The organism is Pseudomonas sp. TUM25319, assembly GCF_056388475.1.
Genome location: NZ_CM150751.1, coordinates 1,002,501 through 1,059,821, shown reverse-complemented (window position 1 = coordinate 1,059,821; position 57,321 = coordinate 1,002,501). Strand labels below are relative to the sequence as shown.

The following is a 57,321-nucleotide window of genomic DNA, read 5'->3' as shown; positions in this document are numbered from 1 at the left end:
GCGACGACGGGTGATTGCGTTCGCCCCGCCCTCGCCACAGAATTCGCACCACCGCAGCCTGGGCCCGGCAAAGACACGGGCTGCGGGGTAAATGCAGCAGATCGGCGAATGCCAGGGCGACCTGACATTCGCTTTTTCATGCCTGCGATCAGGCCGCCAGGGCGAGGTCTTCCGGCAGCGCCTGGACGCCCACCGCTTCGGCGGAGAGCGCACTGACCGGGCCGTTGGCCAGCGCGTAGGCGACGTCGGCGAAGGTGTCGGAGGTATCGACGTTGTAGGCCGCCAGCAGGTCGTTGATGACCGACGCCAGTGCAGTCGTGTCGCCCTGCATCAGGCCGTAGATGGTCTGGTGGACTTCGTTGCCGGTGCGACCGGCACCCAGCGCAGCGTCCAGATCCAGCCCGGAGAAGGTGACGACCTCCGAATCCAGGGTGTAGTTGCTGCCGTTGCCGCCATCGAGCAGATAGCCCAGCGAGACGTTGTCCAGCGAACCCCACAGGTAGTGGTTGGCGTTGCTGCTGGCCGGCAGGGCCGGGTTGAAGACGTAGTGCAGGCCATTGGTGGTATCGCTACCGGCGATGAACGCGTAGTCCGAGCCACTGGCGCCATGGGTGGCGTATTGGCTGCCATCGAAAGAGCCAGTATTGAAACCACCGGTATTGCTATAGCCATGACCTGCGGTGAAGAAGCCCGCTGCCCAGTCCGACAGGTAGGTGTCGATCTTCACGTCAGCCAGCGACAGGTCGTAAGTAACGGTAAGGCTCATAACTGTTCCTCTGAACGTTGTGGTGAATTGACGAAGGCTCCTGCCTTCGCTTTTGCCCGAGAGGGCAAAATCGTCTGTCCCGGCCCCAGGGGCCGGGGCATGATCAGAACTTGTACTCCAGCATTCCCGTGAGGGTGCGACCGCGGGCCAGCGACAGGTTGTTGGCATCGCCCATGGCCACGAAGTACGCCTCGTCGGTCGCGTTCTCCAACGCCAGGGACAGGTTGATCTGCGGCGTCATCCAGTAGCTGGCGTAGAGGTCGTAGACCTTGTATTTGGGCCACAGGGCCTGGTCGAGCGTGGCGTAGCTGTGGTCATTGAGGTTCTCGCCGTTGCCTTTGCTGTAGCGCAGGCGCGCGCCGACATCGAGCTGGTTGTCGAGAAAGCGCATGCCGAGGGTGAGCGAGCCGCGATCGGCCGGCATGTAGGTGGCGTTGCCCATGATCTGCCCGCAACTGACCTGGTTGTTCTTGGCATCGCTGGGCTGCGCCTGGTAGACGGTGAAAGTGCGGTTGACCAGGCGGGTGCCCACCAGGACCTGGCGCGTCACCGTGCCCACGCGCACAGGCGTCATTGCGCCGCCCATGTACCAGTCCTTCGAGCAGAAGTCGTTGGTTCCGATCATGTGGGTGTAGGCCAGCCGGCCGTAGTAGCGCCCTGCGTCGTAATCCAGTGCGTACTCGACACCGCGAAAACGGGTGGTTTCCAGATTGTTCTGGTAGGCCATGCGGCCGATGGAAATACCCGAGACGGTCTCGTGGGGCACGGCAACGTTCAGGTCGAGGAACGAAAAGTCATCGATGCGGGTATCGAAGTAGGCGACCTTCATGCCGAAGCGATCGCCGTCGCGCAGCAGCGACTCCTTGAAGATATTGAAGCCCAGCTCCCAGTCATGCGAGGTCTCGGGCTTGAGGTACGGGTTGGGGTACACCATCTGTGCGCTGGCACCGGCATGCGGACGCCCGGTCATGAACACCTCCGTGACCGACGGCGCCCGCCAGCCGCGTCCCCAGCGGGTGTAGAGCTGCAACCAGTCGACCCCGGGCTTGACCGCGATACCGAACGTCGGCGAGAAGTGCCCCTGCTCGATCTCTTCGTAGAACAGCAGGTGCTGCTGGGTCTTGGCCGGCCCGCCACTTTCGTAGGTGCCCTCGGGGTACATCCACACCGTCATCCCGCTTTCGCCGCTCAGGCGATAGCGGTCGTAGCGCAGACCGGCGTTCAGGGTGAGCCAGTCGTCATGCTCGTATTGCGCCTGGGCGAACAGGCTGGCGGTCAGTTTTTTTCCCTCGGGCGTTGCCCCCTGGATGTAGGGGTAGGCGTCTTCGTTGACGGCCGGGACGCGGTCGGTGGAAGGCTTGAAGCGGTCTTCATACAGCTCGGTACCGTAGTTCAGCGTCAGCTTGTCGGCCTCGCCGAAATAGAACCGCGAGGTGTTTTCCAGTTGCAGGCCCCAGGTGTCGGTCTGGAACTGATCATCGTAGGCCGCGAAGTAGTTGCCGCTGGAGAGGCTGGCATCGCTTTGCGCATTCCAGCGATCGAGCCGGGTGCGGACGAAGTACAGCTTGGCCTTCACATCGATGAGGTCGTTGTCGGGCGAAAAGCTGTAGTCGATCGAGGCATTCTTGCCGTTGAGGTCGCTGGCTCCGCTGCGCTTGTAGTAGAAGTCCGAGCCATCGTCGGTCAGGTAGGTCCAGGCGTCCTTGCTGTCGGTGTCGGTCTCGATGTAGTTGAACTGCAGGCGCTGGTCCTGCGGCAGGTTGAAGCCGACCTTGAGCAACCGCGACCGCGTGACGCTGCCCATGTCACCCACTTCACTGTTGAGCCAGCTGTCCCACGCTTCGGGAAAGAAGCTGCGCAGGCGAATCTCGGTGCCCAGGTTGTCCTTGTTGTTGGAGCCGGCCCGGTAGTCGCCGTAATGCCGCTCGCTGACCCCGAGCAGAAGATCGCCGGTCTCATTGCCGAAGGCGAACAGCGCGCTGCCGTTGAAGTAGGTGCCGTTGCCCAGCTCGCCGATGCCATGACCGGCGCGAAGGCGACCGCCGTACTCCTTGTCCGGCCCGAGGAACTCACTGGCCTGGACGGTATTGAAGCTGGCGATGCCCCCCAGCACGCCTGCCCCGCCCATGCCTGACTGCGAACCCTTTTCGATCTCTACCGAGCTGATGAACTCGGGGTCCACCACCATGATGCCGTTGCGCTGCTGGTGACCATTGACGTTGAAGTTCTGGCGCATGCCGTCGATGTTCATGTTCACCCGACCGTAGTCCTGCACGCCGCGGATGTTCACCGAGAGCCCCGGGTCGCGCTGGTTGACCGCGGTGTAGACCCCGGCGGTTTCCTCGAGCATGTCGGCGGCATGACGTGGCGGATGCTTGTCGATCTGGTCGCGGGTGATCACGCTGACCGAGCGCGGCGCGAGGTAGACCCAGTCGCCGTCACCCTGGGAGCGGATGCTGGTGGTGTTCAGTTCCAGGCTCTTGCCATCGCTGCTCAGGCGCTCCAGGCCAACACGGTCGGTGCCGTTGAAGCGATAGCGCACCGGGTTGTCCTGCAGCAGGATCGAAAGCCCTTCCTGAGCGCTGTGCTCGCCACTCAGGCCGGCGCTGCGCAGCCCGGCCAACTTGCGGCTGTCGAAGAACACCTGGACCTTGGCCTGCTCGGCGAACGCAAGCACTGCGCTGTCCAGGGACTGGGCCGGAATGTCGAAACGGATCAGGGCGGTGCGCTGGCTTGCGCCGGTGCTCTGCTCTGCTGCGTGCACCGCGGCGATCCCCATCGGCAAGGTGCAGGCGCCCAGCATCAGGCTGCTGGCCAGAGCAACCCGGTTGAACCGGGTACGTCGTTGTTGTGGAGTGGTCACGTGTGTCGCTCGCTGTGTTGGCGTTTTCTAGTAATGAAAATCAATCTCAACAATCAGACGAGCGGGGGCGGAAAAGTCAGTAAATAAATTTTCGGGGGGATGTGCGAAAAGGTATCTGGAGGGGCTTTTAGGTGCTCATCGCTGCACAGGCTGTGGGAGTGGCTTCAGCCGCGATCGGCGGCGCAGCCGTCGTAGAATCTGAGTCCGCAATGCTTCAGGAAGACCAGGGTTGCAGGTTTTATGGCCGCTACGCGGCCAATCGCGGCTGAAGCCGCTCCCACGAAGGTACAGCTCCCATCTGGAATTGAGCTGCGTCTCAAACCATGTCTAGTAGATCAAGGTAAGACCAGGCAGATCCATACGCTTGGCCTTGAGCTCATCGGTCAGCATCACCAGCGACTGGTCGAGATTGTCGAGGCGGAACATGCCGCTCACCTCGCGCCGGGCCAGTACCGAATCGGCGATCAGCACATGCCCGCCGCGATAACGGTTGATCTGCGCTACCACATCGGCCAGCGGTTCGCGCTCGAACAGCAGCAGGCCGCGCTGCCAGGCGCTGGCGCGCAGTGGATCCTGCTCCGGCCAGGGACGTATGCCCTGGGCGTGGTCGTAACGCAGACTCCGGCCTTCGTTCAACACCTGCTCCGTCGCCCCCGCCAGTGGCGGCTCGCCGAGGCTGACCCGCGTGCTGTGTTCGAGCATGCCCACCCAGCCGCCCTGCCCTTCGCTACCCACCACGAAGCGCGTGCCGAGCGCCTGGGTGCTGGCGCCGGCATACTCGACCACGAACGGGCGCGTCTCGCTCTGGCTGACCGGCGCCGCGTCGAACACGGCAGACCCGGCCAGCAGTTTCACCCGCCTTTCGCTATCGCTGTAGGCGAGGCTGATGGCGCTGCCGCTGTCCAGTTCGACCGTACTGCCGTCGGGCAGGCTGACCTTGCGAATCTCGCCGATCCCTGCGGCATAGTCGGCACTCATCTGCACCACAAGCCCCGGCCCGCGATCCACCGCGAATACCGCCAGCAACAGGACCGCCGCGCTGTTGGCGACCCAGCGCAGACGGGAACGACGCCGACGACCGCCGAGCGGCTGTACCGGTGCCATGACCGCCGACGCTCGCGGCGCTGCACTGGCGGGCTCGTCCAGCGCGCCCAGCCGTCCCAGATCGGCCCAGGTGCTGCGGGCAAAATCCAGCTCACGGCCATGGCGCGGGTCGCTGTCGCACCACTCGGCCAGCGCCTGCATCTGCCCGGGGCTCAGGCACCCGGCATCCAGCAACACCGCCCACTCGGCGGCCTGCTCGCGAATTGCTTGCTCTGACGGGATCTGGCTGGTCACACGGTTCTCTCGAATTCTGGTTATGTAAGGGCTGACGTCTGAAGGCGCATTTCCCAGTAAACCGTTCGTCATCCGGGTTCCTGCAAACACTGCATCACATAGGCCAGCGCCTTGGAAAGGTGCTTCTGAACCGAACTGTCGGAAATCTCCAGGCGTCGGGCGACCTCGGCGTGGGTCAGGCCTTCCAGACGGTTGAGGCGAAAGATCTCGCGGGTCCGCGGTGGCAGATCGTTCATGGCCGCCCGCAATCGGCGCATGTGCTGCTCGGCGGCGGTACTGTCCTCGAGGCCCGGGCTGTCTTCGACGATGCCTTCGAGCGCCTCGTGGGGCACCAGGTCGGTCTTGCGCCGCTGCTGCTGGCGCACATGGTCGATCATCAGGTTGTGCGCCGTGCGGTAGAGATAGGCCGGCGTATTGTCGATGCGCTCGCTGCCCTGTTGCTCGGCCAGGCGCAGGAAGCTTTCCTGCACCAGGTCGGCGGCCAGTTGCGGGTCGCGCACCTTGCGCGTGAGCAGGCCCTGCAGGCTTTTCGCGTGCTTGAGGAACAGGCGCTTGAGATCGGACTCCGCCACGCGAACTCCAGGAGGCTATCGGAAGGAAGGCTGCATGCTACTCGTTAGTGAGAATCAGTTGCAAGAAGCCGTCCGCCGATTGCTCATTCTTCGAACAGCGCATCCAGTGCCTGTTCCAGACGCGTCACGGCAATGATCTGCAACCCTGGCGGCGCCTCTTTCGGCGCGTTGCCCTTGGGCACGATGGCGCGCTTGAAACCGTGCTTCGCTGCCTCTTTCAGGCGCTCCTGGCCGCTGGGCACCGGCCGCACCTCACCGGACAGACCGATCTCGCCGAACACCAGCAGGCCATGGGACAACGGCTTGTTGCGCAGACTCGACATCACCGCCGCCATCAACGCCAGGTCCGAGGCGGTCTCCAGCACCTTCACTCCGCCGACCACGTTGAGGAACACGTCCTGGTCGTGGGTTGGGATGCCGCCATGCCGGTGCAGGACCGCCAGCAGCATGGCCAGACGGTTCTGGTCGAGGCCGAGGGTCACCCGGCGCGGGTTGGCCAGATGGCTGTCGTCCACCAGCGCCTGCACCTCCACCAGCATCGGCCGGGTGCCTTCCCAGGTTGCCATGACCACGCTGCCGGGCACCGCCTCCTGCGCCCGGGTGAGGAAGATCGCCGACGGGTTGGAGACCTCCTTCAGGCCGCGATCGGTCATGCCGAACACGCCCAGCTCGTTGACCGCACCGAAGCGGTTCTTGACCGCCCGCAGCAGGCGCAGGCGGCCATCGGACTCGCCTTCGAAATACAGCACGGTGTCGACCATGTGTTCCAGCACCCGCGGCCCGGCCAGGGAGCCTTCCTTGGTGACGTGGCCGACGAGGAAAATCGCCGTGCCGCTCTGCTTGGCATAACGCACCAGCAACGCGGTACTTTCACGCACCTGGGCGACGCCGCCGGGCGCCGATTGCAGCTGCTCGGTGAAGATCGTCTGGATCGAGTCGATCACCATGACCTTGGGCTTTTCGACCCGGGCGGTAGCGATGATGGTTTCGATACAGGTTTCGGTCATGACCCGCAGTTTGTCCTCGGGCAAGCCCAGGCGACGGGCACGCATCGCCACCTGTTGCTGGGATTCTTCGCCGGTGACGTACAGCGCCGGCATGCGTGAGGCGACATGGCAGAGGGTCTGCAGCAGGATGGTCGACTTGCCGATACCCGGATCGCCGCCGATCAGCACCACCGAGCCGTCCACCAGGCCGCCGCCGAGCACCCGGTCCAGCTCGGCGCTGGCGGTGGAGAAGCGCGGGATTTCTTCGACCGAGACTTCCGCCAGGGTCTTGATCTGCGCCTTTTCGCCGGCCCAGCCGCTGCGCCCGCTCGGTGCCGCGGCACCGCCGCTCTCGATCATGGTTTCGGTCAGGGTGTTCCAGGCGCCGCATTCGCCACACTGGCCGGCCCATTTCGGGAAGGTCGCGCCACACTCGGTGCAGCCGTACAGACGCTTGGCCTTGGCCATGGGCAATCTCCTGGAAAAAGTCGCCATGATAGCCGCCGTGCCACGAAAGGCGCCAATCGGACCAAACCATTGGCTATGAGCACGGTCTTTGGAAGAGTCGCAGCGCATGAAGCGAAAGGCTGATTTACACTGCGTTCACCCCTTTCAATTGTTACAAGGAATAAACCATGGGCATGATCAGTGAATTCAAGGCCTTTGCGGTCAAGGGCAATGTCGTGGACATGGCGGTCGGTATCATCATCGGCGCGGCCTTCGGCAAAATCGTTTCGTCTTTCGTCGGCGACGTGGTGATGCCGCCGCTGGGGCTGCTGATCGGCGGTGTCGACTTCAGTGACCTGGCGATCACGCTCAAGGCGGCGGAAGGGGACATTCCGGCCGTGGTGCTGGCCTACGGCAAGTTCATCCAGACCGTGATCGACTTCCTGATCGTGGCGTTCGCGATCTTCATGGGCGTGAAGGTCATCAATCGCCTCAAGCGCGAAGAAGCCGTGGCGCCAAGCGTTCCTCCGGCACCGACACCACAGGAAACCCTGCTGACCGAAATCCGCGACCTGCTCAAGGCGCAGAACGACAAGCCCTGAATCCAGACAGCAGAACGGCGCCGCGAGGCGCCGTTTTTCATAGTGCAGACCTGATTACCAGTAGGTCTCGACCGCCACCTGCCCCGGCCGCCGGCTCAGGCTCAGGTTCAACCCGCGGGCCTTGAGCACCTGCCGGGTGTCATCGATCATCTGCGGGTTGCCGCACAGCATCACCCGCGAATGTTCCGGGGTCAGTTCCAGCCCTGCGGCACGCTCCAGTTCGCCGTTCTCGATCAGCGTAGTGATGCGCCCGTTCAAGGCACCCGGGTGCTGCTCGCGGGTCACTACGGGAATGAACTGCAATTTCCCGGCGTAATCGGCCAGATAATCCCGTTGCTCAAGCCCCGCGATCAGCGACTGGTAGGCCAGCTCGCGAGACTCGCGTACCGAATACACCAGCTTGATGCTGTCGAAGCGCTCCCAGGCCTCGAAGTCCTGCAGGATCGACAGGAACGGCGCGATGCCTGTTCCGGTGGCCAGCAACCACAGGTCACGGCCATCGACGAAGCGGTCGAGAGTCAGGTAGCCAAAGGCCTGGCGGTCGATCAGCAACTCATCGCCTTCGCGAAGCCGGCTCAGTTCACTGGTGAACTCTCCGCCAGGCACGACGATGGAATAGAAGTCCAGGTACTCGTCGAACGGCGACGACACCATGGAATACGCGCGCCAGACCACGCTGCCATCGGCCTTGGTCACGCCCAGGCGAGCGAACTGGCCGGCCCGGAACCGAAAACCGGCATCGCGGGTGGTACGCAGGCTGAACAGGCTGGGGGTCAGCGGCTGAACATCGAGGAGGGTCTGGCGGGTGTATTTCTCCGCGCTGGCAGTCATGGTTCGCTCCGCAAATCAAGTGCGCCCAGTTTCGCGCAAAGCGTGGAGAATAAACACCACCGGTTTGTAGTGGCTTCTCGCAAATGCATACACGTCGCGTTTATCTGGAATAGCGTTTATCTGCAATGACATGGATCGACATATAGCAAAAAAAACCAATTGCCTTGTAGGACAATTCCTATACTCAGCGTGCACCAACGGCTTGTTGGATCCATAACAGGGAGTAGCGCCGCGATGCCGCACTGGAAACAGGATCAGCTGGAGCAACTCATCGGCGAACAGGACCCGGAACGGTTATTCAATACAGCCTTGTCGCTCGTCCAGCAGCTGGGCATGGAATACCTCGGGCTGGTGGTGCAATGCCAGGCCAGCAGCCTTACACCCCAGATCGTCATGCTCAACAACTACAGTCCCGAGTGGAACCATCATTACCAGAACAGCAACTACCTGCTTCAAGACCCCGTCTATGCCCACTGCCGGCATTCGCTGATCCCGCTGCTGTGGGAAGATGCGGTGTATCGCGAAACCCCGCAACTGCGCGAGGAGGCCGTGGCCCACGGGCTTGAGTTCGGCTGGAGCCAGGCCGCCCATGACATTCGCGGCAACAACAGCGTGCTGAGCGTCGTGCGCAGCCATGCCGCGATCGGCATCGCCGAATTCTACGACAAGACAGGACAGACGCTGTGGCTGTGCAACGTCATGCACACGCTGTTACTGGAGCGGCTCAACCCGTTGCAACCGGGTGGCTTCGGTCTGTCCGACCGGGAACGGGAGGTCCTGAAATGGTCGGCTGCCGGCAAGACTGCCTCGGACATCGCCTGCATCCTGACCCTGTCCCAGAGCACGGTGAACTTCCATATCCGCAGTGTCATCAGCAAGATGAACGCCAACAACAAGGCCGGTGCGGTAGCCCTTGCCGCCCTCCATGGCCTGATCTGACCCACTCGAGCTGCAAAGCCCTGTAGAATCGACGCCTGTCTGTCACCCGCAGGCCGTCACCCGTCAGCGCGGTGTACGTCCCTGCCCAGAGCTCCGTACCATGCCCCTGCTGAACAGCCCCTTCGCCGAACTCGACCTGCTCCGCCAGCCCGAGCAAGCCAACGACCCCCTGCAAGCCTTCGACGCCGCCGACGAATACCTGCTGCACCACCTGGCCGAGCGGGCACTGCCCGCCGGTGCCCGGGTGCTGGTGCTCAACGACAGCTTCGGCGCCCTGGCCATCAGCCTGGGAGCGCACTTCGCGGTGACCAGCAGCGGCGACTCGTTCCTCGCCCGCCTGGGGCTGGAGAAGAACCTGCCACGCAACGGCCTGGCCTGGGACAGCGTGCCGTTCGTGCCCGCCAGCGAGCCGTGGCAAGGACCGTTCGACCATGTACTGGTCCGCGTGCCGAAAACCCTGGCACTGCTGGAGGAACAGCTGATCCGCCTGCAAGGCCAACTGGCGCCGGGCGCGCAGGTGGTGGCCGGGGCAATGATCAAGCACCTGCCGCGGGCGGCAGGCGAACTGCTGGAAAAATACATCGGCCCGATGCAGGCTTCGCTGGCGCAGAAAAAAGCCCGCCTGCTGGTCGCAACCGCCGCGGACAAAGCCCGCGCTGTGTCGCCCTATCCAAGTCGTTACCGCCTCGACAAGCCAGCATTGGAACTGGTCAACCACGCCAATGTGTTCTGCCGTGAAGGGCTGGACATCGGCACCCGTGCCTTCCTGCCTCACCTACCCCGCAACCTGGGCAACGCCCGGGTCGCCGACCTGGGTTGCGGCAACGGCATCCTCGCCATTGCCAGTGCGCTGGATAATCCTCAGGCGCACTACACCCTGGTGGACGAGTCGTACATGGCCGTGCAGTCCGCACAGGAAAACTGGCGAGCAGCGTTGGGCGAGCGTGAGGTCGAAGTCCGCGCGGCCGATGGTCTGGCCGGACAGCCGGGGGATTCCCTGGATGTGGTGCTGTGCAACCCGCCGTTCCACCAGCAGCAAGTGGTCGGAGACTTCCTCGCGTGGCGCATGTTCCAGCAGGCGCGGGAAGCACTGGTCACCGGCGGTTCGCTGTACATCGTCGGCAACCGCCACCTGGGCTACCACACCAAACTGGCGCGGTTGTTCCGTGGCGTGGAACAGGTGGCGGCTACACCGAAGTTCGTGGTGCTCCGGGCGCGCAAGTGATGTGTGCGCTTGAGGGCCTCATCGCTGGCAAGGCCAGCTCCCACAGGGCTCTGCGGCGACGCGAACACTGTGGGCTGGCCTTGCCAGCGATGAGGCACTGAAGCGGACTCAGTGAGTACTGAGCCCCGCTGCGCTCATGAACATGCGCATCAGCCATGCCACCACCGCCAGGGTCGCGACGCTGGCGCCCCAGATCAGCGCCAGCCAGCCGAGCCGCTGCCACAGCGGCTTTTTCTCGGGCTCGAAGGTGTCTTTGCCAGTCATGCCCTGATCCCTCCTAGTGATAGCCGTCTTCGTGGGTCACCTTGCCGCGGAACACGTAGTAGCTCCAGTAGGTGTACCCGAGGATGAACGGCAGGATGAACAGCGTCCCCACCAGCATGAAGCCCTGGCTTTGCGGAGGTGCCGCGGCATCCCAGATCGAGATCGACGGCGGGATGATGTTCGGCCACAGGCTGATGCCCAACCCGCTGTAGCCCAGGAAGATCAGCACCAGTGTCAGCAGGAACGGCGTGTAGTGCGCGTTGCGCGCCACTGCCTTGAGCAGCCCGTAGAACGTCACCAGCACCAGCAGCGGCACCGGCATGAACCACAACAGGTTGGGCATGCTGAACCAGCGATGGGCGATGTCGGGATACGCCAGCGGCGTCCACAGGCTGACGATGCCGATCACCGCCAGCAGCACCAGGGCCAGCGGTCGCGCCAGGTTGTGCATCTGCTCCTGCAGCTTGCCTTCGGTCTTCATGATCAGCCAGGTACAGCCCAGCAATGCATAGGCGACGATCAGGCCAAGGCCGGAGAACAGTGCGAAGGGCGTCAGCCAGTCGAGCGTTCCGCCGGCGTAGCGCCGGTCGACCACCTTGAAGCCTTCGATGAACGCCCCCAGCGCCACACCCTGGAAGAAGGTCGCCACCAGCGAACCCCAGATGAACGCCTTGTCCCACAGGTGGCGTTTATCCGCCTTGGCCTTGAAGCGGAACTCGAACGCCACGCCGCGGAAGATCAGCCCCATCAGCATCAGGATCAGCGGCAGGTACAGCGCCTCCAGCACCACGGCATACGCCAGCGGGAAGGCGCCGAACAGCGCCGCGCCGCCCAGCACCAGCCAGGTTTCGTTACCGTCCCAGACCGGCGCGACGGTGTTCATCATCACGTCGCGGTCGCGCTCACCCTTGACGAAGGGGAAGAGAATGCCGATGCCCAGGTCGAAGCCATCCATGACCACATACATCATGATCCCGAAGATGATGACCACGGCCCAGATCAGTGGAAGATCGATACCCATGATTCAATTTCCTTTTTTCAGGCTGACATCGCCCAGGTCGTGGTCGTCTTCGGCCGCCGACAGCGGCCGTGCCGGTGTCCGTGGCTGGCCCGGTCCGCCCGGATTGACCTCGTCGCCTTCGCCGGTCTTCGGCCCCTTGCGCACCAGACGCATCATGTAGCCCAGGCCCGCGCCGAACAGGGCGAAATACACCACCACGAACATCACCAGGGTGATGCCCAACTGCGCGTAGCTGTGGTTGGAGGCACCGTCGGCAGTGCGCATCAGCCCGTAGACCACCCACGGCTGGCGCCCGACCTCGGTAGTGAACCAGCCGGCCAGGATCGCGATCAGGCCGGACGGCCCCATCCACAGGGCCAGGTGCAGAAAGGGGCGCGAGCTGTACAGCGTGCCGCGCTTGCGCAGCCACAGGCTCCACAGGCCGACGAAGATCATCAGCAAGCCCAGCCCGACCATGATCCGGAACGACCAGAACACCACGGTGGAGTTGGGCCGGTCTTCGGGCGGGAAGTCCTTCATCGCCGGCACCTGCTTGTCCAGGCTGTGGGTCAGGATCAGGCTGCCCAGCGCCGGGATCTCCAGCTTGAAGTGAGTGGTTTCGGCCTTCATGTCGGGGATGCCGAAGAGAATCAGCGGGGTCGGCTCGTCACCGACGTTTTCCCAGTGGCCTTCGATGGCGGCGATCTTTACCGGCTGGTGCTTGAGGGTGTTGAGGCCGTGGAAGTCACCGATGACCGCCTGGATCGGCGCGACGATCAGCGCCATCCACATCGCCATCGACAGCATCTTGCGGATCGCCGGGTTATCGCGACCGCGCAACAGGTGCCAGGCCGCCGAGGCGCCGACGAAGAAGGCCGTGGCGACGAAGGCCGCGGTGGCCATGTGCATCAAACGATAGGGGAAGGACGGGTTGAAGATCACCGCCAGCCAGTCCACCGGAATCACCCGGCCGTCGATGATCTCGTAGCCCTGGGGCGTCTGCATCCAGCTGTTGGAAGCGAGGATCCAGAAGGTCGAGACCAGCGTGCCGATGGCGACCATGACCGTGGCGAAGAAGTGCAGGCCACGGCCCACGCGGTTCCAGCCAAACAGCATGACACCGAGGAAACCGGCTTCGAGGAAGAAGGCCGTCAGCACCTCGTAGGTGAGCAAGGGCCCGGTGACAGCGCCGGCGAAGTCGGAGAAACGGCTCCAGTTGGTGCCGAACTGGTACGCCATGACCAGCCCGGAGACCACCCCCATGCCGAAGTTGACGGCAAAGATCTTCGACCAGAAATGGTAGAGGTCGCGATAGACGCTCTGGTTGGTTTTCAGCCACAGGCCTTCCAGCACCGCCAGGTAACTGGCGAGACCGATGGTGATGGCCGGGAACAGGATGTGAAAGGACACGGTGAACGCGAACTGCATTCGGGCGAGATCGAGGGCCTCTGATCCGAACATGGTGCTTCCTCTGTCAGGTAATCCGGCGTCAGGGTCCGTTGCCTTGGCGCCAACTGCCCCTAGGGTGTTGAGTGCGGCCGCTTGGAATTGTTCTGAAAACTTTCACACCACAGGGATTGCGGCCCGAAGGCCCACCGTTGCCGGGTCGATCGTTGCAGAAACAACTATTGATCCAGATCAACGACAGGGAGAAGGATAGTCGCGATGGCGCGTCCGGGTTGTGTGGTGCGTTGCCGCGTGACCGGTTGCCTCACCCCCTGTACGAAAAAGCGAAACGGTGCGCTGACCGCACCGCAACGACGGTTTCTGCAACCTTTTGTTACAGCCCGGTGTTACCCTGCAACGCCCTTCCCCCAACGCAGGCCCGGCAGTCCGACATGTCAGCGCACGCTCCGTTGTTGCTTCGCCATCACCGTCCGTTTCTCTCGTTCTGGCTGGCCCGGGTATTCACCGCCAGCGGTTTCCAGATGCTCACCGTGGCCATCGGCTGGCACCTCTACCAGCTCACCGGCAACGTCCTCGACCTCGGTCTGGTGGGGTTGGTGGAGTTCGCGCCGCGGGTGCTGTTCATGCTGCACACCGGGCATGTCGCCGACCGCTACGACCGCCGCCGCGTCGCCGCGCTGTGCCAGAGCCTGCAGGCGCTGATCGCCCTGGCCCTGGCGATCGCCAGCACCACCGACTCGGTGAGCCGCGAACTGATCTTCATCCTCGCTTTCCTGCTCGGCAGCGCCCGCTCCTTCGAGATGCCGGCGACCCAGGCACTGCTGCCCAACGTGGTGCCGGCGGAACTGTTCCCGCGGGCGGTGGCGGCGTCGGCCTCGGCAATGCAGTCGGCAACCATCGTGGCACCAGCGCTGGGCGGTTTTCTCTATGCCTTCGGCAGCGTGTGGGTCTATGGCCCGACCGTGTGCCTGTACGTGATCGCCTGTTGCCTGACCCTCAGCCTGACCTCGCGCCAGGTGCCCCTGAGCCAGGGCCGGGCCAGCATCGAGTCGCTGCTGGCGGGGATCCGTTTCATCCGTAGCCGGCCGGACATTCTCGGCGCCATCTCCCTTGACCTGTTCGCCGTACTGCTGGGTGGCGCCACCGCGCTGCTGCCGGTGTTCGCCAAGGACATCCTGCTGACCGGCCCCTGGGGCCTGGGCCTGCTGCGTTCGGCCCCGGCGGCGGGGGCGTTGCTGATGTCGCTGTGGCTGGCGCGCTTCCCGGTGGAGCGCAAGGTCGGGCGGGTGATGTTCACGGCGGTGGGTGTCTTCGGCGTGGCGACCATCGCCTTCGGCCTGTCCACATCGTTCTGGTTCTCCCTGGCGGTGCTGGCCGTGCTGGGCGCGGCAGACATGATCAGCATGGTGATCCGCGGCGCCTTCGTGCAGTTGGAGACTCCGGATGAAATGCGCGGCCGGGTCAGCGCGGTGAACGGCCTGTTCATCGGCGCGTCGAACCAGTTGGGCGAGTTCGAATCCGGGGTTACGGCGCACTGGTTCGGCACGGTGCCTGCGGTGGTGATGGGCGGCGTCGGCACGCTGGTGGTGACCGGGGTGTGGATCAAGCTGTTCCCGACCCTGGCGGGCCGGGATTACATGCACAGCCGGCGGGCGGAGACCTGACGGTCACTAACAGCCCAGCAGATGCGCTACCTGTTTGCGCATCACCTTGCCGTCCAGCAATTCCACCAGTTCCAGGGCAAACGGCAACGCCGCCGCCGAGTTCCGGGCGGTGATGCAGTTGCCGTCCACCACCACCGGCTGATCGACGAAGTTGCAGCCGGACAACTGCCCGCTGACGTCGTCATGGCAGGTCATTCTGCGCTGGCGCAACAGGCCCCAGGCATTCAGTGCGATCGCCGGCGACTCGCCGATCGCCGCGTAGTACTGCCCGGCCTTGGCCTGCTCATGGACCCGCAACTGCAAAGCCGGCGTCGCGGCCAGACGATGGGCGCCATTTTCCCCACCCGGCAAGACAATCAGGTCGAACGACTGCGCCAGCACGTCTACCAGCATGGCGTCGGCGGTCAACCGGGTGCCGCGGGCGCAGACCAGCATCCGCCGGGCCTCGACACTGGCGACCACGACTTCGATCGCGGCCTGCCGCAAGACATCGACCAAGGTAACGGTCTGCAGGTCATCGACACCTTCAGCTACGGCAATCAGGGCTCTCTGGGTCATGGCGCATTCCTTGGGGACACGTCTTTGCAAGCGTAGCCGATCGCCCGTCCGGCAGAGGATCGGCGGGCGGTTCGACACATTACCCTGGGCCGACCATGCTGGTATGATGCGCGGCTTTTTTCCGGCCCGGCCAGAATCACGGAAAGGCGGTACGCTTTGTGCTTTCCTGACTGGGTCGACAATTTTTGGCGCCGATCGCCACGGGGAGCAGGGCATGCTGGAAAGGCTGTTTCAACTAAAAGCGCACAACACGAACGTGCGCACCGAGATCCTGGCGGGCGTTACCACGTTCCTGGCCATGGCCTACATTCTCTTCGTCAACCCGAGCATCCTCGGCGAGACCGGCATGGACAAGGGCGCGCTGTTCGTCGCCACCTGCCTGGCCGCGGCCATCGGCTCGACCACCATGGGCCTGATCGCCAACTACCCGATCGCCCTGGCGCCGGGCATGGGCCTGAACGCCTTCTTCACCTACACCGTCGTGCTGCACATGGGCCACACCTGGCAGGTGGCACTGGGCGCGGTGTTCCTGTCGGCGGTGATGTTCTTCCTGCTGTCGATCTTCCGTATCCGCGAATGGATCGTGAACAGCATCCCGCTGCCGCTGCGCTCGGCGATCGCTGCCGGTATCGGCCTGTTCCTGGCGCTGATCGCCCTGCACAACGCCGGCATCGTCGTCGATAACCCGGCGACTCTGGTGGGCCTGGGCGACCTCAAGCAACCCGCTCCGATCCTCGCTACCCTGGGCTTCTTCCTGATCGTCGCGCTGGAAGCGCTGAAGGTCCGCGGTGCCGTGCTGATCGGCATCCTCGCGGTGACCATCGCCTCCATCGCCCTCGGCGTCACCCCGTTCGGCGGCGTGGTGTCGATGCCGCCATCGCTGGCACCGACCTTCCTGCAACTGGACATCAAGGGCGCGCTGGACGTCGGCCTGGTCAGCGTGATCTTCGCCTTCCTGTTCGTCGACCTGTTCGACAACTCCGGCACCCTGATCGGGGTCGCCAAGCGCGCCGGCCTGATGGGCAAGGACGGCCACATGCCGAAGATGGGCCGCGCCCTGATCGCCGACAGCACCGCCGCCATGGCCGGTTCGCTGCTGGGTACCTCGACCACCACCAGCTACATCGAGTCGGCAGCGGGCGTCAGCGCCGGCGGCCGCACCGGCCTGACCGCCATCGTCGTTGCCATCCTGTTCCTGCTGGCGCTGTTCTTCGCTCCGCTGGCCGGTAGCGTGCCGGCCTTCGCCACCGCCCCGGCGCTGCTGTTCGTCGCCGTGCTGATGGCCTCGGGCCTGGCGGAAATCAACTGGGATGACATCACCGAAGCCGCACCGGTGATGATCACCGCCCTGGCGATGCCGCTGACCTACTCCATCGCCAACGGCATCGCCTTCGGCTTCATCTCCTGGACCGCGATCAAGCTGATCTCCGGCCGCGGCCGCGACCTGAACTCGGCCCTGGTGATCCTGTCCATCCTGTTCGTCATCAAGCTGGGCTGGTTCAACGCATGAGTGCTGTCTTCGACCCCTCCACCTACGACCAGCAACTCGCCGCCAAGGCCCAGCGCCTGCGCGACTTGCTGGCGCCGTTCGACGCACCGGAGCCGGCGGTGTTCGACTCGCCCCGCGAGCACTACCGCCTGCGCGCCGAGTTCCGCCTGTGGCGCCAGGACGGCCAGCGCCATTACGCGATGTTCGCCCCCGGGGAAAAGAACGCGCCGATCCTGATCGACGACTTCCCCATCGCCAGCCTGCGGATCAACGAGCTCATGCCGCGCATGAAAGCCGCCTGGCAGGCCAGTGAGGCCCTGAGCAACAAGCTGTTCCAGGTGGAGTTCCTCACCACCCTGGCCGGCGACGCGATGATCACCCTCTGCTACCACCGCCCGCTGGACGAGCAGTGGGAAACCGCCGCACGACAGCTCGCGGCCGACCTGAATGCCAGCATCATCGGCCGCTCCAAAGGCAAGCGCCTGGTGATCGGCCGTGACTACGCGGTAGAAGAACTGCAAGTGGCGGGACGCACCTTCCGCTACCGCCAGCCGGAAGGCGCCTTCACCCAGCCCAACGGCCAGGTGAACCAGAAGATGCTGGGCTGGGCCTACGAAGCGCTGGGCGAGCGCCAGAACGATCTGCTGGAGCTGTACTGCGGCAACGGCAACTTCACCCTGCCGCTGGCGACCCGGGTACGCAAGGTGCTGGCGACCGAGATCAGCAAGACCTCGGTCAACGCGGCGCTGCACAACCTCGACGACAATGGCGTGGACAACGTGCGGCTGGTGCGGCTGTCGGCCGAAGAGCTGACCGAAGCCCTGAATGAAGTCCGGCCGTTCCGCCGGCTCGAAGGCATCGACCTGAAGAGCTACGAGTTCGGCAGCGTCTTCGTCGACCCGCCGCGCGCCGGCATGGATCCGGACACCTGCGAGCTGACCCGGCGCTTCGACAATATCCTGTATATCTCCTGCAACCCGGAGACGCTGGCGGCCAACATCGCTCAGTTGCATGACACCCACCGGATCGAACGGTGCGCCTTGTTCGACCAGTTCCCGTATACCCATCACATGGAAAGCGGGGTGTTGCTGGTTCGCCGGTAACAGGCCAGGGGACCGCCCTGCGGTCCCCGCCAACCTCAAGCCATCAGCAACGGCACCAGTTGATCGGCATCGGTCAACGCCCCATGGTGTCCCTTCCAGCGACTGGCATCAGGCTCCACCTCGCTGCGAATGATCCCACCAGTCCCGGTGGGAATCACGATCAGATCGCCGATCCGCGCCTCCGCCTGGCTCAGCACCACATCGCCGAACAACCCGCTGCCGATCGCGTCGGCCTTGCTCAGTACCTGATAGCCATCGCCAAGCCGCCCGCGCCAGCGCTCCTGTACGCGGTCCAGATGCAGTCCGCCGGTGTACACGTGGCGGGCACGAATGTCCCCCGCCAATGCCAGCACGCCTTCCTGCAAGGCCGGCTCCCGGTCGAAATCCACCACGGCGGCGCTGTCCAGCGCCAGCATGCCGTGGTCGGCGGTCACCAGCAGATGCGCCCCGGCCGGTAACTGGTGGTAGATGCTCTGCGCCAGCCGATCGGCGTTGCGCAATTGGGTGATCCACGGCTCCGAGCCGGGACCGACGAGATGGCCGACAAAATCCAGGTCACCGAAGTAGGCGAAGCAGAACGACGGCGCATCCAGGGTCAGCGCCTGACGCACCAGTTCCGGGTACACCTCATACCCGCTCGCGCCAAGTATCCGCGCGCCTTTGTAAATGGCTCGGGTATAAGCCGAATCGGCATAGCGCGCCTGCATCACCGTACTGACCCGCACGCCCTGCTCCCCCGCTTGCTGCCAGGCGGTCTGCGGCACGACGAACTGCTCCGGCATCGGCACCGGGGCGAGCGCCTGCCCCTCGGCGAAAGGCGCGCAGGTCCAGCTCAGTGGTGAAAACTCAGTGCCGGTATCCAGGGCGAAGGTGCAGCCGACGATACCGTGGGCGCCACTGCTCAAGCCTGAAGCGAGGGCCGCCAGACTGGACGCCGTGGTGGCGGGAAAGCCGACGCGAAACACGCCGTCCGGGCGCATCAGCGAGGCGAGAAAGGGGGCGTGCCGAGCATGCTCCTGCAGCAACTGATGGCCCATGCCATCGATCAGCAACAGGCAGATGGCCGGTGACGGCGCCAGACCGAACGGATTTCGGAAACCTTCGGCACCCAACGCCGCAAAGATCGACTGGGTCAGGCTGGCCAGTCCCGGCCAGGTCGCGTCTTCGGTCACTTGCGCTTGAAAAGCCATCCCTGCCCCTCCTCCCGATGATGAATCACAAGGTTTAGCACAGCCTGTTCGATCAGCGAACACTAATCGCGCCGGCCGATTGATTCCTGTTAACCAACCGGTACATTTTAGCCAGACACTCCTCCCGACTTTATTTCCCAAGAACAACAACGGAGTCTTACCGATGAATCTGGCCAAACCGCCGGGCATCCTCGCCGGCCTGATCGGCGCAGGCATCCAGGCCTCGCGCACCCCGGCGCTGCACGAACACGAAGGCGCCGCCCAGGGCCTCAACTACCTTTATCGCCTGATCGACCTGGACCAGCTCAAGCTCGACAGCACGGCCCTCGAAGAACTGCTGACCGCCTCCCAGTACATGGGCTTCACCGGCCTGAACATCACCTTCCCGTGCAAGCAGGCGATCCTGCCGCTGCTCGACGACCTGTCGCCGGAAGCCCGTGGCATCGGCGCGGTGAATACCGTGGTGCTCAAGGATGGCCGCCGCATCGGCCACAACACCGATTGCCTGGGCTTTGCCGAGGGTTTTCGCCGTGGCCTGCCCGATGCCTCGCGTCAACGCGTGGTGCAGATGGGAGCCGGTGGCGCCGGCGCGGCGGTGGCCCACGCCCTGCTCAGCGAAGGTGTGGAACAACTGACGGTGTTCGATGTGGAAGTCGAACGCGCCCAGGCGCTGGTGGATAACCTCAACCAGCATTTCCCCGGCGCCCCGGCGAAGGTCGGCCACGATCTGCAAAGCGCCATGGCCAGCGCCTGCGGCCTGGTCAACACCACGCCCATGGGCATGGCCAAGCTGCCGGGCATGCCGGTGCCCAAGGCGCTGCTGCGCGCCGAGCTGTGGGTGGCGGAGATCGTCTATTTCCCGCTGGAGACCGAGTTGCTGCGCGAGGCCCGGGCCCTGGGTTGCCGCACGCTGAATGGCGCGACCATGGCGGTCTATCAGGCGGTAAAGGCGTTCGAGCTGTTCAGCGGCATCCGCCCCGACCCGGAGCGTATGACCGAACACTTCCACAGTCTGGGCAACTGAAACGCATCGCGGGGCAAGCCCGCGATGCCACCGGTCACGCCTGCAGGTAGCGCAGGACCGACTCGCAGATCATTTCCTTGTGCCGGGCCTTCACGGCCTGGTCCTCGAAATCGATCTGGAAGATTTCGCCGAAGGTGTGCCGGTTGGACACCCGGTAGAAGCAGAACGAACTGATCAGCAGGTGCACGTCCAGTGCATCCAGCCCACTGCGGAACACGCCCTCGCTCGCCCCCCGGACCAGAATCTCGTTCAGTGCCTTGAGCACCGTGTTGTTCATCGAGCGAATCGCCGAAGACTGCTTCACGAACTCGCCATGGTGCATGTTCTCGTTGCAGACGATGCGCACGAAATCGACATTGCGATCGTGGTGATCGAAGGTGAATTCGATCAGCCGGCGAATGCCCTGGCGCGGCTCGAGCTCGGCCAGGTGCAGATTGCTTTCGGTGCTGCGGATATCGCCGTAGAGCTTCTCCAGCACTTCCACATACAACTGCTCCTTGCTGTTGAAGTAGTAGTAGATCATCCGCTTGGAGGTATGGGTGCGCTCGGCAATGGCATCGACGCGGGCACCGGCCAGTCCCTGGTGGACGAACTCGGTGATGGCCGCCTGGAGAATGTTCTCGCGGGTTTTTTCCGGATTGTTCTTGCGGCCTTTGCGCGAGGGCGTTTCAGGCGTCGCGCAAAGTACTGGAGTGGTGGTCATACGCAGCTCGTGGCGTTCGATTAACGGCGCAATTATGGGCCTCGGCCGTGTCAGAAGAAAGCCTTGGGGGTGTAGGGATAATCAGCCGCCCTGCGCCAGGCCTGATGGCCTCATCGCTGGCAAGCGGAGCGCCGCCCGGCCAGCTCCCACGGGGTTGTGGTCACCTCGGACCTCGTGGGAGCCGGCGTTGCCGGCGATAGGCATGCGATCCTTACAACTTGGCGTGCCGCAACCCGCCCGCCCGGGCCTTGGCCATCGCCGCCAGACGAACGGCTACGTTGGCCGCACCATAACCCGCATAACCATTGCGCCGCTGGATCACTTCGAAGAAGAAGCGCTCCTCGAACGGCTCGGTGTAGACGTGGAACAGCTCGCCACCGTTGGCATCGCGGTCGTACAGCACGTTGTAGTACGCCAGTTCGCTGAGGAACTCGTCATCGAAGTCGAAGCGCGCCGCGAGGTCGTCGTAGTAGTTCAGCGGGATGTCCAGCAACGCTACGCCCGCTTCCTTGGCCTTCTTCACGGCGGTGAAGATGTCGTCGCAATCGAACGCGATGTGATGCACACCCGAACCACGGTAGTGAGACAGCGCGTGGGAAATCGCGGTGTTGCGATTTTCCGAAATGTTCAGCGGCAGCCGGATGGTGCTGTCCTGGCTGCGCAGGGCACGGCTCTTCACCAGGCCGTAAGGGTCCGGCAGCACTACTTCGTCGTCCGCCTTGAAGTCCAGCAGGCTCTTGTAGAACAGCACCCAGTTGTCCAGACCGTCGGCCGGCAGGGCCATGGCCATGTGGTCGATACGGGTCAGGCCCAGGCCGTCCTTCGCGGCATTGCCGTTGAGGCTGAAGTCGGTGTCGTAGATGGTGCGCCCGTCAGCGTCGTGGTCCACCAGGTAGATCAGGCTGCCGTCCGGTGCCCGCACCGCCGCCAGCTCGCGCTCGTTGGGCCCGACCAGCCCGCGATAAGGCTGGCCGTGATAGGCCACGGCGCGGGCCAGGGCCTTGGTGCTGTCCTTGACCCGAACCGCGGTGGCACACAGCGACGGGCCGTGGCTCTCGAAGAAGTTGTGCGCGAAGGAATAGGGTTCGGCGTTGAGGATCAGATTGATATCGCCCTGGCGCAGCAGGCTGACGCTCTTCGAGCGGTGCTGGCCGACGCGGGCAAAGCCCAGTTGCTCCAGCCAGTTGCCCAGCTTGGCGCCGGAGGCGTCGTCCACGGCGAATTCGAGGAACTCGATGCCATCGTAGGCCCCGGCAGGCGGCGGGCTGAACAGCAGTTCGGGTTCGGCAGCCACTTCAGGTGCGGTGCGCTCCAGGTATTGGCGAGTCTTTTCTTCCAGGTACAGCAGCGAGCGCAGGCCGTCGGCAGCATTGGCCCGTGGCGGTGCGGCGCGGAAGCCGTCGTTGAAGATTTCCAGCGACAGCGGGCCACGATAGCCGGCCTGCAGGATCGGCCCGAGGAAGGCCGGCAGGTCGAATTCGCCCTGGCCCGGGAAGCAGCGGAAGTGCCGGCTCCACTCCAGCACGTCCATGGCCAGGATCGGCGCGTCGGCCATCTGCACGAAGAAGATCTTGTCACCGGGAATCTTCGCGATGCCGCTCGGATCGCCTTTGATCGAGTAGGTGTGGAAGCTGTCGAGGATCATCCCCAGACTCCGGTGATCGGCTTCGCGAACGATGTCCCAGACCTGCTCCCACTGGTTGACGTGACGCCCCCAGGCCAGCGCCTCGTAGCCGATGCGCAAGTCACGGGCACCTGCTCGCTCGGCCAGCAGACGCAGGTCATCGACCAGGATCTGCCGCTCGCCCAGGGCGTCGGCGGCGACATTGCTGCAAACAAGCACCAGATCGGTGCCCAGCTCCTGCATCAGGTCGAACTTGCGCTCGGCCCGATCGAGATTGCGCGACAGGCGGTCGCGGCGGCAGCCCTCGAAGTCACGGAATGGCTGGAACAGGGTGATCGCCAGGCCAAGATCGGCGCAGCGCTGGCGAATTTCCCGGGGGCTGCCGTCGTAGTACAGGAGGTCGTTTTCGAAGATCTCCACGCCGTCGAATCCCGCGGCGGCTATGGCTTCCAGTTTTTCCGGCAGGGTGCCGCTCAAGGACACGGTGGCAATCGAACGCTGCATCTTCAGTCTCCAACGGGCAGGCAGTGCCCAAACTGTCGAGAATTATTGGCCGGCGCGAAAATCGCCTCAAGAAAAAGGTACGAACCGGTTAGTTTTGTGTGCGATTATCGCCCGAAATGCGCTGTGACGAATTGACCCTTTTTTGAGCAGTGCGCACCATTTCAAACCATGGAAGCAGGCTCCTCGGCCAATGAACCGGGCCGATCCTGCCAAATAAGCCCATGCATTACCGTTTTCTTGCGTCACCCAACGGCTCGACCCATAAACATAAAAATACGGGTAACCCACGATGATCCACAGCCCCAGCAATCCCATTGCTCAGTCGCTGAGCAGTTCCCCGCACGCCGGAATCGGCGACAAGATCCGCGGCGCCATGGCCGTGGGCAAGACCCGCTGGGTCATGCTCGCCCTGGTGTTCTTCGCCACCACCCTGAACTACATCGACCGCGCCGCCCTCGGCGTCATGCAGCCCATCCTGGCCAAGGAAATGAGCTGGACGGCGATGGACTACGCCAACATCAACTTCTGGTTCCAGGTCGGCTACGCCATCGGCTTCGTCCTCCAGGGCCGGTTGATCGACCGTGTCGGCGTGAAGAAAGTGTTCTTCTGCGCCGTGCTCCTCTGGAGCCTGGCAACCGGCGCCCACGGCCTCGCCACGTCGGCGGTCGGCTTCATGGTCTGCCGGTTCATCCTCGGCCTGACCGAAGCGGCCAACTACCCGGCCTGCGTCAAGACCACCCGCCTGTGGTTCCCGGCCGGTGAACGCGCCGTCGCCACCGGTATCTTCAACGCCGGCACCAACGTCGGCGCCATGTTCACCCCGATGCTGCTGCCACTGGTCCTCACCGTGTGGGGCTGGCAGGCCGCGTTCATGGCCATGGGCGCCCTGGGCCTGATCTGGGTCGTGTTCTGGGGCCTGAAATACTTCAACCCCGAAGACCACCCGACCGTGACCGCCGCCGAACGCGCCTACGTGCAAGGCGAGTCGGAGCCGGAGCAGAAAGGCGTTCCGTTCTCGCGCATCCTGCGCATGCGCGGCACCTGGGCCTTCGCCCTGGCCTACTCGATCACCGCACCGGTGTTCTGGTTCTACCTGTACTGGCTGCCACCGTTCCTGAACCAGCAATACAGCCTGGGCATCAGCGTCACCCAGATGGGCATCCCGCTGATCGTGATCTACCTCAGCGCCGACTTCGGCAGCGTGGGCGGCGGCATTCTCTCCTCGTTCCTCATCGGTCGCGGCATGGCACCGGTCAAGGCGCGCCTGATGTCGATGCTGCTGTTCGCCGCCACCATCGTCAGCGTGATCTTCGCCGCCGGCGCCAGCAGCCTGTGGATCGCGGTACTGGCAATCGCCCTGGCCATCGCGGCGCACCAGGCCTGGACCGCCAACATCTGGAGCCTGGTGATGGACTACACGCCCAAGCACATGATGAGCACCGTGTTCGGCTTCGGCGGCATGTGCGCAGCCATCGGCGGCATGTTCATGACCCAGATCGTCGGCTACGTGCTGACCGTTACCAACAACAACTACAGCATCCTGTTCACCATGATCCCGGCGATGTACTTCATCGCCCTGACCTGGATGTACTTCATGGCGCCGCGCAAAGTGCCGAAAGTCGAAGACTGACGCTTCGTCCACGCGCTTTTCGCTGAACACCTCGCGGGGCCTGTCACTGACAGGCCCCGCGTCGTTTCAGCGCCGACGTTGCAGCCAGGCCGTCGCCAGCCCGCTCAGGCACACCACGGCGATGCCGATCATGCCCCACAGGTCAGGCCGCTGGCCGAACACCACGATGCCCATCAACCCGGCGAAGACGATCTGACAGTAACTGAACGGCGCCAGCAGCGCTGGCGGCGCATGACGAAAGGCCTGGGTCAGGAACAGATGGGCAAGCATGCCGAAGGTGCCCAGGGCCAGGGTCATCAAGCCGTGGGTGAGGCTCGGTACAGTCCAGAAGAATGGCACCAGCAGGCTCATCACCAGGGTGTTGAACACGCCGGTGAAGAAGTTGCTGACGGTGGGGCTGTCCACTTCGCTGAGCTTGCGGGTGAAGATCTGGTAGAAGCAGAAACAGGTGGCCGAGCCGAGCGGCAGCAACACCGCGGGCGTGAACAGCGCACCGCCCGGGTGCACGATGATCAGCACACCCACGAAGCTCGCCAGCACCGCCACCCACTGCCCTCTGCTGACCCGCTCCTTGAGCAGCGGCATCGACAGCGCCGTCACCATCAGCGGGGCCAGGAAGTTCACCGCCGTCGCCTCGGCCAGTGGCAGGTACTGCACGGCTTTGGTGAACAGCAGGCTGCAGCCCAGCAGGCACACCGCCCGCGCCACCTGCAGGCCTGGCCGCTGGGTACGGAACCCGCGCAGCCCGGCCTGGGGCAGAAAGATGCCGAGCATCAGCAGGGTGTGCACCAGATAACGCGCCCACACCACCCAGATGATCGGGTAGAACCCCGACAGGTACTTGGACAGGGCGTCGTGGCTGGAAAACAGAAAGGTCGCGACAACGACCAGGAGAATGCCTTTGAACGGCTGGCTGGCAGGGGGCATGAAGGACGCTCGGGTCGAAAGTTTTGCAAAGGGGCTCGGCCGAGCAAGGGCCGGGCCAGGTGCATCCCGGCCTGGCCCATGCACGGAGAACTACAGCATCTGACTGAGCACCTGGCGGGTCTTGTCCAGCGCCAATTGCGCCCGCTCCAGTGCCGAGACGCCCTGTTCCAGCAGTTGCCGGGTCGGGATCTCCAGGCTCAGCGGCACATCAGGCGATACGCTGGAAAGCAGCCCGCCCAGGTCGCAGTCGCCGTCACCCGGGAAGCGCCGCTCGTTGCGCGCCTGACGCAGGATCTCGGCCATATCGTCCGGCCGTGGCCCGGCCACATCGCACAGTTGCAGGTAGCGCATGCGCGAAGCCGGCACCTGGCGCAGGTCTTCCAGGCGCGACGCCGAGCGGTCGAAGTGGAAGGCATCGACCAGCACGCAGCCGTTTTCCCGGTTGGCGGCCTCGACGATTTCCAGGGCCTGGGTGAGGTTCTTCGCGTCGGTCCAGGGCATGAACTCCAGGTGCGGGTAGATGCCGTATTTCGCGGCCAGGTCGCAGAGCGCGGCGAAGTTGTCGGTTATTCGCGCCTGATCCGGGTCGTTGCCCGCCACCAGCAATTCGGTGGCGCCGAACTCGGCACCGACCGCCAGCAACGCATCGAAATCGGCAACGCGGGTTTCTGGCTTGAGGCGCAGGATTTCCACGTCGAGCACCTTGATCCCGGTGTCGCGCAGGCGCTCGGCGGTCTGGCGGCGCAAGCCGGCGTCACGGACCAGCGGAAAGTGGTGCTCTTCCGGCGTGGCGGGCTCCAGACGCAGGCCGACATGGCTGTAGCCGGCGCGGGCGGCGACCTCGACCATCTCCGGCGGCGACAACTCGAGGACAGTCAGGGCAGCCAGGGACAGGACTCGTTGACTCATGGGCGGGCATCTCTTGGGGTTGTTGTTCTGGATGCGAATATTTAGAACTTGGTTCCAGTTTCAATGCAAGCAGAAAAAAACCGAAGCCCCGATCGAGCGCCAGCAACCGCCAAAGGAATCAGATGAACAATTCGGACGCCGGACTTGCCGCCGACAACTCCCGGGTGGTCGCCAGCAGTGCCGGTGCCAGCTCATGCATGCGCGCCTCGCTCATCCGCGCCGTCGGCCCGGCGACACTGACCACGCCGACCACATGACCGTCCTTCGGGTTGGTGACCACGGCCGCCAGCGCCGACATGCCCACCGCCGAGCTTTCCACCACCCAGGCGTAGCCATGTTCGCGGGCGATGCGCAGGCGCTCCAGCAATTCGGCATTGGACCTGGGCGCATTCGGCCCGAAGTTTTCCTTCGGCGCGACGCCCTGGCGCTCCACCAGCAGCAGGGCCTGGGCATCGCTGAGGCTGGCCAGCCAGGCATGCCCGGAAGCGCTGTAGAACAGCGGCGCGTCGCGGCCCATGTCGGGGTCGTACTTCAATCCCGAACGGGCGCCCTGGGACTTGGCAATCCAGGTCTGCCGTTCGCCCTCGATCACGCCCAGGCGCACCAGCTCACCGCTCTTCTGCGCCAGGTCGTCGAGGATCGGCTGAACGATGTCCGCGCCGCTGTTGGCCAGGTAGCGAAAGCCTTGGGCCACCAGCCGGGTGCTCAGCAGATAGCGGCTGTTCTCCGGGTTCTGCCGCACATAGCCCAGGCGGATCAGCTCGGCGAGCATGCGGTGGGTCGCGCTTTTCGGAATGCCCAGTTGTTCGGCCAAGGTCTGCATCGGCAAGCCGCGTGGCTCGCTGGTGAGGCTTTCGATAAGGCTGAACGCGCGTTCGATCTGACTGCCGGCCATGGTCATGGTCCCTGAAAATGTTGCCGAATTCTAAAGAGCGCCGGGCAAAGCGCAAACCAACTGTTCGATCTTCGCCCAACTTCGCCTGTGGCCGCTTGGCACCGACAGCGCGATCATAGAATATGGAACCTTGTTCCAAAAACAATATCGAGGATACGTCATGACCGCCCTTCCCTCCCAAGCCCGTACAGTCGACTGCGACGTCCTGGTGATCGGCTCCGGTGCCGCCGGTCTCAGCGCCGCCGTGACCGCCGCCTGGCACGGACAGAAGGTGATCGTGGTGGAGAAAGACCCGGTGTTCGGCGGCGCCACCGCCTGGTCCGGTGGCTGGGCCTGGGTGCCGTGCAACCCGCTGGCGCGCCGCGCCGGCATCGTCGAAGACCGCTCGGCGCCGCGCACCTACCTGGAGCATGAACTGGGCGAGCGCTTCAACGCACCGCTGATCGACGCTTTCCTCGACGCCGCGCCGAACATGGTGAGCTTTTTCGAGAAGCACACTGCGCTGCAATTCGCAGACGGCAACGGCATCGCCGATATCCACGGTGACACACCCGGTGCCGGCACCGGCGGTCGCTCGGTGATCGCCGCGCCGTATGACGCACGCCTGGCCGGCAAGCTGCTCAAGCGTTTGCGCCGAACTATGCGCGAAACCTCGTTCTGGGGCATGCCGATCATGGCCGGCAAGGATCTTACCGCCTTCCTCACCCTGACCCGATCCTGGCGCTCGCTGCTGCACGTCACCCGGCGAGTCGGCAAACACCTGCTCGACCTCGCCACCCACGGCCGCGCCCTGCACCTGGTCAACGGCGTGGCGCTGGTGGCGCGACTGGCGAAATCTGCCGAAGACCTTGGCGTACTGCTCTGGGAGTCGGCGCCCGCCCGCCGTCTGCTGCGGGACAATGGCCGCGTCACCGGTGCCGTGGTACAGACCGCCAACGGCGAGGTGACCATCAACGCCCGCGCCGTGGTGCTTGCCGCTGGCGGCTTCCCCAACGACATCGAGCGGCGCAAGGCGATGTTCCCGCGCACGCCCACCGGCCACGAGCACCTGGCGCTGCCGCCCGTGGCCGCCAATGGCGACGGCCTGCGCCTGGGGGAAAGCGCCGGTGGCCGCGTCGCCGACGACCTCTACAGCCCGGTGGCCTGGGCGCCGGTCTCGAAAGTGCCGTACAAGGACGGCAGTGCCGGCCATTTCCCGCACATCATCGAACGCGGCAAGCCGGGCATCATCGGCGTGCTGAGCAACGGCCAGCGCTTCGTCAACGAGGCCGGCGGCTACTACGACTATGTCAGCGCGATGGTTGCCGCCGCGCCGGGCGAGAAGGTCGAGTCCTGGCTGATCTGCGATCACACCTTCCAGCGCCGCTACGGCCTGGGCATCGCCCGCCCCTTCCCGCTGCCGACGTCGTCGCTGGTGCGCAGCGGCTACCTCAAGCGCGCCGACAGCCTGCACGACCTCGCCAACCAGTGCGGCATCGAGGCCCGCGGGCTGATCGACACCGTGACCGAATACAACCGTCATGCCCGACTCGGCGAAGACCCGCAGTTCGGTCGCGGCAGCACCCTCTACAACCGCAAGCAGGGCGACGCGCTGCATGGCCCCAACCCGTGCGTGGCGCCCATCGAGCAAGGACCGTTCTACGCGGTGAAGGTCGAGGCTGGCTGCTTCGGCACCTTCGCCGGACTGCGCACCAATGAACACGCGCAAGTCCTGGATGCAGCTCAACAGCCCATCGAAGGTCTCTACGCCGCGGGCTGCGACATGGCCAGCATCATGGGCGGCCATTACCCTGCCGGCGGCATCAACCTCGGCCCGGCGCTGACCTTCGGCTACATCGCCGCCCGCCACATCGCCGGCGTCACCGCCTGCGAGTGATCAGTTGAAGCGCTGCCCGGATATCGCCGGGTGATAGATCGGCTGGACCTTGTTCCCCGCAGGGTCCAGCAGGTGGAAGCTCCAGGTGCCGTCGCCATGGGCGAACGGCTTGTCCAGCAGCGTCACCCCGCACTCTTTCAGATAGCCGTACCAGGCGTGCAGTTCATCAAGGCTGTCGACCACGAAGCCGTAGTGATCCACCGCCTGCACGCCGCTGCTGGGGGCAAAGGCGCGGCCCAGGGACAGGTTGTCGTTACCGCAGGTTAGATAGACCAGGTCTTCGTGGGCACGGTGCAGCACCTCCATCCCGAGAATGTCCACGTAGAAGCGCTCGCAGACTTCCAGGTCAGGCACCAGGATCGCGATATGACGCAGGCCGTTGAGGCGGCTTGGACGAACAGGCATGGTTTCGGCTCCGTTTTTGTATACAATTTTTCGCAAATATAAGACAAAACGGAGTTCGACGTGTACAGCCTTCTTCTCAAGACTCATCTCCAGCCGGGCAGCCGGGAGCGTTTCATGGAAGCCATCAGCGTCAATGCCGCCAGTTCAGTGCGCGACGAACCGGGATGCCTGGTGTTCGACGTACTGAGCGATCGCAGCGATCCGGAGGTGGTGTGGTTGTACGAGGTGTATGAGGACGAGGCGGCCTTCGAGGCGCACCTGCTGACGCCGCATTTTCTCGCCAGCCGGCCATTGGTGGACCCGCTGATCGTGCAGCAGGAAGTGATCGAGGGAGAGGTGCTGGCGTTCAACGCCAAGCGGATCTGAAGGCCCTATCGCTGGCAAGCGGAGCGCCGCCCGGCCATCTCCCACAGGGTAGGAGCTGGCTTGCCAGCGATGAGGACCAGGGCAGCAACACAGCCACCCAGTCCAGGCATCAGAAATCGAAGAACACCGTCTCGCCTTCACCCTGGATGCGGATGTCGAAGCGGTACGCGGTCTTGCCGTTCACTTCGCAGCGCTTGGCCACCAGCGTCTCGCGGCGTTGCGGCTGTTCGATCAGGTTGAGCACCGGGTCCTTGGCATTCGCCTCGGCCTCGTCATCGAAGTAGATGCGGGTCTGCAGGTGAATGTTGATGCCCCGGGCGAACAGGCTGATGTTGATGTGCGGCGCCATCGGCACGCCTGCGGCGTTGTTGGTCACGCCCGGCTTGATGGTGCGCATGGTCCACTCACCGGCATCGAAGGTGGTGGCGGTACGGCCGAAACCGTTGAACGCGTTTTCCAGGTTGTACTCGGTCTGGTAGGCGCCGTTGTGGTCGGCCTGCCAGAACTCGACGAAGGAGTCGCGCACCAGGTGGCCGTTGCCGTCATAGACGTTGCCGAACACCAGGATATGCTCGCCCGGCGCGTCGTCACGGGCCATCTGGCTCCAGATTTCCTGGTCGCGGGTCGGGTTGCCGGCCGCTTCCAGGGCCAGGCCGATGTGGACGTAGGGGCCGGCGGTCTGCGAAGGGGTTTCCGGCAGCAGTTCGATTGGCATGACGGTTCTCCTCAGCGGTTTTCGAAGTGGGTCGCGCGCTGGCCGCGCAGCACGATGTCGAAGCGGTACGCCAGGCAGTCCATCGGGTTGGCGTTGCTCATGTCCAGGCGGGCGATCAGCAGGTCGACCGCCGCCGGGTTGGCGATGCTCTTGACGATCGGGCACAGCGGGATCAGCGGATCGCCTTCGAAGTACAGCTGGGTGATCAGACGGGTAGAGATCGACGGACCGCTGATGGAGAAGTGGATATGCGCCGGACGCCAGTCGTTCGGACCATTGCGCCATGGGTACGGACCCGGCTTGATGGTGCGGAAGCTGTAGCGGCCTTCGCTGTCGGTCAGGGCACGGCCGACACCACCGAAGTTGGGGTCCAGCGGCGCCAGGTAGCGGTCGTTCTTGTGGCGATAGCGGCCGCCGGCGTTGGCCTGCCACATTTCCACCAGGGTATTGGGGATCGGCTTGCCGTACTGGTCGAAGACGCGACCGGTCACCAGGATGCGCTCTCCGACCGGCAGGCCGCCGTTGTTGAAGTTCAGCAGCAGGTCGTTGTCATGCTCCCCGAAACGCAGGTGGGAAAAATCCGGGCCGGTGCTTTCGCTGATGGATTGCGGAATGCTCACCAGCGCCTGGCGCGGCGAGCGGGCGATGGAGGTTTTGTAGTCCGGGGTGAAGGCCTTGGGGTGCCAGTTTCGATCACGGATAACGAAGCGACTGGTGTCTTCAGCAGACATGCCGTTCTCCTGTTCTTGGATTTATGGAGAGCCCGATCGGGACGGGCGGGGTGTGCGGCAAAGTGTCTCGCGGTGCAGCTCCGGCGAAAACTGAAAAGAACGCCGCCTTTCATAACCAAATGGTTATGGATATCAGGTTGTAACCCGCGAAGATATCTAGTGGGCTAACCTTTATGGCGATGAATCCACCGGGAGAGACAACCCATGCAATGGCGAAAAGGCAGACGCAGCGACAATGTGGTCGATGCCCGGGGCGAGAGTCCGGGCGGTGCGCGCTTGGGTGGCGGCAAGGGGCTCACCCTCGGCGCAGTGGTGCTGATCGTCGGTATCGGCCTGCTCACCGGACAGGACCCGATGCAGATCCTCGGCCAGTTGACCGGCCAGATGCAGCAGGGCACGCCAACCCAGACCCAGAGCAGCCCACGTCCGGCGGCCAATGACGAAGCCAGCCAGTTCGTCGCCAGCATTCTCGGCGACACCGAAGACACCTGGCGGGCGATCTTCGCTCAGGCCAACCGCCAGTACAAAGACCCGAAACTGGTGCTGTTCAGCGGCCAGGTCAATTCCGCCTGCGGCTTCGCCACCTCGGCGACCGGGCCCTTCTATTGCCCGGCAGACCAGCAGGTGTACCTGGACATGAGCTTCTTCCGGGAAATGGAACAGCGCTTCGCCGCTGCCGGCGATTTCGCCCAGGCCTATGTGATCGCCCACGAAGTCGGCCACCATGTGCAGACCCTGCTGGGCGTCTCGGCCAAGGTCAACGCGGCGCGGCAACAGGGCCAGCGCGTCGAGGGCGCCAACGGCCTGCTGGTGCGTCAGGAATTGCAGGCCGACTGCCTGGCCGGCGTCTGGGCGTATCAGGCACAGCAGCGGCACAACTGGCTGGAGCCGGGAGACGTCGAGGAAGCCCTCAATGCCGCCAACGCCATCGGCGACGACCGCCTGCAGCAGCAGGGCCAGGGCCGCGTGGTCCCGGATTCCTTCACCCACGGCACCTCCGCCCAGCGGGTCCACTGGTTCAAGGCCGGATTTGCCAAGGGCGATATCAACCAGTGCGACACCTTCGCCGCCAAAGCGCTCTGATCCGCCCCTCTCCCCCCCTTCGAGCCCCGCTTCTGCGGGGCTTGTCACATTTTGTTGAGTGTTTCTGTCGGTTTTGCTGAAAAAGCGTTTCAGCTGCCCGTCTTTTCGCCGATATAGCTCGCTGAACCTGCGCTGGCCCCCAAGAAAAACAACCATCAGCGATCGCGATTACACCTTTCCTTGGAGGGACTTCATGAACAGTTGGTTTGCCAACATCAGCGTCAATCTGAAACTTGGGCTGGGCTTCGGCCTGGTCCTGCTGCTTACTGCCCTGCTTGCACTCACCGGCTGGAACAGCCTCGGCAGCCTGATCCAGCGCAGCAACTGGATGAGCGACATCACCCGCCTGAACAGCGACCTGACCGAGTTGCGCGTCGCCCGCCTGCAATACATGCTGGCCAACGGCGACGACGCTACCGCCGGCAACGTGCAGGTCAAGCTGAACGCTTTCATTCAACAGCAGCAGCACCTGCTAAAGACCTTCAAGAGCCCCGAAAACGTCAAGCTGCTGGAAGAGCAGGCCCGCACCAGCGCTGCCTACCAGATCTCGCTGGACAAGATGCGCGCCGCCTACAAGAGCGCCAACGTCGCTCGCGACAACATGGGCAAGACCGCCGGCACGGCGTTCGAGCTGATCGACCCCATCAGCCGCGAACTGCTCGCCAGCCCCGACCAGCCGGGTCGCCTGGAACAATTCCGCGCCGTCAGCGCCGCCCGGGAACAGCTGATCCTGGTGCGCCTCGAAGTCCGTCGCTACATGTCCGAGAACACCACGCAAGCCGAACAGGCCACCCTGCGCCAGCTCGACAGCGCGCTGGAACAGGCACGTCAGTTGACCCGCCTACTGCCCGACCAGGGCGCACGCCTGAGTCAGTTCGAACAGGCCGTGCTGGCGTATCGTGACGCCGTCACCCAGGTCAAGGCGGCCAACGCCGACATCGCCCTGGCCCGCAAGGAAATGACCGAGCAGGGCTACGACATCGTCAAGAACAGCGAAGCGCTGTACCAGATCCAGCTCGATCGCCGCGACAGCGAAAGCGCCAGCGCCCAGAGCCTGCAACTGATCGCCACCCTGCTCGCATTGCTGGTCGGTGTACTGGCGGCGGTGCTGATCACCCGCCAGATCACCCGTCCACTGCGCCAGACCCTGGATGTCGTGGAGCGCATTGCCGCCGGCGACCTGACCCACGACCTGCACGTCACCCGCCGCGACGAAATGGGCGTGCTGCAACAGGGCATCCAGCGCATGGGCGCGACCCTGCGCGACCTGATCAGCGGCATCCGCGACGGCGTCACCCAGATCGCCAGCGCCGCCGAAGAACTCTCCGCCGTGACCGAGCAGACCAGCGCCGGCGCCAACAACCAGAAAGTCGAGACCGACCAGGTGGCCACCGCCATGCACGAAATGGCGACCACCGTGCAGGAAGTCGCGCGTAACGCCGAGCAGGCGTCCGCCGCCGCCACCGATGCCGACAGCCAGGCCCGTGCCGGCGACCAGGTGGTAGCCCAGGCCATCGCCCAGATCGAGAAACTGGCCGGCGAAGTGGTGCGCTCCACCGAGGCCATGGCGCAACTGCAGCAGGAAAGCCAGAAGATCGGCAGCGTGATGGATGTGATCAAGTCGGTGGCCGAGCAGACCAATCTGCTGGCGCTCAACGCCGCCATTGAAGCCGCCCGTGCGGGCGAAGCAGGCCGTGGTTTCGCGGTGGTGGCTGATGAGGTCCGCGGGCTGGCCCAGCGCACGCAGAAGTCCACCGAAGAGATCGAGGAACTGGTGGCCGGCCTGCAGAGCGGCACCCAGCAGGTGGCCAATGTGATGCTCGGCAGCCGCAGCCTCACCGACAGCAGCGTGGAACTGACACGCAAGGCGGGCGCTTCGCTGGAAAGCATCACCCGTGTGGTGTCGGACATCCAGTCGATGAACCAGCAGATTGCGGCGGCAGCGGAGCAGCAGAGCGCCGTGGCCGAGGAAATCAGCCGCAGCATCCTGAGCGTGCGGGATGTGTCGGAGCAGACCGCGTCAGCCAGCGACGAGACGGCGGCCTCCAGCGTCGAACTGGCGCGGTTGGGGAATCAGTTGCAGTTGATGGTCAGCCACTTCCGGGTCTGATCCGAAAGCCAATCGCCGGCAACGCCGGCTCCCACAGGTTGGGCCAGGCGCCGGACCTTGTGGGAGCCGGCCGGGCGGCGCTCCGCTTGCCAGCGATGAGCCCCTGACTGACCTATTTAACGACCTGGCCGACACCCCGCCCACGCGGATCCGAAGCCGTCTCCAGCTTCTCCCCGGTCACGCGGATCGCCTGCACGTCACCCATTTCCCAGCCCTGATCCTCGAGGGTGTAGCCCATCTTCTTCAGTTCCTGCGCAACGTCGCCGGTCAGCGGCGCATAGGCGTCGAAGTAGATAGTGTCCTTGGGCAGCAATTGATGATGCACCCGCTGCGCCGCCACGGCTTTTTCCAGCGGCAGGTTGTAGTCGTACAGGTTGTTCAGCACCTGGAAGATCGAGGTGAAGATCCGCGAGCCGCCTGGCGTACCCAGCACCAGCGTGACGTTGCCGTCGCGAGTCACCAGGCTCGGGCTCATCGACGACAGCATGCGCTTGCCCGGCTCGATCGCGTTGGCATCACCGCCCACCACACCGAAAGCGTTGGCCACGCCCGGCTTGGAGCTGAAGTCATCCATTTCGTCGTTGAGCAGGAAGCCCGCGCCCTTGACCACCATGCCGCTGCCGTAGTCCCAGTTCAGGGTGTAGGTGTTGCTCACCGCATTGCCCTGCCTGTCGACAATGGAGAAGTGGGTGGTCTGGTGCGGTTCCAGGCCCGGGCGGACTTTCTCGGTTTCGGAAATCGCCGTCGGGTTGACCTCTTTCGCCCGTTTGGCCAGGTACTCAGGGGCCACAAGCTCGGCCACCGGAACCTTGGCGAAGGCTGGGTCCCCCAGGTAGTCGGCACGGTCGGCGAATACCCGTTTCTCGATTTCCGCCAGCAAGTGGATGTAGCGTGCAGAATTCAGCTCGACGCCCTTGAAGTCTGCGGCCCGCTGCTCCTTGATGCCCAGCAACTGCGCCAGGGCAATGCCGCCCGAGCTCGGCAACGGCGCGGTGTAGACCACGTTGCCGCGCCAGTCGATGCGCATCGGCTCGCGCCACACCGCCTTGTAGTCCTTGAGGTCGTCCTTGCTGATCAGACCGTTGCTAGCCTGCATCTGCGCCACCAGCAGGTCGGCCGTCTTGCCTTGGTAGAACTCGCTTACGCCCTTGTCGGCGATACGCTCCAGGGTCTGCGCCAGCTCGGGTTGCCTGAAGGTCTCGCCGACTTTCATCTGGCCGAAGTAGTCGTTGAAATTGGTGCTGTCCTTGAACAGGCCCTGGGCGTCCTCACGGTACTGGTACTGCTTGGCAGCGACCTTGAAGCCGTTCTTCGCGTAGCCCACCGCCGGGGTCAGGAGTTCGGCCCAGGGCAGCTTGCCGAACTTCCGGTGCGCTTCCCACAGCCCCATCACCGTGCCGGGCACACCGGCGGCGCGGGCGCCGACCAGGCTCAGGTTCTCGATGATCTCGCCCTTGTCGTCCAGGTACATGTTGCGGGTGGCGGCCTTGGGCGCCACCTCGCGGTAGTCGAGAAAATACGGTTTGCCGTCCATGTACAGGGTCATGAAACCGCCGCCACCGATATTGCCGGCTTCGGGGTAGGTGACGGCGAGGGTAAAGGCAGTGGCGACAGCGGCATCCACCGCGTTACCGCCCTTTTTCAGGATATCGGCGGCCACCTGTGCGCCATATTGATCGGGAGCGGCCACTGCACCGCCCTCCAGAGTGACTGCATAAGCCGATGAGCTGGCGAAAATCGCCGCACCGAGGCCCAAGGTTCGAAAGATCACAACGCGCATAAAACGTCCTTGGTGTTGTTTTCGTTGAACACACAGTAAGGACCATGACGCAGGAGTTATCAAACCACGCAGGACGTTTCTTCAGCAGGCGTAGGCCGCCAGCTTGCGCTGGATGAAGTCGAGGAAGCACTGGATGCGCAGCGCCAGTTGCGAGTTGCGGTAATACACCGCGTTGATCGGCTGCCGATAGCCGCTGTTGAACTCGCCGAGCAGCACCTGCAACTGACCGCTGCGGATGTCTTCGTGGGTCATGAAGTGCGAGAGACAGGCGATGCCCTCACCGGCCAGGGCCAGCGCACGCACCGTTTCACCGCTGGACGAAGCAATGTCCGGGTTGATCAGCAGCCGGTCGCCCTCGGCGTGGCGCAGCGGCCAGTGGTTGAGGGTTTCGGTCTGGCTGAAACCGAGCAGCGTGTGTCCGGCGAGGTCTTCGACCCGCAGCGGCGTGCCATGGCGTTCGAGGTAGGCCGGGCTGGCCAGCAGGTTCAGCGGGCTGCAGCCGAGGGAGCGGGCGTGCAGGCTGGAATCGGACAGCTCGCCGATGCGGATCGCCACATCGGTGCTCTGCTCCAGCAGGTCGATGATCAGGTCGCAGGCATTCAGCTCCAACTGGATCTGCGGGTAAAGCGCACGAAACTCACCCACCCACGGCACGATGGCGTGCAGCATGAACGGCAGCGCGGCATTGATGCGCAGGCGACCGGACGGGGTCTGGTGGTGACGCGACAGGTGATCTTCCAGGTCGTCCATCTGTTCGAGGATCGACTTGGCCCGCTCGAAGAAGAAGCGGCCTTCCTCGGTCAGGTCCATGCGCCGGGTGGTGCGGTTGATCAGCGTGGTCCCGAGCTTGGCCTCCAGCCGCGACAAGGTGCGGCTGATGGCCGAGGGCGTTTGCCCGCCCTGCTCGGCGGCAGCGGAAATCGAGCCGCACTCGATGACCGAGACGAACACTTGCAATTCATCGGACCTGGCTTTCACGGGGCTACCTCACGACACCTGACGCGCAGAGTGATAGCCCCTGGCGGCCGGCGATGCAAGCGGCATCAGCCCTGGATACCGAAGACCTTCGCCAGGTGTGCCTCGTAGGCAGCCACTGCGGCCGGCACATCAGGACGCTTCATCACGTCCACTGCCAGGTAGGTCGGCAGACCACTCATCCCGAGGAACTGATTGGCCTTGTGGAACGGGAAGTACACCGCGTCCACGCCCTTGCCTTCGAAGAAGTCGCTCGGATCGTCGAAGGCCTGCTGCGGCGCGTTCCAGGTCAGCGACAGCATGTACTGCTTGCCCTGGATCAGACCGCCGCTGCCGTACTTCTGCGAGGCGTCGGAGCGGGTCCGGCCATCGTTGGCGTAGAGGCTGCCGTGGCCAGCGGTGAAGACTTCGTCCAGGTACTGCTTGACGGTCCAGGGCGCGCCCATCCACCAGCCGGGCATCTGGTAGATCACCACATCAGCCCAGAGGAATTTCTCGACCTCTTCCTGGTTGTCGTAGCCACCGTCGATGAAGGTAGTCTTCACATCGAAGCCGGCGCGGTCGAGGAAGGCCACTGCGGTGTCATGCAGGGTTTCATTCAGGCGGCCATCGGAGTGAGCGAATTGCTTGCCACCGTTGAGCAACAGGACCTTTTTCATTGCAGTGCCTCATCTGTTCGGGTCCTGCCGCGGCATCACTGGCCTGGGGAAGGGACCGGGTTAACTTGGATGGCGGCAGATTAGTGCGCCCGGCACCTGGGAAAAACCGACTTCGGGGCAAAATACTTTTGCCCTAAAAGCACGAATTGACTGCTTATTAATGAAATAAAATCAGCATCCCAATTCAACGGAGGTCCACCATGAGCGAACCCTACGGCTTCATCCTCAAAGCCAAGACCCGCCCGGAAAAAGCCGAAGCCTTCGAAGCGCTGTTTCGCAGCTATGTCGAGCCGAGCCGTGCCGAACCCGGCTGCATCGAGTACCACATGCTGCGTGACAAGGAAGACCCGAGCCTGTTCGTGTTCTACGAGATCTGGGCGAGCAAGGTGGCGCTGGACGTGCACTCCGCCCTGCCGCACATGACAGCCTTCTTCGAAAAGCGCATGGAGTACCTGGAGCGGGATTTCGATATCCAGTTGATCGACATGCTCAGCGAGTCGTCCGCTAGCCGTTGAGCATCAGGTGCGCACCGAGCAGCGCCAGCCCGATGAAGAAACAGCGCTTGAACAGCGCCGCGCTGATCCGCTGGCGCAGCCACTGGCCGAAATACATGCCCAGCAACGCCGGCGCCAGCACCAGCAGCGAGGCCCCCAGCGCCTCGCCACCCAGGGCGTCCTGCCCGGCCAGGCCGATGGCCAGCGCCACCGTTGACACCGTGAACGACAGCCCCAGCGCCTGGACCCGCGCATCACGGTCCAGATCCAGCGCCTGCAGGTATGGCACCGCAGGAATCACGAACACCCCGGTGGCCGCCGTGATCAATCCGGTCAACAGCCCGCACAGCGGCCCCAGCCAGCGCTCCTGGCCTGCACTCAGGCTGAACGGCGGCAGCCACAGCCCGGCCAGCGCATAGATCAACAACGCTGCGCCCAATGCATGGGCTGCCCAAGCGCCACTGCTGATGCCCAGCCAGGCACTGCCCAGCAGCGTACCGACGAACACCGCCACCAGCATCGGCCACAGCCGCCGTAACAACACTCGCAGATGGCCACCGATCGCCAGTTGCCAGAGGTTGGTCAGGGTCGAGGGCACGATCAGCAACGCGGCAGCCTGCGCGGGAGCCATAGCCAGGCCGAGCAGGCCCATGGCGATGGTCGGCAGGCCGAGACCGATCACGCCCTTGACCGCGCCGGCCAGGAGGAAGGTGGCGATGACCAGCAGGGAAAGGGCTGGGCCGATGTCTTGGTAGAAGCTGAGGAGTGTGTTCATAGCGACATGCTGCAGGGATGAACACCATTGGCCAATACGCGATTGACAGAGCATGCCTCTACAAAAGAAATAGGCTCCCCCCACCCGCCTTGGCCCGTAATCATCTCGTTACCATTACCCATGACAACCGGCGTGATGATCCGAGCAACCGCTGCTTGAATGAATCGACGCAGCGGCAACGATTGAGCGCAAATTGTAGATACTACGTATATACATGCAATATTGTATGAGCGCTTTCATGTATCTACAATGTTTCTACTTTACGGAGGTAAACATGCAGATCAAGATTCAACAGTGGGGCAACAGCGCCGCCATTCGCCTTCCATCCACAGTGCTCAAGCAGATGAGCCTGGTCAGTGGCGATGTACTGATCCTCGATGTATCGGAAGAAGTCATCACCCTGAAACCGGCCAAGACAAGACCGCAATACCGATTGGCCGACCTGATGGCGCAGTGTGATCTGACGGCTCCGGAGCCGGAGGAACTGGCTGCCTGGAACGCGATGAGTCCAGTAGGACATGAAGCTTGAGACGGGCCAGATTCAGCAGGGCCGACATCGTGCGCTTGAACCTGAACCCCACCGCCGGACGAGAACAGCAAGGGGATTTTCGCCCCGCGCTGGTGATCACGCCGGCAGCCTACAACGCAACCGGTCTCGCGGTAATCGCGCCCATTACCCAGGGTGGTGATTTTGCTCGCTATGCAGGTTTCGCCGTCACGCTCAGCGGAGCAGGTACCGAAACCCAAGGCGTCATCCTGTGCAACCAGATACGCTCGGTTGATCTGGAAGCTCGTGGCGCCAAACGTATCGAAACCGTGCCTGACGAGATCATCGAAGAGGTCCTGGCGCGCATTCAGGCCCTGTTCGACTGACACTCGCGCGCGCTCTGGCACAGGCACCGCCCATGCACTTCGACCTCATCGACCTCCGCCTTTTCCTGCACACCGTCGAGTGCGGCAACATCACTGCCGGGGCACAGCGCAGTCATCTCTCGCTGCCGGCGGCCAGCGCAAGGATCCGGGCGATGGAAAGCTCCCTCGGCATCGCCCTGCTCGAACGTAACCGCCGCGGCGTGCAGCCGACGCCTGCCGGTCAGGCGCTGGTCAATCACGCACGGCAGATCGGCCAGCAGGTGGAACGCCTGCAGTTCGACCTGGCGCAATACGCCAGCGGCCTGCACGGCCAGGTGCGCCTGCTGTGCAACACCGCAGCGCTCACCGAATACCTGCCGGAACTGCTCGCCGATTTCCTGCGCCAGCGCCCGCACATCGACGTGGATATTCAGGAGCTGCCGAGCCTCCGTATCGTCCAGGCCCTCGGCCAGGGTATCGCCGATCTTGGCATCGTCTCCGACGCCGTGATTACGGCTGATCTGCAGACCCGCCCTTTCCGTGATGATCCACTGGTGCTGATCATGGCACCGGATCATCCCCTCGCTGCTGTGGATAACCCTGGTTTCGCCCGCTCGCTGGAGCACGGTCATGTCGGTCTCGGTGCCGCCAGCGCATTGGCCCTGCATCTGGAAGAACAGGCCTTGCATCTGGGCCGGCGCATGCAGGTGCGGGTACGCGCCGAAGGCTTCGACGGAGTGATCCGCATGGTCGCCCACGGTGCCGGCCTGGGCATCGTGCCGCAGGCCGCCGTGCAACGCTGGCAAGGCCGGTTGCCGTTGCACAGCGTGACCCTCGCCGAGCCCTGGGCCGAGCGCAGGCTGCTGCTGTGCTCACGGGATTTTGCCGCCTTGCCGGGTCAGGCCCGAGCGCTGCTGGAGGCTCTGACGCCGCGCATTTAGACAACTCGACGTCGAGTACAGGCAATTGCCGGCCAAGGTGGCTCGCTAGGCTGCGGGCTCTTTCATCTGTCTGTCGGAGCCTGTATGTCCAAGCCAATCGTCGTCCTTCGCGATACCCATCCGCTCCCGGTCCTCGATGCCTGCAAATGGGAAAAACTGGCGGGCGACCCGCACACCGTCAACCTCAACGCCTACCACAGCGAAGACGGCAGCAAGATCATGGGCACCTGGATCTGCACTCCGGGCAAGTGGCGGGTGAACTACGAGAAGTGGGAGTACTGCCATTTCCAGGAAGGCTATTGCGTGATCACCCCTGACGGTCAGGAGCCGATTCACCTGCGGGCAGGGGACATCTTCATTGTCGAGCCAGGGATGAAGGGCACCTGGGAAGTGGTCGAGACGGTGCGCAAGTATTTCGTTTTTGCTTGATCTCTGATGCCCTCATCGCTGGCAAGCCAGCGATGAGGGCTTTGGGAGCAATCGATCACTCCGGTTTTCGATAACTCTCAACGATCGCCGAGAAGTCCTTGCCGCCATCGCCGCGCAGGCTCATCGCCTGATACAGCTGCTGTGCCACCGCGCCAAGAATCACCGGCTGATGCGCCTGCTTCGCCGCTTCGGTCGCCAGCCCCAGATCCTTGAGCATCAGTTCCGCACCAAACCCGCCGGTGTAACCCCGCGAGGCCGGTGCCGTCTCGATGATGCCCGGCCACGGGTTGTAGGTGTCGGAGCTCCAGCAGCGTCCGGTGGAGCTGTTGATGATGCCTGCCAGCACCTTGGTGTCGATGCCCAGCGCATTGCCCAGGGCCATGGCTTCGGACACACCGACCATGGAAATCCCCAGCAGCAGGTTGTTGCAGATCTTGGCGATCTGCCCGGTACCCACGCCGCCGCAATGGACGATATTGCGGCCCATCTGCGCCAGTACCGGCTGCAGGGTGGCGAACAGTTCGTCGCTGCCGCCGACCATGAAGGTCAGGGTGCCTGCCGCCGCGCCACCGGTGCCGCCGGACACCGGCGCATCGCCCATGTCCACACCCTGCTTCGCCGCAGCGGCGCAGACGTCACGGGCGGTCTGCGGATCGATAGTGCTGCAATCCACCACCGGCGTGCCGGCACGCACACCCGCCAGCACGCCATTTTCCCCAAGATACACGCCGCGCACATGAGCGGCGGCGGGCAGCATGGTGATCACCAGTTCGGCATTGCTCGCCGCGTCACGGGGCGAGTCGCTGATGTGCCCGCCCAGCTCGGCCAGGATGGTGGTGTTGAGGTCGAACAGGTTGAGGCTGTGGCCGGCTTTGATCAGGTTGCGCGCCATCGGCGCGCCCATGTTGCCCAGACCAATGAATGCAATACGCATGATCAACTCCTTAGCGCAGGCTGATGGTGGTGTTCACGCCATCGTTGACGCTGTCGTCATCGAACCAGCGAGCGGTGACGGTCTTGGTCTGAGTGTAGAACTGCACCACCTGCTTGCCGTACGGACCGAGGTCGCCCAGCTTGGAACCGCGCGAACCGGTGAAGCTGAAGTACGGGACCGGGACCGGAATCGGGATATTGATGCCGACCTGACCGACGTCGATTTCGGACTGGAACTTGCGGGCTGCTGCGCCGCTCTGGGTGAACAGGCCAGTGCCGTTACCGAACGGGTTGCGGTTGACCAGGGCGATGGCCTCGTCGAGGGTGTCCACCTCCAGGGTCACCAACACCGGGCCGAAGATTTCCTCGGTGTAGATCTGCATGTCGGTGGTCACCCCGGAGAACAGGGTCGGGCCGACGAAGTTGCCGTTCTCGTAGCCCGGCACCACCACGTCGCGACCATCCAGCTCGAGCGTGGCACCTTCACGAACACCGCTTTCGATCAGGCCGAGCACCCGCTCCTTGGCCCGCTTGGAAATCACCGGGCCGACATCAGTACCCGGCTCGCAACCGGCATTGACCTTGAGCTTAGCGGCCAGCGCTTTGAGTTCCGGCAACCACTCGCGGGACTTGCCGACGAACACCGCCACCGAGGTCGCCATGCAACGCTGACCTGCCGCGCCAAACGCGGCGCCGGCCAGGGCATTGAGGGTCTGCTCGCGGTTGGCGTCGGGCAGGATCACGGCGTGGTTCTTCGCCCCCATCATCGACTGCACGCGCTTGCCATGCTTGCCGGCAAGGTCGTAGACGTGGGTGCCGACCGCCGTGGAACCGACGAACGACACGGCCTTGATATCGGTGTGGGTGCACAGCCCGTCAACCACGTCCTTGCCACCATGCACCACGTTCAGCACACCCGCCGGCACGCCGGCCTCGATCGCCAGTTCAACCAGCAGCATCGTGGACAGTGGGTCCTGTTCGGAAGGCTTGAGGACGAAGGTGTTGCCGCAGACGATGGCCATCGGGAACATCCACAGCGGAATCATCGCCGGGAAGTTGAACGGCGTGATGCCGGCGCACACGCCGATCGGCTGGCGCAGGGTGTAGGTGTCGACGCCACCGGCAACGTTCTCGGCGAACTCACCCATCTGCAGCGTGCCAACGCTGCAGGCGTGTTCCACCACTTCCAGGCCGCGGAAGATATCGCCTTCGGCATCGGCGATGGTCTTGCCCTGCTCGGCACTGAGGGTCACGGCAATGCGCTTGGAGTGTTCGCGGATCAACGCCTGCAGGCGCAGCATGATGCGCATCCGCGCGCCGATCGGGGTGTCTTTCCAGGTCTTGAACGCGCGTTGCGCGGCAGCCACGGCGGCATCCAGTTCTTCGGCGGTGGCGAACGGCACGCGGGCCAGGACTTCCTGGGTGGCAGGGTTGACCACGTCGCGCCATTCGGTGGTCTTCGACTCGACCCACTGACCGTCGATCAGCAGGCGGACCTGGTCGACCTTGGTCTGACCGGGGGTGAGGGATGCGTTCATGGGGCTTCTCCTGGACATTGTTCTTAGCGAGAGAAAGGCCGGCGCGGCCGCCTGACGGGGGCTTGGGGCCTGGGCTGTTTTCGAGTATAGATGCGCAAACTTCCAACAAAAACGCACATAAAAGCCGGTCCAACATGCAAAAAAACATCACCTCCCTGGGTTCGCTGAACTGGGACGACCTGAAGTTCTTTCTTGAAGTGGCGCGGACCCGCAAGGCCAGCAGTGCGGCCAAGCGCCTGAATGTGGACTACACCACGGTGTCGCGGCGTATCAGCTCGCTGGAACAGGCGCTGGGCACCTTGCTGTTCGAAAAGTCCCGGACCAACGGTTTCGTCCTCACGGCCGAAGGGCAGCGCCTGCTGAGCTACGCCGAGTCGATCGAAAGCACCTTGCACATGGCTTGCGAACAGGTATCCGGTTCCGGGGTGGCGTTGTCCGGGCATGTGCGCATGGGCTGCACCGAAGGTTTCGGCAGCTTCTTCATCACCCCGCAGCTCAGCCACTTCGTCGACACCTGGCCGGCCATCTCGGTGGACATCCTGCCCCTGCCGCACTTCATCAGCCTGTCCAAGCGCGAGGCCGACATCGTCATTGCCCTGGAGCGTCCGGAACACGGGCCCTACGTGTGCTGCAAGCTGTGCGACTACCGCCTGCGCCTGTATGCGACCCAGGACTACCTCGACCGCCACCCGCCGATCCGGCGCAGCAGCGACCTGAGCGAGCACCCGTTCATCAGCTACGTCGATGACCTCGCCTTCAGTTCCGAACTGCTCTACCTCAACAACCTGCTGCCCAACGCCAGCGCGCATCTGCGCAGCACCAGCGTCATCGCCCAGTACGTCGCCGCCCAGCAGGGCCGCGGCCTGGCCATCCTGCCCTGCTTCCTCGCCGCCCAGGACCCACGCCTGGTGCCCGTGCTGCCGGACGAAGTGAACATCACCCGGCAGTTCTGGATGTACTGCCGGGAGGATCTGCGCAAGTTGAAGCGGATCACCTTGCTGTGGGATTACATCCGCGATGTGACGGAGCGCAACGCGCCGTTATTGATGGGGGAATCACGGGAGATGACCTTTCCCGATTGACGCCCCTGCGAGTCAGGATCAGACCTGCTCCAGCATCAATCCCGAAATCCGCTTCACCTTCCGCTCCACCGCCTCCTCGAGCACGCCCTGGCGCGGTTCGATCAGGCTGAACCAGTCCTTGGCCCGGGTGATTCCGGTGTAGATCAATTCCTTGGTCAACACCGGGTTGAGCGCGTCCGGCAGCACCAGCGCGGTGTGGGCAAACTCCGAGCCCTGGGATTTGTGCACGGTCATGGCGTAGACGGTTTCCACTTCGTTGAGCCGGCTCGGCAACACGAAGCGCACGCCGCCGCGACCGTCGTTGCGCGGGAAGGCGACCCGCAGCGGCGCGACGTCGGACTGGCCATCGGGCAGACGCAAGGCAATGCCGATGTCGCCGTTCATCAGGTTCAGGCCATAGTCGTTGCGCGTCACCAGCACCGGTCGACCTTCGTACCAGATCTGGTCGCCGTCGATCAGCCCGGCATTGGTCAAGACACGGCTGACCCGCTGATTGAGCCCCTCTACGCCCCACGGCCCCTTGCGCACCGCACAGAGCAACTGGAACTGCTCGAAGGCCTTGAGCACACTCAGCGCCCAGTCGCTCCAGCACGCGTCATCGGCTGGCAGGCCGGCGGACGGCCGCGCCTGACGGATCACATGCAGGTAATCCCGATAGCCCAGCGGTCCCTTCGGCCCTTTCTCCAGCCCATCGAGTACCAGCCTGTCCAGCTTGCGGTCATGCTCGCCACGCAGGGTCAGGCCGAATACGTCGCTGAAGTCGCCCTCACGCAGCAATGCCCGTGCCTGCGCGGGCTGCTGCCGATTGACCAGCCGCGCCAACTGGCCGATCCCGCTGCCTTCGCCGAACCGCCGCGAGCGACGCAGCATTACCACCTGCTGGGCCAGCGGATAGCGCTCGGCGTCACCGGCCTGCAACTCGCCGCCGGCCAGCGACTCACCGCTGACCTGCTCCAGCCAGGCTTGGGTCTCGGCGCTGTAGCGGCCGTCTTCTGCATCCCGGCACAGATCGCCGAGCACCGCCCCCGCTTCGACCGACGCCAACTGGTCCTTGTCACCCAGCAAAATCAAGCGCGCATTGGCCGGCATTGCCGCCAGCAGGTTGGCCATCATTTCCAGGTCGATCATCGATGCTTCGTCCACCACCAGCACATCCAGCGGCAATGGGTTGCCGGCATGGTGGCGGAAGTGCCGGGAATTGGGCCGGCTACCCAACAGGCGGTGGACGGTGGAAACGTCGCAAGGGATCTGCGCGCGAATGTCTGCGCTCACCGACAAACGCTCGACTTGCTGGCCGATGGACTCCGTCAGGCGGGCAGCCGCCTTGCCGGTGGGCGCAGCAAGACGAATGCGCAGCGGCCGCCCTGCCTCCACCGCAGGTGCCTGCAACAGCGCCAGGAGGCGCACGACCGTGGTGGTCTTGCCGGTGCCCGGGCCGCCAGTGATGATGCTGAACGCCGCCCGTGTCGCCAGCGCACAGGCCAGCTTCTGCCAGTCGATCTGGCCCGCTTCGGCGCCCTCGTCGAACAGCAGGTCGAGCCGTTTGCGCAGGTCGTCCGGCGCCGTTTCGATTGGCTGCAGGCGCTCACGCAGGGCATCGTCGATCTGCCGTTCGTAGGCCCAGTAGCGGCGCAGGTACAGCCGTCCCTCGCTCAGGACCAGGGGCCGCGCGCCTTGCTCGGGCGTGTCACCTGCGGCAACCAGTTCGCTGGCCTCCAGGCGCTGCAACCAGGTGGCGAGTTCGAGACGGTCGAGCAGTTGCGATGGCAGCAGCAACGGGCCTGCCAGGGCATCGCCCTCCGGGGGCAGGGACAGGGCGAAATCAGGCTCGGCGAGGGTCTTCTGCAAATCCAGGCAGACATGACCATGCCCCAGTTGATGGCTCGCCAGGGCCGCCGCCAGCAGCACCAGTGGATCACCGCCTGGCTCGCGCTCACGCAGGAAGGCGACGAAGGCACGGTCCAGCGCCCGCAGCCAGCCTCGTTCGACCCAGCGGTCGAGCAAGGCCAGCAGATCCGCACTGTGGGTCAGTGGCGCCAGGGCCGCAAGGTGACCGGCATCCAGCGGCGCAGGCAACAGGTCGTCGAGGGTGCGGGTCATTGGACGTCTCCGGCAAACAGGTCGTGTTGCACCCCTTGCGGGGCACCGCGGAACAGCGCGTCGAGCTCTTCGATCAGCTCGCGTGGAGGCTTGGCGAAATACACGCCCTGGGTCGCCGAGTGGGCGCCGCGCAGGAAGATGTAGACCGCGCCGCCGACATGCCGGTCGTAGTCGTAGTCCGGCAACCGCGCGCGCAACTGTCGGTGCAGGGCCAGCAGGTACAGCACGTACTGCAGGTCGTAGCGGTGTTCGAGAATCGCCGACTCCATGGCGGACTGGCTGTACGCCAGGTCATCCGGGCCGAGCCAGTTGGATTTGTAGTCGGCGACGTAGTAGCGGCCCTCGTGCTCGAATGCCAGGTCGATGAAGCCCTTGAACATGCCGTTGAGGGTTGCCGCCTGTGCCGCCTGGCGCGAGGCCCCCTGATGGGTGTACTGGGCGACCAGACGGTCGAGGCGCTGCACATCGACGCGGTGGCTGGCGAACCAGAACTCCATCTCGATCTGGTACTGGGTCAGTTCCGCGAGTGCCACAGGGGCGGTGTCACTGCCCAGGCGCAGGGGCGTTGCCAGCAGATGCTGCAGCCAGTCGGCGAGGGTGTTGATCCAGCCTTTCCAGTCGCGCCGGTTGCAACGCTGGGCCACGGTTTCGCGCAATTGCTCCGGGGCAGCGCAGGCGCGGTCGAAGCCCTGCTGCCCGGCCCACTCCAGCAGGCCGTGCAGGAAAGTGCCGGGGTTCGGTCCACGCGGGAACCGGTGGATATCGCCGGCCTCCGCCGCCACTTCGCGCAGGGCGCTCGGGTCGGGACGCTCGTCATCCAGCAGTTGCTGGGCCTGGGCCACGTCGTCGTCGAGCTCGAGCGCATCCTCGCCGATGTGCAGGGCACTGTAGGAGGCGATCCACCAGTTCTCTGCAGCGCGACGCTTGGGCTCGCGCGGGGCGAGCAGTTCGGCGGTCTGCCGGGGGGCGAGATAGAGCTGGTCGTCCGGCTCCGGCAGCGCCTGACTGTGGATCGCATCGCAGCCCTCTTTCAGGTTGTCGAGCCAGCCGGTCAAGGCGCTGGACTGCGCGAGTCGCTCGCCGCCGCCCAACAGATAACCCAGAGCGCCCCGATGCAGCAGCGATTCTTTGCTGGTGCCACGCTTGAGGTCGGCAACACCCAGCCAGCAGGCGTGCTTGGCACGAGTCAGGGCGACGTAGAACAGGCGCAGGTCTTCGGCCAGCCGCTCGTCATCGGCCATGGCGATCTGGTCGTCAGTGGGGCTCAGGGTCAGGTGCGAGACGCCCTGCTCATCGTGCCAGCCCAGCGGCAGACGCTTGCCATCCACCGGTTTGGTGGTGCAGATGAACGGCAGAAACACCAGCTCGTATTCCAGGCCTTTGGACTTGTGGATGGTCACGACCTTGACCAGTTGCTCGTCGCTTTCCAGGCGCAGGATCTGTTCCTCGCCTGCCTGACCAGAGGCTGCCAGATGCTCGCCCAGATGGCGGATCAGCGCCTGTTCGCCATCCAGCTCGGTGGCGGCCTGTTGCAGCAGCTCGGCAAGATGCAGCAGGTTGGTCAGTACCCGTTCGCCGTCGGTGCGGCCCATCAGCACATTGGGCAGGTCGAAGTCGTGAAGCAGGCGTCGCAACATTGGCAGCACGCCCTGGATGCGCCAGATCAACCGGTACTGGCGGAACTGCATGACACGATTTTCCCAACCGGTCTCGTCGTCATTCAAGCGCGCCAGTTCGTTCAGGGAACGGCCAAGGGTGCCACTGGCGAGTGCCGCCTTGAGCAGGCGCTCGTTGTCCGGCTCGGCGCAGGCCTTGAGCCAGGCCAGCAGGTCGCGTGCTTCCTGTGCGGCAAACACCGAGTCCTTGTCCGAAAGGTAGACGCTGCGCACGCCACGGGCCGCCAGTTCGGCGCGAACCATCTGCGCCTCGCGGCCATCGCGCACGAGAATGGCGATGTCCGACGGCAGGCAGCCACGCAACGATCCATCCATCTGGACAAAACCGCTGCTGCCCTGCTGCCCGCCATTGAGCAGATGAACGATACGGGTGGCGCAACTGGCTGCCATCTGTTGCCGGTAAAGGGGGTTGGATAGCGGCTCGTCGCTCGCCAGATGCCACAGGTTCAGGGCCTTTACCGCCTGGCCGTCCACCTGCAGATGCTCCTTGTGACCACGGGCATGCACCGCGACGAAGGGCACCGGGTTCTCGCCGTCGGACTCACGGAACAGGAAGGCTCCCCGCCCTGTCTCCCGCTGTTCGGCCTGGACGAAAACGTGGTTCACCGCCGTGACCATCGGTTGCGTGGATCGGAAGTTGGTATCCAGGCTGTGCAGGCGCCCGGCGGTGGCGCGGCGAGCGCCGAGGTAGGTGAAGATATCGGCACCGCGGAAGGCGTAGATCGCCTGCTTGGGGTCGCCGATCAGGAACAGGCCGGTGTCGCGGACGTTGTGCTCGATGCGATAGATGCACTCGAAAATGCGGTATTGCACGGGGTCGGTGTCCTGGAATTCGTCGATCAGCGCGACCGGGAACTGCTCGCGGATCAGCCCGGCCAGGCGCTCGCCCGCAGCCCCGGCGAGGGCGCTGTCGAGGCGCAGGAGCATATCGTCGAAGCCCATTTCCGCACGGCGGCGCTTCTCCTGCTCGAAACGCTGCGACACCCAGGTGGCAGCGTGTTCGAGCAATCGGGCATCGGGCGTCGGCAGGGCCTGCAATTGGTCGCGCAGCGTCACCATGGCATCCAGCGCCGGGTGGCTCGGCGGATCGACTTTCCAGGCGGCGGCGACACCGTCCGGCGTGAGCCGGGTGAAGCCGGTGCCGATGTCCAGGTCCTGCGCCTGATCGTCCCCGGCCCAGGCAATGAGCTTGTCGAACCAGGGCTTGAAATAGCGCTCCTGAATCATGCTGCCGTTGACCTGCTTGGCCTTCACCGCCTCGCGGAAAATCGGCAGCAGTTCGTTCGCCCATTGTGCCCAGGGTGCTTTCAGGACACGCAACTGCTCGGCGCGCTGATGCAGCACCTCGGCGATGACCTCTTGCGGCTCCAGTGTTTGCGTTTCGCCGGTGCGGCGACCAAACAGGGCGCGCACCCGCGGCAACAAATCGTCCGGGCTGCCCCAGTGGTTGCGCACCCAGACCAGCGCCTCGCCGTCCATGCTGTAGCAGAAGCGCCGCCAGTAATCGCGCATGACCTGGCCCAGCAGGTCGCTGTGATCGGTCTCAAGGGTCTGGGTAAACAGGCTGCCGCTATCGAAGGCGTGCTCGCGCAGCATCCGCTGGCACCAGCTGTGAATGGTCGAGACGGCGGCTTCGTCCATCCACTGCGCAGCGACTTCGAGGCGATTGGCACAGGCCAGCCAGGTCGCGGGATCATAGTCGTCGCGCAGTTGGGTCAACAGGGGATCGGCCTCGGCCAGATCGCCGCGGAAGAAGCGCGCCGCCTCGGCCAGTCGGGTGCGGATACGTTCCCGCAACTCCTTGGTGGCGGCGTCGGTGAAGGTCACCACCAGGATCTGCGGCGGTAGCAGTTCGCGACCGAAGCCCTGTTCACCGCCGTGGCCCAGTACCAGGCGCAGGTACAGGGCGGAAATGGTAAAGGTCTTGCCGGTGCCGGCACTGGCCTCGATCAGTTGGCTGCCATGCAGCGGGAAGGTCAACGCCAGAGGCGCCTGGGTTACAGCACTCATGGACGCGCCTCCTCGCTCGCCAGGGTTTGCCATTGGGCCTCGAACATCGGTTTGTACAACGCCTCGCACCACCCCTCGAACTCTTCGGTCTCGACCATCGCGGCAAAGTCGCTGAACTGACGGACGAGTGCGGGGTTTTCACTGCGCTCGCCATCGCGCTGAGCGTCGCCGTCATAGGCCTTGGCGGCCTCCAGCAAAGCCTTGTCGGCATCCTTCTGCTGCACGGCCAGCCAGGCGAAGGCGGTCTTGATCGCAACGGGCAACGGCGCGTTCATTCCTGCCTGACGGGACACCAGCAGATTGCCCAGCAGTTCGGTAGCGCTTTCCGGATCGAGAGGTTCCAGCATCAAGGTCACGTCGGTGGCGACTACCGCACTGTGCAGCGGGTGCCCAACGGCGCAGGCGGCCAGGTGCATGACCCAGGTCGCGGTCAGCCGGTGCCATTTCAGCGAGCGGCCGCTGCTGATGCCGTTGGGTAGTGTGGTGATGCTCAACAGTGCGCCGTCGGCACGCTGCTGGACACGGCCAAGCCAGCCTTCGAGCTTGAGCGGGCCGGCTTCGAAGCGGATCGGCAGAGCGCTGTCGATCCGGGTTGGCCATTGCCGCAGCAGTTGCTGGTAGCGCTGCAGCAAGTCGGGGAGCGGCTCGATCAACTCTTCCCGCAGGCATTCGCCGAAACCGGCAAGCGGCAGCAAACCACTACCCTGCAGACGGCGGGAGTGGTCGAACAAAGCCGTTTCGCTATGCTCGGCACTGGCCAACGCGGCACTCAGCAGATGTTCGCTCAGGCTGTAGCGCTGCAGCGCGTCGAGGACGAAAGGCTCGTCATCGGCGAGTGGCGCGTCCACCGACTCGAAGAACACTTTCAAACGCTGGCTGAAAAAGTGCCGGACCGGATGACGCAGGAAGTCCTGGAGCAAGGCCAGGCTCAGCGGCTCGTCCGCCTTGTAGGGTTCCAGAGGCTCATCGTCGACGGGTTGGCTGTCGGCAGGCAGGTGCAAATTGCGCCACTCCCTTGCGTAGCTGAAGAGGTCGCTGCCCCGATGGAAATAACGCGGGCTGAATGGCTGCAGGGGATGCTCGGTGGTGAGTTTGTGCAATAACTGTTCGCCAGCATCTTGCTTGCTGTCGCCGGCCGCGCCCTTGAGCCGCCAACCAGCTGCGATATGGTCGCGCAACTGACCCACCAGCACCGATGCCGGACGGTCGCTGTTGTCGCGAATGCTGCGACCAACCCAACTGACGTAAAGCTGCGCGCGCGCCGAGAGCAATGCTTCGAGCAGCAGATAGCGATCGTCCTCGCGGCGGGAGCGGTCGCCAGGACGGTAGTCGCTCCCCATCAGATCGAAATCCAGCGGAGGCTGCGCACGAGGATAATCCCCATCGTTCATGCCCAACAGGCAGACCACCTTGAACGGAATGGCGCGCATTGGCATGAGTGTGCAGAAGTTGACGGAGCCGGCGAGGAATCGCTGGGACAGGCGGCCTTGGTCGAGCCCCGCCAGCCAGGCCTCGCGGACGACGGTGAGTGGCAGCAGGTCCTGCAGCCCGACGTCTTCGCAGGTTTTCAACCAGTTGTCGCTGAGTCCCTGCAGTTGCACCAGCAGGTAATCATCGTGCTCGGTCTCGGCCAGGAAGAACACTTGCAGCAAGGCGTTGAGGCGCTCTCCCCAGCGGGTCGCCGTCGCCGGTTGCGAAAGCTCGGCGTGAGCCACTTCAAGCGCGTCGAGCAGCGCCACCAACGGACCGATGAGCGCAGCATCGAGGCCACCGATTTCGTCGTAGGGTTCGATGCCGTCGCAGCCTTCTCCAGACCCGACCGCGTAGCCCAACAGCATCCGCCGCAGACCGAAGCGCCAACTGTTCTGCTCCAGATTGCCCGGAAGCCCGAGACCGGCGCGTTGCTCGGCATTCAGTCCCCAACGGATACCGGCACCCTCGATCCAGCGATGCAGGGTTGGCAGGTCGCTTTCGCGGATAGAGAACCGCGCGCGCAGGGCCGGTACGTCGAGCAAATCGAGAATCTCGCTGACCGGGAAACGACTGTCGGGCAGCTTGAGCAGGTGCTCCAGGGCGATCAGCAACGGATCGCGGCCCCGCTGCCCCTGGTCAGTGAGGGTGAAGGGGATGAAGCGGCTTTCGTTGCGCTCAAGCTGGCCGAACACGGCTCGGATATGCGGCGCATAGGCGTTGATGTCAGGGACCATGACGATGACGTCGCGAGGGCGCAATTCCGGATCGGCGCTGAAGCGCGCGAGCAACTGATCATGCAGGATCTCGACTTCACGTTGCGCGCTGTGTGCGATGTGGAAACGCACTGAGCGGTCTTTCAGCGGGTCGATTTCCGGCCACCGCTCGCGGGTTTCGCCAAGGGGCCGGAGCTCGAGGATGTCATCCTGCAACTGGCCAAGCAGGTGCTGGGGCTCATCATCGCTGAAGAGGTCGATGCGCCCGTCGCTGAACGCGGTCTGGTAGCTGGACGGATCGTCGTAACTGTCGAGCAGGTTGATGTAGTCCCGCCCCTGCTTGCCCCAGGCAGCCAGTAGCGGGTGGGCGTGCTGATGCAGGCTTTCCGCATCGACGGGGCCGAGCATGCCTTGCTTGCGCTGTTGACGCTTGTATTGGTGACGGAGCAGATCTTTGTCGGCAACGATATCGGCCCAGTGATGGCGGCATGGGTTGTGGACGCACAGCAGCACCTGGCTGAAGCGCGCCAGTCCGGCCAAGGCCTCGAGCGCCTGCGCCGGGAGCGACGAGATACCGAAGACGATCACTCGGGACGGCAAGCCGACAGGGGCTTGTTCCAGACTCTTGATACGCTCGATAAAGCGTTGGTGAACACCCGCCCGGCTCTGAGCCATACCGGCTTCGCCAACATCCAGCAGCAATGCACGCCAGAGTTCGGCTTGCCAGCAATTGGCGGGGGACAACGGTCGAGCCTCACCGCGAGCGTTGATCAGTACGTGGCGACCCGCTGCCCACTCTTTCAGCCAGTCGGCACGGTAAACCTGATATTGGTCGAACAGGTCGGCCAGGCGCTCGGCCAGCTGGTAGCGCTTGCGAAGGTCGTTGTCGTCAACCAGGAAACGCTGCAAGGGCTCGAAGTGTGGAAGGTCGATCAAGCCGGGGAGCAGGCGCATCAAGCGCCAGGTCAGCGGAGCTTTGTCCAGGAGCGAGGTTTCCGGAATTTCTTCACGCCCCAGGACTTTTCGGTATAGCTGCCACATGAAGCTGCCGGGCAATTGCACTTCGATCGCAGCAGCGATACCACTGCCGCCGGAGTCATCCTCTTCCGGGTCTTCGGCAAGGGCCAGCTTCAGCCACTGGGCGATGCCATTGCTCTGCACCAGGACGATCTCGTTCTCCAACGGTTTGAGCGGATACCGGCGCATCCAGTTCACGGCCAGGCTGCGCAGCACATCCAAGCGGTTGCCGTGGACAACCATGAAACCTGGAAAAAGCGTGCTGGCGTACGACATAGGGCGTCCTTGGGGCTGTCGGGAAAGAGGGGAAACATAGCACGGTGCCTTCGTCGAACGACAAGGCGAAATCCGTAAAAATCAGAGGATTTTTCTGAGCCTGAAAGACAAAACCCCTACCTGCGTACGCAGATAGGGGTTTCGGAATTTAATCTTGACGATGACCTACTCTCACATGGAGAAGCTCCACACTACCATCGGCGATGCATCGTTTCACTGCTGAGTTCGGGATGGGATCAGGTGGTTCCAATGCTCTATGGTCGTCAAGAAATTCTGTGTGCCAACTCGTCTTTCGACGCTTCGGCAAATCGGGTATGTGATCTTTGTGGGTTCACGAATCTTCGGTTCATTCGTCTTCACCACCACAATCCGGCTTCCGCGCAGATTGCTTGGGTGTTATATGGTCAAGCCTCACGGGCAATTAGTATTGGTTAGCTCAACGCCTCACAGCGCTTACACACCCAACCTATCAACGTCGTAGTCTTCGACGGCCCTTCAGGGAGCTCAAGGCTCCAGTGAGATCTCATCTTGAGGCAAGTTTCCCGCTTAGATGCTTTCAGCGGTTATCTCTTCCGAACATAGCTACCCGGCAATGCCACTGGCGTGACAACCGGAACACCAGAGGTTCGTCCACTCCGGTCCTCTCGTACTAGGAGCAGCCCCTCTCAAATCTCAAACGTCCACGGCAGATAGGGACCGAACTGTCTCACGACGTTCTAAACCCAGCTCGCGTACCACTTTAAATGGCGAACAGCCATACCCTTGGGACCGGCTTCAGCCCCAGGATGTGATGAGCCGACATCGAGGTGCCAAACACCGCCGTCGATATGAACTCTTGGGCGGTATCAGCCTGTTATCCCCGGAGTACCTTTTATCCGTTGAGCGATGGCCCTTCCATACAGAACCACCGGATCACTAAGACCTACTTTCGTACCTGCTCGACGTGTCTGTCTCGCAGTCAAGCGCGCTTTTGCCTTTATACTCTACGACCGATTTCCGACCGGTCTGAGCGCACCTTCGTACTCCTCCGTTACTCTTTAGGAGGAGACCGCCCCAGTCAAACTACCCACCATACACTGTCCTCGATCCGGATAACGGACCTGAGTTAGAACCTCAAAGTTGCCAGGGTGGTATTTCAAGGATGGCTCCACGCGAACTGGCGTCCACGCTTCAAAGCCTCCCACCTATCCTACACAAGCAAATTCAAAGTCCAGTGCAAAGCTATAGTAAAGGTTCACGGGGTCTTTCCGTCTAGCCGCGGATACACTGCATCTTCACAGCGATTTCAATTTCACTGAGTCTCGGGTGGAGACAGCGCCGCCATCGTTACGCCATTCGTGCAGGTCGGAACTTACCCGACAAGGAATTTCGCTACCTTAGGACCGTTATAGTTACGGCCGCCGTTTACCGGGGCTTCGATCAAGAGCTTCGCGTTAGCTAACCCCATCAATTAACCTTCCGGCACCGGGCAGGCGTCACACCCTATACGTCCACTTTCGTGTTTGCAGAGTGCTGTGTTTTTAATAAACAGTCGCAGCGGCCTGGTATCTTCGACCGACATGGGCTTACGGAGCAAGTCCTTCACCCTCGCCGGCGCACCTTCTCCCGAAGTTACGGTGCCATTTTGCCTAGTTCCTTCACCCGAGTTCTCTCAAGCGCCTTGGTATTCTCTACCCAACCACCTGTGTCGGTTTGGGGTACGGTTCCCGGTTATCTGAAGCTTAGAAGCTTTTCTTGGAAGCATGGCATCAACCACTTCGCGCTCTAGGAGCGCTCGTCATCAGCTCTCGGCCTTGAGATCCCGGATTTACCTAAGATCTCAGCCTACCACCTTAAACTTGGACAACCAACGCCAAGCTGGCCTAGCCTTCTCCGTCCCTCCATCGCAATAACCGGAAGTACAGGAATATTAACCTGTTTTCCATCGACTACGCTTTTCAGCCTCGCCTTAGGGACCGACTAACCCTGCGTCGATTAACGTTGCGCAGGAAACCTTGGTCTTTCGGCGTGGGTGTTTTTCACACCCATTGTCGTTACTCATGTCAGCATTCGCACTTCTGATACCTCCAGCAAGCTTCTCAACTCACCTTCACAGGCTTACAGAACGCTCCTCTACCGCATCACCTAAGTGATACCCGTAGCTTCGGTGTATGGTTTGAGCCCCGTTACATCTTCCGCGCAGGCCGACTCGACTAGTGAGCTATTACGCTTTCTTTAAAGGGTGGCTGCTTCTAAGCCAACCTCCTAGCTGTCTAAGCCTTCCCACATCGTTTCCCACTTAACCATAACTTTGGGACCTTAGCTGACGGTCTGGGTTGTTTCCCTTTTCACGACGGACGTTAGCACCCGCCGTGTGTCTCCCATGCTCGGCACTTCCAGGTATTCGGAGTTTGCATCGGTTTGGTAAGTCGGGATGACCCCCTAGCCGAAACAGTGCTCTACCCCCTGGAGTGATACATGAGGCGCTACCTAAATAGCTTTCGAGGAGAACCAGCTATCTCCGAGCTTGATTAGCCTTTCACTCCGATCCACAGGTCATCCGCTAACTTTTCAACGGTAGTCGGTTCGGTCCTCCAGTCAGTGTTACCTAACCTTCAACCTGCCCATGGATAGATCGCCCGGTTTCGGGTCTATACCCAGCGACTAAACGCCCTATTAAGACTCGCTTTCGCTACGCCTCCCCTATTCGGTTAAGCTCGCCACTGAATATAAGTCGCTGACCCATTATACAAAAGGTACGCAGTCACCTAACAAAGTAGGCTCCCACTGCTTGTACGCATACGGTTTCAGGTTCTATTTCACTCCCCTCTCCGGGGTTCTTTTCGCCTTTCCCTCACGGTACTGGTTCACTA

General features: G+C 63.6%; 46 protein-coding genes, 2 rRNA genes and 1 pseudogene (1 of these 49 cut by a window edge). 19 read left to right on the top strand and 30 right to left on the bottom strand.

All coding sequences use genetic code 11. The features are described from left to right. Positions 1-148: 148 nt before the first annotated feature. The 5 genes from AC05QJ_RS04965 to radA all read right to left on the bottom strand — a co-directional run bounded on the left by AC05QJ_RS04965 (position 149) and on the right by radA (position 6,993). Complete coding sequence (locus tag AC05QJ_RS04965; protein ID WP_476745868.1) at positions 149-766, bottom strand: heme acquisition protein HasA; 618 nt, start codon at positions 764-766, stop codon at positions 149-151. A gap of 103 nt (positions 767-869) precedes the next feature. Further along, complete coding sequence (locus AC05QJ_RS04960) at positions 870-3,569, bottom strand: TonB-dependent receptor (RefSeq protein ID WP_476747868.1); 2,700 nt, start codon at positions 3,567-3,569, stop codon at positions 870-872. 387 nt (positions 3,570-3,956) lie between these two features. After that, the gene (locus AC05QJ_RS04955) at positions 3,957-4,967 is read right to left on the bottom strand and encodes a FecR family protein (protein WP_476745867.1); all 1,011 of its coding nucleotides are present in this window, start codon (positions 4,965-4,967) and stop codon (positions 3,957-3,959) included. A gap of 68 nt (positions 4,968-5,035) precedes the next feature. Continuing rightward, positions 5,036-5,539, bottom strand: coding sequence for an RNA polymerase sigma factor (locus AC05QJ_RS04950; RefSeq protein WP_476745866.1), 504 nt, complete (start codon positions 5,537-5,539; stop codon positions 5,036-5,038). 83 nt (positions 5,540-5,622) lie between these two features. Beyond that, complete coding sequence (gene radA, locus AC05QJ_RS04945) at positions 5,623-6,993, bottom strand: DNA repair protein RadA (RefSeq protein ID WP_476745865.1); 1,371 nt, start codon at positions 6,991-6,993, stop codon at positions 5,623-5,625. A 167-nt stretch (positions 6,994-7,160) separates the two neighbouring features. On the opposite strand from radA, the gene mscL reads away from it, so the two are divergent. Further along, positions 7,161-7,574, top strand: a complete 414-nt coding sequence (mscL, locus tag AC05QJ_RS04940; protein WP_476745864.1) for a large-conductance mechanosensitive channel protein MscL — start codon at positions 7,161-7,163, stop codon at positions 7,572-7,574. Positions 7,575-7,628: 54 nt separating this feature from the next. On the opposite strand, the gene AC05QJ_RS04935 is transcribed toward mscL, so the two are convergent. Further along, positions 7,629-8,405, bottom strand: a complete 777-nt coding sequence (locus AC05QJ_RS04935) for a ferredoxin--NADP reductase (RefSeq protein WP_476745863.1) — start codon at positions 8,403-8,405, stop codon at positions 7,629-7,631. 234 nt (positions 8,406-8,639) lie between these two features. On the opposite strand from AC05QJ_RS04935, the gene AC05QJ_RS04930 reads away from it, so the two are divergent. Continuing rightward, on the top strand, positions 8,640-9,344 hold the full coding sequence (locus tag AC05QJ_RS04930; RefSeq protein WP_476745862.1) for an autoinducer binding domain-containing protein: 705 nt from the start codon (positions 8,640-8,642) through the stop codon (positions 9,342-9,344). Positions 9,345-9,444: 100 nt separating this feature from the next. Beyond that, positions 9,445-10,569, top strand: a complete 1,125-nt coding sequence (locus tag AC05QJ_RS04925; protein WP_476745861.1) for a methyltransferase — start codon at positions 9,445-9,447, stop codon at positions 10,567-10,569. A gap of 108 nt (positions 10,570-10,677) precedes the next feature. Here AC05QJ_RS04925 and AC05QJ_RS04920 read toward each other — a convergent pair whose 3' ends face one another. The 3 genes from AC05QJ_RS04920 to AC05QJ_RS04910 are packed head-to-tail and all read right to left on the bottom strand — an operon-like array spanning position 10,678 to position 13,294. After that, the gene (locus AC05QJ_RS04920; protein ID WP_476745860.1) at positions 10,678-10,833 is read right to left on the bottom strand and encodes a DUF2474 domain-containing protein; all 156 of its coding nucleotides are present in this window, start codon (positions 10,831-10,833) and stop codon (positions 10,678-10,680) included. Between the two features lie 13 nt (positions 10,834-10,846). Further along, the gene (gene cydB, locus AC05QJ_RS04915; protein WP_476745859.1) at positions 10,847-11,854 is read right to left on the bottom strand and encodes a cytochrome d ubiquinol oxidase subunit II; all 1,008 of its coding nucleotides are present in this window, start codon (positions 11,852-11,854) and stop codon (positions 10,847-10,849) included. A 3-nt stretch (positions 11,855-11,857) separates the two neighbouring features. Then, complete coding sequence (locus AC05QJ_RS04910) at positions 11,858-13,294, bottom strand: cytochrome ubiquinol oxidase subunit I (RefSeq protein ID WP_476745858.1); 1,437 nt, start codon at positions 13,292-13,294, stop codon at positions 11,858-11,860. A 377-nt stretch (positions 13,295-13,671) separates the two neighbouring features. Between AC05QJ_RS04910 and AC05QJ_RS04905 the strand changes: the two genes are divergently transcribed. After that, a complete protein-coding gene (locus tag AC05QJ_RS04905) occupies positions 13,672-14,904 on the top strand; it encodes an MFS transporter (RefSeq protein WP_476745857.1) in 1,233 nt (410 codons plus the stop codon). A 6-nt stretch (positions 14,905-14,910) separates the two neighbouring features. On the opposite strand, the gene AC05QJ_RS04900 is transcribed toward AC05QJ_RS04905, so the two are convergent. Beyond that, positions 14,911-15,462: a DJ-1 family glyoxalase III gene (locus AC05QJ_RS04900; protein ID WP_476745856.1), complete on the bottom strand. Its 552-nt coding sequence runs from the start codon at positions 15,460-15,462 to the stop codon at positions 14,911-14,913. 214 nt (positions 15,463-15,676) lie between these two features. Here AC05QJ_RS04900 and AC05QJ_RS04895 point away from each other — a divergent pair, with 214 nt between their 5' ends. After that, positions 15,677-16,972, top strand: coding sequence for an NCS2 family permease (locus tag AC05QJ_RS04895; protein WP_476745855.1), 1,296 nt, complete (start codon positions 15,677-15,679; stop codon positions 16,970-16,972). Next, entirely contained in the window at positions 16,969-18,054 is a 1,086-nt protein-coding gene (gene trmA / locus AC05QJ_RS04890) for a tRNA (uridine(54)-C5)-methyltransferase TrmA (RefSeq protein WP_476745854.1), read from the top strand. The genes AC05QJ_RS04895 and trmA overlap by 4 nt, the downstream gene beginning before the upstream one ends. 35 nt (positions 18,055-18,089) lie before the next feature. Here trmA and AC05QJ_RS04885 read toward each other — a convergent pair whose 3' ends face one another. Then, a complete protein-coding gene (locus AC05QJ_RS04885) occupies positions 18,090-19,244 on the bottom strand; it encodes an alkaline phosphatase family protein (protein WP_476745853.1) in 1,155 nt (384 codons plus the stop codon). 163 nt (positions 19,245-19,407) lie between these two features. Between AC05QJ_RS04885 and AC05QJ_RS04880 the strand changes: the two genes are divergently transcribed. After that, a complete protein-coding gene (locus AC05QJ_RS04880) occupies positions 19,408-20,268 on the top strand; it encodes a shikimate dehydrogenase (protein ID WP_476745852.1) in 861 nt (286 codons plus the stop codon). Positions 20,269-20,302: 34 nt separating this feature from the next. Here AC05QJ_RS04880 and AC05QJ_RS04875 read toward each other — a convergent pair whose 3' ends face one another. Continuing rightward, positions 20,303-20,971 (bottom strand): TetR/AcrR family transcriptional regulator, encoded by a 669-nt coding sequence (locus AC05QJ_RS04875; protein ID WP_476745851.1) that lies wholly within the window; start codon positions 20,969-20,971, stop codon positions 20,303-20,305. A 211-nt stretch (positions 20,972-21,182) separates the two neighbouring features. Continuing rightward, complete coding sequence (gene quiC, locus AC05QJ_RS04870) at positions 21,183-23,099, bottom strand: 3-dehydroshikimate dehydratase QuiC (protein ID WP_476745850.1); 1,917 nt, start codon at positions 23,097-23,099, stop codon at positions 21,183-21,185. A gap of 289 nt (positions 23,100-23,388) precedes the next feature. Between quiC and AC05QJ_RS04865 the strand changes: the two genes are divergently transcribed. After that, entirely contained in the window at positions 23,389-24,729 is a 1,341-nt protein-coding gene (locus tag AC05QJ_RS04865; RefSeq protein ID WP_476745849.1) for an MFS transporter, read from the top strand. 66 nt (positions 24,730-24,795) lie between these two features. Here the strand turns inward: AC05QJ_RS04865 and AC05QJ_RS04860 are convergent, their stop codons facing one another. The 3 genes from AC05QJ_RS04860 to AC05QJ_RS04850 all read right to left on the bottom strand — a co-directional run bounded on the left by AC05QJ_RS04860 (position 24,796) and on the right by AC05QJ_RS04850 (position 27,460). Then, the gene (locus tag AC05QJ_RS04860) at positions 24,796-25,656 is read right to left on the bottom strand and encodes a DMT family transporter (protein WP_476745848.1); all 861 of its coding nucleotides are present in this window, start codon (positions 25,654-25,656) and stop codon (positions 24,796-24,798) included. A gap of 90 nt (positions 25,657-25,746) precedes the next feature. Further along, positions 25,747-26,565, bottom strand: coding sequence for a sugar phosphate isomerase/epimerase family protein (locus tag AC05QJ_RS04855; RefSeq protein WP_476745847.1), 819 nt, complete (start codon positions 26,563-26,565; stop codon positions 25,747-25,749). A 118-nt stretch (positions 26,566-26,683) separates the two neighbouring features. Further along, the gene (locus AC05QJ_RS04850) at positions 26,684-27,460 is read right to left on the bottom strand and encodes an IclR family transcriptional regulator (protein ID WP_476745846.1); all 777 of its coding nucleotides are present in this window, start codon (positions 27,458-27,460) and stop codon (positions 26,684-26,686) included. A 160-nt stretch (positions 27,461-27,620) separates the two neighbouring features. Here AC05QJ_RS04850 and AC05QJ_RS04845 point away from each other — a divergent pair, with 160 nt between their 5' ends. After that, positions 27,621-29,336, top strand: a complete 1,716-nt coding sequence (locus AC05QJ_RS04845) for an FAD-dependent oxidoreductase (protein ID WP_476745845.1) — start codon at positions 27,621-27,623, stop codon at positions 29,334-29,336. On the opposite strand, the gene AC05QJ_RS04840 is transcribed toward AC05QJ_RS04845, so the two are convergent. Continuing rightward, the gene (locus tag AC05QJ_RS04840) at positions 29,337-29,741 is read right to left on the bottom strand and encodes a VOC family protein (RefSeq protein WP_476745844.1); all 405 of its coding nucleotides are present in this window, start codon (positions 29,739-29,741) and stop codon (positions 29,337-29,339) included. Positions 29,742-29,801: 60 nt separating this feature from the next. Between AC05QJ_RS04840 and AC05QJ_RS04835 the strand changes: the two genes are divergently transcribed. After that, positions 29,802-30,107, top strand: a complete 306-nt coding sequence (locus AC05QJ_RS04835) for a putative quinol monooxygenase (protein ID WP_476745843.1) — start codon at positions 29,802-29,804, stop codon at positions 30,105-30,107. A gap of 109 nt (positions 30,108-30,216) precedes the next feature. Here AC05QJ_RS04835 and pcaG read toward each other — a convergent pair whose 3' ends face one another. Next, positions 30,217-30,822 (bottom strand): protocatechuate 3,4-dioxygenase subunit alpha, encoded by a 606-nt coding sequence (gene pcaG / locus AC05QJ_RS04830; protein WP_476745842.1) that lies wholly within the window; start codon positions 30,820-30,822, stop codon positions 30,217-30,219. A gap of 11 nt (positions 30,823-30,833) precedes the next feature. Continuing rightward, positions 30,834-31,553 (bottom strand): protocatechuate 3,4-dioxygenase subunit beta, encoded by a 720-nt coding sequence (gene pcaH / locus AC05QJ_RS04825; RefSeq protein WP_476745841.1) that lies wholly within the window; start codon positions 31,551-31,553, stop codon positions 30,834-30,836. A gap of 204 nt (positions 31,554-31,757) precedes the next feature. On the opposite strand from pcaH, the gene ypfJ reads away from it, so the two are divergent. The 3 genes and pseudogenes from ypfJ (at position 31,758) to AC05QJ_RS04810 (ending at position 34,746) form a co-directional block, all read left to right on the top strand. After that, positions 31,758-32,636 carry a KPN_02809 family neutral zinc metallopeptidase gene (gene ypfJ, locus AC05QJ_RS04820; protein WP_476745840.1) on the top strand — a complete coding sequence of 293 codons (879 nt, stop codon included), beginning with the start codon at positions 31,758-31,760 and terminating at the stop codon, positions 32,634-32,636. A gap of 193 nt (positions 32,637-32,829) precedes the next feature. Further along, positions 32,830-33,843 (top strand): annotated as a pseudogene (locus AC05QJ_RS04815) (methyl-accepting chemotaxis protein); the annotation flags it as partial. 9 nt (positions 33,844-33,852) lie between these two features. Further along, positions 33,853-34,746 carry a methyl-accepting chemotaxis protein gene (locus AC05QJ_RS04810; protein WP_476747867.1) on the top strand — a complete coding sequence of 298 codons (894 nt, stop codon included), beginning with the start codon at positions 33,853-33,855 and terminating at the stop codon, positions 34,744-34,746. A gap of 112 nt (positions 34,747-34,858) precedes the next feature. Here the strand turns inward: AC05QJ_RS04810 and ggt are convergent, their stop codons facing one another. From ggt to mdaB, 3 genes are all read right to left on the bottom strand, one after another. Next, positions 34,859-36,526 carry a gamma-glutamyltransferase gene (ggt, locus tag AC05QJ_RS04805; RefSeq protein ID WP_476745839.1) on the bottom strand — a complete coding sequence of 556 codons (1,668 nt, stop codon included), beginning with the start codon at positions 36,524-36,526 and terminating at the stop codon, positions 34,859-34,861. 81 nt (positions 36,527-36,607) lie between these two features. After that, entirely contained in the window at positions 36,608-37,504 is an 897-nt protein-coding gene (locus AC05QJ_RS04800; protein ID WP_476745838.1) for a LysR substrate-binding domain-containing protein, read from the bottom strand. Between the two features lie 65 nt (positions 37,505-37,569). Then, positions 37,570-38,160, bottom strand: a complete 591-nt coding sequence (mdaB, locus tag AC05QJ_RS04795) for an NADPH:quinone oxidoreductase MdaB (protein ID WP_476745837.1) — start codon at positions 38,158-38,160, stop codon at positions 37,570-37,572. Positions 38,161-38,360: 200 nt separating this feature from the next. Between mdaB and AC05QJ_RS04790 the strand changes: the two genes are divergently transcribed. After that, positions 38,361-38,675 (top strand): putative quinol monooxygenase, encoded by a 315-nt coding sequence (locus AC05QJ_RS04790; RefSeq protein ID WP_476745836.1) that lies wholly within the window; start codon positions 38,361-38,363, stop codon positions 38,673-38,675. On the opposite strand, the gene AC05QJ_RS04785 is transcribed toward AC05QJ_RS04790, so the two are convergent. Further along, positions 38,665-39,429 (bottom strand): sulfite exporter TauE/SafE family protein, encoded by a 765-nt coding sequence (locus AC05QJ_RS04785; RefSeq protein WP_476745835.1) that lies wholly within the window; start codon positions 39,427-39,429, stop codon positions 38,665-38,667. The genes AC05QJ_RS04790 and AC05QJ_RS04785 overlap by 11 nt on opposite strands. A gap of 274 nt (positions 39,430-39,703) precedes the next feature. Between AC05QJ_RS04785 and AC05QJ_RS04780 the strand changes: the two genes are divergently transcribed. The 4 genes from AC05QJ_RS04780 (at position 39,704) to AC05QJ_RS04765 (ending at position 41,651) form a co-directional block, all read left to right on the top strand. Next, positions 39,704-39,958, top strand: coding sequence for an AbrB/MazE/SpoVT family DNA-binding domain-containing protein (locus AC05QJ_RS04780; RefSeq protein ID WP_476745834.1), 255 nt, complete (start codon positions 39,704-39,706; stop codon positions 39,956-39,958). Positions 39,959-39,987: 29 nt separating this feature from the next. Further along, positions 39,988-40,302 carry a type II toxin-antitoxin system ChpB family toxin gene (locus AC05QJ_RS04775; protein ID WP_476745833.1) on the top strand — a complete coding sequence of 105 codons (315 nt, stop codon included), beginning with the start codon at positions 39,988-39,990 and terminating at the stop codon, positions 40,300-40,302. Positions 40,303-40,334: 32 nt separating this feature from the next. Beyond that, positions 40,335-41,222, top strand: a complete 888-nt coding sequence (locus AC05QJ_RS04770; RefSeq protein WP_476745832.1) for a LysR family transcriptional regulator — start codon at positions 40,335-40,337, stop codon at positions 41,220-41,222. 84 nt (positions 41,223-41,306) lie between these two features. Continuing rightward, entirely contained in the window at positions 41,307-41,651 is a 345-nt protein-coding gene (locus AC05QJ_RS04765; RefSeq protein WP_476745831.1) for a cupin domain-containing protein, read from the top strand. 55 nt (positions 41,652-41,706) lie between these two features. Here the strand turns inward: AC05QJ_RS04765 and mmsB are convergent, their stop codons facing one another. Together mmsB and AC05QJ_RS04755 are read right to left on the bottom strand one after the other, a co-directional pair. Beyond that, positions 41,707-42,585 carry a 3-hydroxyisobutyrate dehydrogenase gene (mmsB, locus tag AC05QJ_RS04760; RefSeq protein WP_476745830.1) on the bottom strand — a complete coding sequence of 293 codons (879 nt, stop codon included), beginning with the start codon at positions 42,583-42,585 and terminating at the stop codon, positions 41,707-41,709. A 10-nt stretch (positions 42,586-42,595) separates the two neighbouring features. Beyond that, the gene (locus tag AC05QJ_RS04755) at positions 42,596-44,122 is read right to left on the bottom strand and encodes a CoA-acylating methylmalonate-semialdehyde dehydrogenase (RefSeq protein ID WP_476745829.1); all 1,527 of its coding nucleotides are present in this window, start codon (positions 44,120-44,122) and stop codon (positions 42,596-42,598) included. 134 nt (positions 44,123-44,256) lie between these two features. On the opposite strand from AC05QJ_RS04755, the gene AC05QJ_RS04750 reads away from it, so the two are divergent. After that, the gene (locus tag AC05QJ_RS04750; RefSeq protein WP_476745828.1) at positions 44,257-45,204 is read left to right on the top strand and encodes a LysR family transcriptional regulator; all 948 of its coding nucleotides are present in this window, start codon (positions 44,257-44,259) and stop codon (positions 45,202-45,204) included. Positions 45,205-45,222: 18 nt separating this feature from the next. Here the strand turns inward: AC05QJ_RS04750 and recD are convergent, their stop codons facing one another. The 5 genes from recD to AC05QJ_RS04725 all read right to left on the bottom strand — a co-directional run. Beyond that, positions 45,223-47,304: an exodeoxyribonuclease V subunit alpha gene (recD, locus tag AC05QJ_RS04745; protein WP_476745827.1), complete on the bottom strand. Its 2,082-nt coding sequence runs from the start codon at positions 47,302-47,304 to the stop codon at positions 45,223-45,225. Then, positions 47,301-50,990, bottom strand: coding sequence for an exodeoxyribonuclease V subunit beta (gene recB, locus AC05QJ_RS04740; RefSeq protein WP_476745826.1), 3,690 nt, complete (start codon positions 50,988-50,990; stop codon positions 47,301-47,303). The genes recD and recB overlap by 4 nt, the downstream gene beginning before the upstream one ends. Next, a complete protein-coding gene (gene recC, locus AC05QJ_RS04735; protein ID WP_476745825.1) occupies positions 50,987-54,469 on the bottom strand; it encodes an exodeoxyribonuclease V subunit gamma in 3,483 nt (1,160 codons plus the stop codon). Before recC ends, recB begins: the two co-directional genes overlap by 4 nt. A gap of 152 nt (positions 54,470-54,621) precedes the next feature. Beyond that, positions 54,622-54,737, bottom strand: a 5S ribosomal RNA gene (rrf, locus tag AC05QJ_RS04730). A gap of 132 nt (positions 54,738-54,869) precedes the next feature. Next, positions 54,870-57,321: ribosomal RNA gene (locus AC05QJ_RS04725) — 23S ribosomal RNA — on the bottom strand (it continues 438 nt past the right edge of the window).

Excerpts from the sequence above, each read along its gene's own strand:
- AC05QJ_RS04965 (WP_476745868.1), bottom strand. The coding sequence starts at position 766 with ATGAGCCTTACCGTTACTTACGACCTGTCGCTGGCTGACGTGAAGATC.
- AC05QJ_RS04960 (WP_476747868.1), bottom strand. The coding sequence starts at position 3,569 with ATGCTGGGCGCCTGCACCTTGCCGATGGGGATCGCCGCGGTGCACGCA.
- radA (WP_476745865.1), bottom strand. The coding sequence starts at position 6,993 with ATGGCCAAGGCCAAGCGTCTGTACGGCTGCACCGAGTGTGGCGCGACC.
- mscL (WP_476745864.1), top strand. The coding sequence starts at position 7,161 with ATGGGCATGATCAGTGAATTCAAGGCCTTTGCGGTCAAGGGCAATGTC.
- AC05QJ_RS04935 (WP_476745863.1), bottom strand. The coding sequence starts at position 8,405 with ATGACTGCCAGCGCGGAGAAATACACCCGCCAGACCCTCCTCGATGTT.
- AC05QJ_RS04930 (WP_476745862.1), top strand. The coding sequence starts at position 8,640 with ATGCCGCACTGGAAACAGGATCAGCTGGAGCAACTCATCGGCGAACAG.
- AC05QJ_RS04925 (WP_476745861.1), top strand. The coding sequence starts at position 9,445 with ATGCCCCTGCTGAACAGCCCCTTCGCCGAACTCGACCTGCTCCGCCAG.
- AC05QJ_RS04920 (WP_476745860.1), bottom strand. The coding sequence starts at position 10,833 with ATGACTGGCAAAGACACCTTCGAGCCCGAGAAAAAGCCGCTGTGGCAG.
- cydB (WP_476745859.1), bottom strand. The coding sequence starts at position 11,854 with ATGGGTATCGATCTTCCACTGATCTGGGCCGTGGTCATCATCTTCGGG.
- AC05QJ_RS04910 (WP_476745858.1), bottom strand. The coding sequence starts at position 13,294 with ATGTTCGGATCAGAGGCCCTCGATCTCGCCCGAATGCAGTTCGCGTTC.
- AC05QJ_RS04905 (WP_476745857.1), top strand. The coding sequence starts at position 13,672 with ATGTCAGCGCACGCTCCGTTGTTGCTTCGCCATCACCGTCCGTTTCTC.
- AC05QJ_RS04900 (WP_476745856.1), bottom strand. The coding sequence starts at position 15,462 with ATGACCCAGAGAGCCCTGATTGCCGTAGCTGAAGGTGTCGATGACCTG.
- AC05QJ_RS04895 (WP_476745855.1), top strand. The coding sequence starts at position 15,677 with ATGCTGGAAAGGCTGTTTCAACTAAAAGCGCACAACACGAACGTGCGC.
- trmA (WP_476745854.1), top strand. The coding sequence starts at position 16,969 with ATGAGTGCTGTCTTCGACCCCTCCACCTACGACCAGCAACTCGCCGCC.
- AC05QJ_RS04885 (WP_476745853.1), bottom strand. The coding sequence starts at position 19,244 with ATGGCTTTTCAAGCGCAAGTGACCGAAGACGCGACCTGGCCGGGACTG.
- AC05QJ_RS04880 (WP_476745852.1), top strand. The coding sequence starts at position 19,408 with ATGAATCTGGCCAAACCGCCGGGCATCCTCGCCGGCCTGATCGGCGCA.
- AC05QJ_RS04875 (WP_476745851.1), bottom strand. The coding sequence starts at position 20,971 with ATGACCACCACTCCAGTACTTTGCGCGACGCCTGAAACGCCCTCGCGC.
- quiC (WP_476745850.1), bottom strand. The coding sequence starts at position 23,099 with ATGCAGCGTTCGATTGCCACCGTGTCCTTGAGCGGCACCCTGCCGGAA.
- AC05QJ_RS04865 (WP_476745849.1), top strand. The coding sequence starts at position 23,389 with ATGATCCACAGCCCCAGCAATCCCATTGCTCAGTCGCTGAGCAGTTCC.
- AC05QJ_RS04860 (WP_476745848.1), bottom strand. The coding sequence starts at position 25,656 with ATGCCCCCTGCCAGCCAGCCGTTCAAAGGCATTCTCCTGGTCGTTGTC.
- AC05QJ_RS04855 (WP_476745847.1), bottom strand. The coding sequence starts at position 26,565 with ATGAGTCAACGAGTCCTGTCCCTGGCTGCCCTGACTGTCCTCGAGTTG.
- AC05QJ_RS04850 (WP_476745846.1), bottom strand. The coding sequence starts at position 27,460 with ATGGCCGGCAGTCAGATCGAACGCGCGTTCAGCCTTATCGAAAGCCTC.
- AC05QJ_RS04845 (WP_476745845.1), top strand. The coding sequence starts at position 27,621 with ATGACCGCCCTTCCCTCCCAAGCCCGTACAGTCGACTGCGACGTCCTG.
- AC05QJ_RS04840 (WP_476745844.1), bottom strand. The coding sequence starts at position 29,741 with ATGCCTGTTCGTCCAAGCCGCCTCAACGGCCTGCGTCATATCGCGATC.
- pcaG (WP_476745842.1), bottom strand. The coding sequence starts at position 30,822 with ATGCCAATCGAACTGCTGCCGGAAACCCCTTCGCAGACCGCCGGCCCC.
- pcaH (WP_476745841.1), bottom strand. The coding sequence starts at position 31,553 with ATGTCTGCTGAAGACACCAGTCGCTTCGTTATCCGTGATCGAAACTGG.
- ypfJ (WP_476745840.1), top strand. The coding sequence starts at position 31,758 with ATGCAATGGCGAAAAGGCAGACGCAGCGACAATGTGGTCGATGCCCGG.
- AC05QJ_RS04810 (WP_476747867.1), top strand. The coding sequence starts at position 33,853 with ATGGGCGTGCTGCAACAGGGCATCCAGCGCATGGGCGCGACCCTGCGC.
- ggt (WP_476745839.1), bottom strand. The coding sequence starts at position 36,526 with ATGCGCGTTGTGATCTTTCGAACCTTGGGCCTCGGTGCGGCGATTTTC.
- mdaB (WP_476745837.1), bottom strand. The coding sequence starts at position 38,160 with ATGAAAAAGGTCCTGTTGCTCAACGGTGGCAAGCAATTCGCTCACTCC.
- AC05QJ_RS04790 (WP_476745836.1), top strand. The coding sequence starts at position 38,361 with ATGAGCGAACCCTACGGCTTCATCCTCAAAGCCAAGACCCGCCCGGAA.
- AC05QJ_RS04785 (WP_476745835.1), bottom strand. The coding sequence starts at position 39,429 with ATGAACACACTCCTCAGCTTCTACCAAGACATCGGCCCAGCCCTTTCC.
- AC05QJ_RS04780 (WP_476745834.1), top strand. The coding sequence starts at position 39,704 with ATGCAGATCAAGATTCAACAGTGGGGCAACAGCGCCGCCATTCGCCTT.
- AC05QJ_RS04770 (WP_476745832.1), top strand. The coding sequence starts at position 40,335 with ATGCACTTCGACCTCATCGACCTCCGCCTTTTCCTGCACACCGTCGAG.
- AC05QJ_RS04765 (WP_476745831.1), top strand. The coding sequence starts at position 41,307 with ATGTCCAAGCCAATCGTCGTCCTTCGCGATACCCATCCGCTCCCGGTC.
- mmsB (WP_476745830.1), bottom strand. The coding sequence starts at position 42,585 with ATGCGTATTGCATTCATTGGTCTGGGCAACATGGGCGCGCCGATGGCG.
- AC05QJ_RS04755 (WP_476745829.1), bottom strand. The coding sequence starts at position 44,122 with ATGAACGCATCCCTCACCCCCGGTCAGACCAAGGTCGACCAGGTCCGC.
- AC05QJ_RS04750 (WP_476745828.1), top strand. The coding sequence starts at position 44,257 with ATGCAAAAAAACATCACCTCCCTGGGTTCGCTGAACTGGGACGACCTG.
- recD (WP_476745827.1), bottom strand. The coding sequence starts at position 47,304 with ATGACCCGCACCCTCGACGACCTGTTGCCTGCGCCGCTGGATGCCGGT.
- recB (WP_476745826.1), bottom strand. The coding sequence starts at position 50,990 with ATGAGTGCTGTAACCCAGGCGCCTCTGGCGTTGACCTTCCCGCTGCAT.
- recC (WP_476745825.1), bottom strand. The coding sequence starts at position 54,469 with ATGTCGTACGCCAGCACGCTTTTTCCAGGTTTCATGGTTGTCCACGGC.